The 57,671-nt window shown below is 44.7% G+C and carries 49 protein-coding genes and 1 riboswitch (2 of these 50 only partly in view); of the genes, 9 read left to right on the top strand and 40 right to left on the bottom strand.

Features of this window, described 5'->3' with window-relative positions; translation table 11 throughout:
• Both ACDZ28_RS12365 and ACDZ28_RS12360 read right to left on the bottom strand, forming a co-directional pair.
• Window positions 1-1,576, bottom strand: partial view of an S-layer homology domain-containing protein gene (locus tag ACDZ28_RS12365; RefSeq protein WP_375104814.1) — the start only. The gene continues 3,347 nt to the left of window position 1, outside the view; 1,576 of the gene's 4,923 nt are visible here — the first part of the coding sequence; its start codon is at window positions 1,574-1,576; its stop codon lies off the left edge, out of view.
• A gap of 164 nt (window positions 1,577-1,740) precedes the next feature.
• Window positions 1,741-1,942, bottom strand: a riboswitch (cobalamin riboswitch).
• Between the two features lie 91 nt (window positions 1,943-2,033).
• Window positions 2,034-2,612, bottom strand: a complete 579-nt coding sequence (locus ACDZ28_RS12360; protein WP_375104813.1) for a hypothetical protein — start codon at window positions 2,610-2,612, stop codon at window positions 2,034-2,036.
• A gap of 222 nt (window positions 2,613-2,834) precedes the next feature.
• Between ACDZ28_RS12360 and ACDZ28_RS12355 the strand changes: the two genes are divergently transcribed.
• Window positions 2,835-4,556: a cellulase family glycosylhydrolase gene (locus ACDZ28_RS12355; protein WP_375104812.1), complete on the top strand. Its 1,722-nt coding sequence runs from the start codon at window positions 2,835-2,837 to the stop codon at window positions 4,554-4,556.
• Window positions 4,557-4,618: 62 nt separating this feature from the next.
• Here ACDZ28_RS12355 and ACDZ28_RS12350 read toward each other — a convergent pair whose 3' ends face one another.
• The 31 genes from ACDZ28_RS12350 to ACDZ28_RS12200 form a co-directional block, all read right to left on the bottom strand.
• Window positions 4,619-4,912, bottom strand: a complete 294-nt coding sequence (locus ACDZ28_RS12350; protein WP_042124198.1) for a hypothetical protein — start codon at window positions 4,910-4,912, stop codon at window positions 4,619-4,621.
• A 20-nt stretch (window positions 4,913-4,932) separates the two neighbouring features.
• Entirely contained in the window at window positions 4,933-5,490 is a 558-nt protein-coding gene (locus ACDZ28_RS12345; RefSeq protein WP_375104811.1) for a hypothetical protein, read from the bottom strand.
• A 107-nt stretch (window positions 5,491-5,597) separates the two neighbouring features.
• The gene (locus ACDZ28_RS12340; protein ID WP_375105343.1) at window positions 5,598-6,251 is read right to left on the bottom strand and encodes a M48 family metallopeptidase; all 654 of its coding nucleotides are present in this window, start codon (window positions 6,249-6,251) and stop codon (window positions 5,598-5,600) included.
• Window positions 6,252-6,350: 99 nt separating this feature from the next.
• Window positions 6,351-7,796 carry a sucrose phosphorylase gene (gene gtfA, locus ACDZ28_RS12335; protein ID WP_375104810.1) on the bottom strand — a complete coding sequence of 482 codons (1,446 nt, stop codon included), beginning with the start codon at window positions 7,794-7,796 and terminating at the stop codon, window positions 6,351-6,353.
• Between the two features lie 15 nt (window positions 7,797-7,811).
• On the bottom strand, window positions 7,812-9,494 hold the full coding sequence (locus tag ACDZ28_RS12330; RefSeq protein WP_375104809.1) for an alpha-glucosidase: 1,683 nt from the start codon (window positions 9,492-9,494) through the stop codon (window positions 7,812-7,814).
• Between the two features lie 45 nt (window positions 9,495-9,539).
• A complete protein-coding gene (locus ACDZ28_RS12325) occupies window positions 9,540-10,376 on the bottom strand; it encodes a carbohydrate ABC transporter permease (protein ID WP_341115822.1) in 837 nt (278 codons plus the stop codon).
• Window positions 10,376-11,260, bottom strand: coding sequence for a carbohydrate ABC transporter permease (locus ACDZ28_RS12320; protein ID WP_375104808.1), 885 nt, complete (start codon window positions 11,258-11,260; stop codon window positions 10,376-10,378). The genes ACDZ28_RS12325 and ACDZ28_RS12320 overlap by 1 nt, the downstream gene beginning before the upstream one ends.
• An 85-nt stretch (window positions 11,261-11,345) precedes the next feature.
• Window positions 11,346-12,641 (bottom strand): ABC transporter substrate-binding protein, encoded by a 1,296-nt coding sequence (locus ACDZ28_RS12315; protein ID WP_375104807.1) that lies wholly within the window; start codon window positions 12,639-12,641, stop codon window positions 11,346-11,348.
• A 319-nt stretch (window positions 12,642-12,960) separates the two neighbouring features.
• Entirely contained in the window at window positions 12,961-13,953 is a 993-nt protein-coding gene (locus ACDZ28_RS12310) for a LacI family DNA-binding transcriptional regulator (protein ID WP_339244921.1), read from the bottom strand.
• Window positions 13,954-14,036: 83 nt separating this feature from the next.
• The gene (locus ACDZ28_RS12305) at window positions 14,037-15,410 is read right to left on the bottom strand and encodes a hypothetical protein (protein ID WP_375104806.1); all 1,374 of its coding nucleotides are present in this window, start codon (window positions 15,408-15,410) and stop codon (window positions 14,037-14,039) included.
• Window positions 15,411-15,614: 204 nt separating this feature from the next.
• A complete protein-coding gene (locus ACDZ28_RS12300) occupies window positions 15,615-17,522 on the bottom strand; it encodes a flagellin (protein WP_375105342.1) in 1,908 nt (635 codons plus the stop codon).
• Between the two features lie 206 nt (window positions 17,523-17,728).
• Entirely contained in the window at window positions 17,729-18,382 is a 654-nt protein-coding gene (gene bshB2, locus ACDZ28_RS12295) for a bacillithiol biosynthesis deacetylase BshB2 (RefSeq protein ID WP_375104805.1), read from the bottom strand.
• Window positions 18,383-18,405: 23 nt separating this feature from the next.
• Window positions 18,406-18,750 carry a YojF family protein gene (locus tag ACDZ28_RS12290; RefSeq protein WP_042124189.1) on the bottom strand — a complete coding sequence of 115 codons (345 nt, stop codon included), beginning with the start codon at window positions 18,748-18,750 and terminating at the stop codon, window positions 18,406-18,408.
• A 178-nt stretch (window positions 18,751-18,928) separates the two neighbouring features.
• Complete coding sequence (locus tag ACDZ28_RS12285) at window positions 18,929-20,164, bottom strand: MFS transporter (protein WP_375104804.1); 1,236 nt, start codon at window positions 20,162-20,164, stop codon at window positions 18,929-18,931.
• Window positions 20,165-20,263: 99 nt separating this feature from the next.
• On the bottom strand, window positions 20,264-21,823 hold the full coding sequence (gene gcvPB, locus ACDZ28_RS12280; RefSeq protein WP_375104803.1) for an aminomethyl-transferring glycine dehydrogenase subunit GcvPB: 1,560 nt from the start codon (window positions 21,821-21,823) through the stop codon (window positions 20,264-20,266).
• A gap of 26 nt (window positions 21,824-21,849) precedes the next feature.
• A complete protein-coding gene (gene gcvPA, locus ACDZ28_RS12275; RefSeq protein WP_375104802.1) occupies window positions 21,850-23,250 on the bottom strand; it encodes an aminomethyl-transferring glycine dehydrogenase subunit GcvPA in 1,401 nt (466 codons plus the stop codon).
• A 54-nt stretch (window positions 23,251-23,304) separates the two neighbouring features.
• Window positions 23,305-24,087, bottom strand: a complete 783-nt coding sequence (locus ACDZ28_RS12270; RefSeq protein ID WP_375104801.1) for an SDR family NAD(P)-dependent oxidoreductase — start codon at window positions 24,085-24,087, stop codon at window positions 23,305-23,307.
• 14 nt (window positions 24,088-24,101) lie between these two features.
• Window positions 24,102-27,257 (bottom strand): glycoside hydrolase family 2 TIM barrel-domain containing protein, encoded by a 3,156-nt coding sequence (locus ACDZ28_RS12265; RefSeq protein ID WP_375104800.1) that lies wholly within the window; start codon window positions 27,255-27,257, stop codon window positions 24,102-24,104.
• A 78-nt stretch (window positions 27,258-27,335) separates the two neighbouring features.
• A complete protein-coding gene (locus ACDZ28_RS12260; protein ID WP_375104799.1) occupies window positions 27,336-28,148 on the bottom strand; it encodes a carbohydrate ABC transporter permease in 813 nt (270 codons plus the stop codon).
• Window positions 28,145-29,098: a carbohydrate ABC transporter permease gene (locus tag ACDZ28_RS12255; RefSeq protein ID WP_076286178.1), complete on the bottom strand. Its 954-nt coding sequence runs from the start codon at window positions 29,096-29,098 to the stop codon at window positions 28,145-28,147. Before ACDZ28_RS12255 ends, ACDZ28_RS12260 begins: the two co-directional genes overlap by 4 nt.
• 62 nt (window positions 29,099-29,160) lie before the next feature.
• Window positions 29,161-30,384: a sugar ABC transporter substrate-binding protein gene (locus tag ACDZ28_RS12250; RefSeq protein WP_179085840.1), complete on the bottom strand. Its 1,224-nt coding sequence runs from the start codon at window positions 30,382-30,384 to the stop codon at window positions 29,161-29,163.
• A 157-nt stretch (window positions 30,385-30,541) separates the two neighbouring features.
• Window positions 30,542-31,762, bottom strand: coding sequence for a response regulator (locus ACDZ28_RS12245; RefSeq protein WP_375104798.1), 1,221 nt, complete (start codon window positions 31,760-31,762; stop codon window positions 30,542-30,544).
• Complete coding sequence (locus ACDZ28_RS12240) at window positions 31,740-33,488, bottom strand: sensor histidine kinase (protein ID WP_375104797.1); 1,749 nt, start codon at window positions 33,486-33,488, stop codon at window positions 31,740-31,742. The genes ACDZ28_RS12245 and ACDZ28_RS12240 overlap by 23 nt, the downstream gene beginning before the upstream one ends.
• A 138-nt stretch (window positions 33,489-33,626) precedes the next feature.
• On the bottom strand, window positions 33,627-35,333 hold the full coding sequence (locus ACDZ28_RS12235) for an amylo-alpha-1,6-glucosidase (protein WP_375104796.1): 1,707 nt from the start codon (window positions 35,331-35,333) through the stop codon (window positions 33,627-33,629).
• Between the two features lie 285 nt (window positions 35,334-35,618).
• Window positions 35,619-37,316 carry a hypothetical protein gene (locus ACDZ28_RS12230; RefSeq protein WP_375104795.1) on the bottom strand — a complete coding sequence of 566 codons (1,698 nt, stop codon included), beginning with the start codon at window positions 37,314-37,316 and terminating at the stop codon, window positions 35,619-35,621.
• A gap of 61 nt (window positions 37,317-37,377) precedes the next feature.
• The gene (locus ACDZ28_RS12225; RefSeq protein ID WP_375104794.1) at window positions 37,378-38,223 is read right to left on the bottom strand and encodes a TolB family protein; all 846 of its coding nucleotides are present in this window, start codon (window positions 38,221-38,223) and stop codon (window positions 37,378-37,380) included.
• A gap of 123 nt (window positions 38,224-38,346) precedes the next feature.
• Window positions 38,347-39,927 (bottom strand): ROK family protein, encoded by a 1,581-nt coding sequence (locus tag ACDZ28_RS12220; protein WP_375104793.1) that lies wholly within the window; start codon window positions 39,925-39,927, stop codon window positions 38,347-38,349.
• Complete coding sequence (locus ACDZ28_RS12215) at window positions 39,927-41,039, bottom strand: DUF917 domain-containing protein (protein ID WP_375104792.1); 1,113 nt, start codon at window positions 41,037-41,039, stop codon at window positions 39,927-39,929. Before ACDZ28_RS12215 ends, ACDZ28_RS12220 begins: the two co-directional genes overlap by 1 nt.
• A gap of 4 nt (window positions 41,040-41,043) precedes the next feature.
• Window positions 41,044-42,354 (bottom strand): cytosine permease, encoded by a 1,311-nt coding sequence (locus tag ACDZ28_RS12210; protein ID WP_375104791.1) that lies wholly within the window; start codon window positions 42,352-42,354, stop codon window positions 41,044-41,046.
• Between the two features lie 37 nt (window positions 42,355-42,391).
• On the bottom strand, window positions 42,392-42,982 hold the full coding sequence (locus ACDZ28_RS12205; protein WP_231574030.1) for a TetR/AcrR family transcriptional regulator: 591 nt from the start codon (window positions 42,980-42,982) through the stop codon (window positions 42,392-42,394).
• A gap of 184 nt (window positions 42,983-43,166) precedes the next feature.
• Window positions 43,167-43,616, bottom strand: a complete 450-nt coding sequence (locus tag ACDZ28_RS12200) for a VOC family protein (RefSeq protein ID WP_042124178.1) — start codon at window positions 43,614-43,616, stop codon at window positions 43,167-43,169.
• Window positions 43,617-43,713: 97 nt separating this feature from the next.
• On the opposite strand from ACDZ28_RS12200, the gene ACDZ28_RS12195 reads away from it, so the two are divergent.
• The gene (locus tag ACDZ28_RS12195; protein WP_375104790.1) at window positions 43,714-44,652 is read left to right on the top strand and encodes a helix-turn-helix transcriptional regulator; all 939 of its coding nucleotides are present in this window, start codon (window positions 43,714-43,716) and stop codon (window positions 44,650-44,652) included.
• Between the two features lie 48 nt (window positions 44,653-44,700).
• Here the strand turns inward: ACDZ28_RS12195 and ACDZ28_RS12190 are convergent, their stop codons facing one another.
• Entirely contained in the window at window positions 44,701-45,138 is a 438-nt protein-coding gene (locus tag ACDZ28_RS12190) for an Lrp/AsnC family transcriptional regulator (protein WP_042124175.1), read from the bottom strand.
• Between the two features lie 138 nt (window positions 45,139-45,276).
• On the opposite strand from ACDZ28_RS12190, the gene ACDZ28_RS12185 reads away from it, so the two are divergent.
• From ACDZ28_RS12185 to ACDZ28_RS12175, 3 genes are all read left to right on the top strand, one after another.
• Window positions 45,277-45,849: a beta-class carbonic anhydrase gene (locus ACDZ28_RS12185; RefSeq protein WP_375104789.1), complete on the top strand. Its 573-nt coding sequence runs from the start codon at window positions 45,277-45,279 to the stop codon at window positions 45,847-45,849.
• Between the two features lie 59 nt (window positions 45,850-45,908).
• Window positions 45,909-46,352, top strand: coding sequence for a cyanase (gene cynS, locus ACDZ28_RS12180; RefSeq protein WP_042124170.1), 444 nt, complete (start codon window positions 45,909-45,911; stop codon window positions 46,350-46,352).
• A 104-nt stretch (window positions 46,353-46,456) separates the two neighbouring features.
• Window positions 46,457-47,770: a purine/pyrimidine permease gene (locus ACDZ28_RS12175; RefSeq protein ID WP_375104788.1), complete on the top strand. Its 1,314-nt coding sequence runs from the start codon at window positions 46,457-46,459 to the stop codon at window positions 47,768-47,770.
• Window positions 47,771-47,772: 2 nt separating this feature from the next.
• On the opposite strand, the gene ACDZ28_RS12170 is transcribed toward ACDZ28_RS12175, so the two are convergent.
• On the bottom strand, window positions 47,773-48,447 hold the full coding sequence (locus ACDZ28_RS12170) for a MarR family transcriptional regulator (RefSeq protein ID WP_231574029.1): 675 nt from the start codon (window positions 48,445-48,447) through the stop codon (window positions 47,773-47,775).
• Window positions 48,448-48,615: 168 nt separating this feature from the next.
• On the opposite strand from ACDZ28_RS12170, the gene ACDZ28_RS12165 reads away from it, so the two are divergent.
• Window positions 48,616-49,239: an NAD(P)H-dependent oxidoreductase gene (locus ACDZ28_RS12165; RefSeq protein ID WP_042124164.1), complete on the top strand. Its 624-nt coding sequence runs from the start codon at window positions 48,616-48,618 to the stop codon at window positions 49,237-49,239.
• A gap of 1 nt (window position 49,240) precedes the next feature.
• Here ACDZ28_RS12165 and ACDZ28_RS12160 read toward each other — a convergent pair whose 3' ends face one another.
• The 3 genes from ACDZ28_RS12160 to lpdA are packed head-to-tail and all read right to left on the bottom strand — an operon-like array spanning window position 49,241 to window position 52,408.
• Entirely contained in the window at window positions 49,241-50,401 is a 1,161-nt protein-coding gene (locus tag ACDZ28_RS12160; protein ID WP_042124163.1) for an ABC transporter permease, read from the bottom strand.
• On the bottom strand, window positions 50,385-51,017 hold the full coding sequence (locus ACDZ28_RS12155; RefSeq protein WP_375104787.1) for an HlyD family efflux transporter periplasmic adaptor subunit: 633 nt from the start codon (window positions 51,015-51,017) through the stop codon (window positions 50,385-50,387). Before ACDZ28_RS12155 ends, ACDZ28_RS12160 begins: the two co-directional genes overlap by 17 nt.
• Window positions 51,014-52,408 carry a dihydrolipoyl dehydrogenase gene (gene lpdA / locus ACDZ28_RS12150; RefSeq protein WP_375104786.1) on the bottom strand — a complete coding sequence of 465 codons (1,395 nt, stop codon included), beginning with the start codon at window positions 52,406-52,408 and terminating at the stop codon, window positions 51,014-51,016. The genes ACDZ28_RS12155 and lpdA overlap by 4 nt, the downstream gene beginning before the upstream one ends.
• Window positions 52,409-52,603: 195 nt before the next feature.
• Between lpdA and ACDZ28_RS12145 the strand changes: the two genes are divergently transcribed.
• The 3 genes from ACDZ28_RS12145 to ACDZ28_RS12135 all read left to right on the top strand — a co-directional run bounded on the left by ACDZ28_RS12145 (window position 52,604) and on the right by ACDZ28_RS12135 (window position 54,725).
• Complete coding sequence (locus ACDZ28_RS12145) at window positions 52,604-53,170, top strand: TetR/AcrR family transcriptional regulator (protein WP_042124157.1); 567 nt, start codon at window positions 52,604-52,606, stop codon at window positions 53,168-53,170.
• An 83-nt stretch (window positions 53,171-53,253) separates the two neighbouring features.
• Window positions 53,254-54,246 (top strand): DUF4003 family protein, encoded by a 993-nt coding sequence (locus ACDZ28_RS12140; RefSeq protein WP_076300281.1) that lies wholly within the window; start codon window positions 53,254-53,256, stop codon window positions 54,244-54,246.
• Between the two features lie 20 nt (window positions 54,247-54,266).
• Window positions 54,267-54,725: a GNAT family N-acetyltransferase gene (locus ACDZ28_RS12135; protein WP_375104785.1), complete on the top strand. Its 459-nt coding sequence runs from the start codon at window positions 54,267-54,269 to the stop codon at window positions 54,723-54,725.
• 120 nt (window positions 54,726-54,845) lie between these two features.
• Here ACDZ28_RS12135 and ACDZ28_RS12130 read toward each other — a convergent pair whose 3' ends face one another.
• Window positions 54,846-57,491, bottom strand: a complete 2,646-nt coding sequence (locus ACDZ28_RS12130) for an FtsX-like permease family protein (RefSeq protein ID WP_375104784.1) — start codon at window positions 57,489-57,491, stop codon at window positions 54,846-54,848.
• Between the two features lie 13 nt (window positions 57,492-57,504).
• Window positions 57,505-57,671, bottom strand: partial view of an ABC transporter ATP-binding protein gene (locus tag ACDZ28_RS12125; protein WP_042124149.1) — the end only. It continues 535 nt past the right edge of the window; the window shows 167 of its 702 coding nt (coding positions 536-702); the start codon falls outside the window, past its right edge — the gene reads right to left on this strand; it ends in the stop codon at window positions 57,505-57,507.

Genomic DNA, 57,671 nt, shown 5'->3' with positions numbered 1-57,671 from the left:
TTAGCTTAGCTACTTCAGTAGCTACATTGTTATAATAAAGATTGTAATAGCCACTTGGAACCTCGTAATTGGCCCGTGCCAGAGAAAGAATTGACCATTCCCCGCTACCTGTTCCAAATGACGGATTCTTTACAGTGTTTAGGATATAGGCAAGGTTTTTATTTAATTGTTGTTTTGCTACAACGGTAGTAGGCTGTTCTAATTGAACATCAGTCATGTCATAGAGACGTTTGCTATTATTAATCAGACGATCATAGGATACGAGTGCATATGTACCTTGATCCGTAGCCATAGCGTCTACTTTACCGGTGAGAATATGCTTGAATCCACCATCCGGCCCAGAGAAGCTAAGTAAAGCATCTATAAGTGAATTTCCTTCTTTAATAAACCTAGGGTCACTGTGCGGATCTACGCCTACGCCAGTTAAAGCAACAACAACCTGTGCGATGCTCTCACTGCTTGTGCTTCCCCAGCTTGTGAATCCGCCTTGATCATTTTGTACACTCGATAACCATGCGATCGCTCGATCCACGGCAGCTTTTACATTAGGATCCTTTGCGTAATAAGGTGCAAGTGCTTGCATCGCCATCCCGGTCATATCGACGTCGGCTTTGGTTACACCTAATGCCCAGCCTCCAGCATCTGCTGCACCTTTTTTAACTTCTCTATCCAAGATGTACTGAACCAGGTTTTCTCTTGTGCTTTGATAGATTACTCCCTTCTCATCAGGATCAGGGAATAATACTGGAATTTCGTAGTTATAACTATCTAGTGCAATCAGAGCAAATATGGGACCGTTGTTCCCTTGCTTCTGAATATATTGATAATCAGCGAGTGCATTTCTTAGGTCATGACCTGCAACATTCGTGATATCTTTTCCGATAGAGGTAAGGCCTAGAATCGCTCTGGAATTCTCTGTGCTTTTGTTAGCGTCGAGTTTTCCATCCTCTTTGATCATCGAACTTATTTTCGTAACTACATTGTTGTAATAGAGATTGTAATAACCGTTAGGTACTTTGTAGTTCGCACGTGCTAGAGAAAGAATCGACCATTCTCCGCTGCCTGTTCCAAATGACGGATTCTTTACGGTGTTAACGATGTAGGCCAAGCTTTTATCTAACTGTTCTTTGGCAGTGATTTTATAAGTAACCTGATAGGTTACATTATCTGCTTTGTTTCCTGCGCCATCCACAGCCGTTACTGCGATTACGTTACTACCCGGGTTAAGAGATGCTTTGTACTCACCATTAGTAGCTGACAGAACGACTTGGTTCAGCTTTACTACTGGAATAATGTCTTTGTAGACATTGTCTGTAACCACTACTTTGAAGCTTACATCTTTACTGGATACTTCCTGTTTATCTTGTATACCTTCTATCAAAATCGTAGGCTTCTCTGTATCTGGCTCTTGTACTAACGCATTAATCTGCTCTACTAGAGCTTGATCAACCTCTGTTGTTACAACTGCACTATCGGCAATTGCTTCATTCGCATGAGCCGGGATTACGCTTGTAGAGAACGTCGTGATAAATACAGCTACAATGAGTAACCAAGCTAAAAACTTATTATTCTTCATGTTTCCATAACCCTTCCCTTCTTTTCCTATGATAAAAAACAGAATAAACTTTTTTAGCACTACAAAAAAACCACTCAACATAACGTCAAGAGGTTTAAGATAGTGAACCGCAACAATAGCAGGCATATACTATATCAAACACCTCTCTATCGCTCGTAGAGTTTAACGGTGTATCAGAAACAGGCTGATATTCTGGCTCAAGTATCATCACCCTTGCTACCTTCCCAGTTTCCCAGTGGTACCTTGCAAGGACTCCTCTTTCACAGCGGCGGGACCGCGCGGGATTCACACCCGCTTTCCATTTAACCAATCTATGATTGTATTTCCGAAACATTCATAATTGGCACCTATTGCTAATATTAATTTTTCCATGCTTCATCATATCTAATATAGATGCTTTTGTCATGCAATATTTGTTTTTTGTATAACAAGTAGTTGGAGATAAATCTATTGAATATCAAACCATTTCAACCACAATATACTCTTTTTCTCTCAGCTCAAAACCATCCTCCAGTGACAAAGAGGCCAAATCAAAGATTCGGTCATACTTTTTATTACGTGGGTGCCCTTCCTCCTCTGCCCAGCAAGTATAAAGCTCAAACACGGTGCCAGCTACTCCGATATCTGTCATAAGTTTAAATAACTCCAGGCAACACTTGAGTGAGGCGTTATACGAACCCGGTAGAGTATTCTTTAGCTCAGGGGATACAGAGAAGCTACCCCAATTAGGTGAAATCCGATACACAAACGGACTCCGAAAATGCTTGCGAATCTCATCGTTCCAATACCCAAGTTCCTCTATAAAAATACCCGCTGCATCTTCTTCCGAGTCATATACAAGACAGTCCTCATCTCTTAAATGAGATAGATCTGCAATGTCATCCAAAGGAATTATGCCTTGCAGGCGCAGAGCCTCTCTTTGTTTCTTATACTCTGGTGAATTTTTCACTTCATCATATGTCTTTTCTGACAGTACACTGCCTCTTTCTCCTAACGGAAGCTCTGTAGCCGAGCCTATGTAATGAAATCTGCTCACTGGTTATTCCTCCATCACTCTTGGGATCAATTCAAATCACTAATTTCCATATGAATTTACCACAAATTAGTAAGGTACTCACTACAAATGTTCTATGTTAGGGTATTTGGTAAGCGTTTACAACAAAAAAATGGAGGTGCCAGTGTTCATCTACGTACCAAAGTGCTTGAGGAAAGGTCAGGTTTAAGCATCCTCAAAAATGATCTTACAAAGGAGAATTCAATGACTACTCGAATCCAGAAATCCTTCTTATCATTGACCCTTGTTACCGCTCTTCTGCTCTCTTTGTTCTCATCCATTGCCGCCGCTGCTACCAAGGACGAGCAACAAGCTAAAGCAGCACCAAAGAGTAAAATCCAATCCTATGTAGACGATATGCAGCCCGGATGGAACCTTGGCAATACTCTAGATGCTACAGGTGAGGATGAAACCTCCTGGGGAAATCCGCGTGTGACCCAAGAACTGATTAAGAAAATTGCCGCACAGGGCTACAAAAGTATCCGGATTCCTATCACTTGGGATTCACACATAGGTGAAGCACCGAACTACACCATTGAAAAAGCCTATCTCGATCGTGTCGAAGAAGTGGTCGGCTGGGCGCTGGACGCCAAGCTTTATGTAATGATTAACGTCCATCACGACTCCTGGTTATGGGTAAGTCATATGGAAGAGAAGCATGATGAAACGCTCGCGCGTTATAACGCAGCATGGACTCAAATTGCGGACCGCTTCAAGGATAAATCCGATAAGCTGATGTTCGAAAGCATCAATGAACCCCGCTTCACAGATGGCGGAAGCACCGATGAAGCGAAGATGGAGCAAATGCTTACAGAACTCAACACTTCCTTCCATCAAATCGTTCGGAACTCCGGTGGAAAGAATGATGTACGTCCGCTAGTTCTACCTTCATTAGAGACTTCTCCTACGCAGCCTAGAATGGATCAGCTCTACAAAACGATTATAGCTCTCAACGATCCGAATATAATTGCTACCGTTCACTTCTATGGCTTCTGGCCGTTCAGTGTGAATATCGCCGGCTATACCACGTTTGAAAAAGATACAAAAAACGATATCACCCAAACTTTTGATAACGTTTACAACACATTCGTAGCTAAAGGAATTCCGGTTATCGTTGGTGAGTTTGGACTACTGGGCTTCGATAAAGATACAGGTGTGATTGAACAAGGCGAGAAGCTGAAATTCTTCGAGTACCTTACCTATTATTTAAAAGAAAAGAAAATGACCTCTATGCTCTGGGATAATGGGCAGCATTTCAACCGCAAAACATATAAGTGGTCCGATTCCGAGCTGCACAATGTATTAATGTCCGGTCTGAAGGAACGTTCCTCCAGTACCGAAAGCGATCTGGTCTATCTTAAAAAAGGTGCAACCATCAAAGACACCAAAGTGAAGCTTAATCTAAACGGAAATAAGCTTACTACCATTAGTGTAAATGGCAAATATCTAACTAAAGGCAAAGATTACACCTTAAATGGCGAGGAGCTTACACTCAAGGCCAGCCAACTTAAAAAGCTCACAGCTTCCCAAAAATACGGTGAAAATGCTGTGTTAACGCTGAAATTCAACAAAGGCGTTGCGTGGAGACTAAAGATCATCGTGAATGACACTGCCAAATTAAGTGATGCCAAAGGTACGACTGAATCGTTTGCGATTCCGACTACTTTTAATGGCAACCAGCTTGCCACGATGGAGGCTGTCTATACCGCTGGCGGCAATGCAGGCCCTCAAGATTGGACTCCATTCAAGGAGTTCGGCAATACTTTCTCACCGTCTTATAACACAAAAGAAATCAAGCTGCTCCCAGCCTTCTTTAAAGATGTTAAAGACGGAGAGGTCATCTTGAAATTCCACTTCTGGAATGGTGATATCCTTACTTACAAGATCACGAAGAGTGGCACTAGTGTTGTAGGAAAGTCTTCTTAGCTTTCACTGTATAACATAAATAGGAGTGTCCCTTCATGGGGACACTCCTATTTTTAACTACATCATACATAAACTTCTTCATACGTCATCAACATCAAGCGATAGACCAGATATACTCCAAGATAGGCTCCCGTTAAAAGGAACATTGGATTCAAAAAAATCGCATGGATCGAAGTCATAAATACTGTGTTATCCCTTAATATTTCATATATGGCTAGGGCAGAAATATTACCTAAGATAAGCGCAGACAACACAGAAGCCACATTAAATACAATGCGCCACTTTATCCATTTCCGTTGTATCATTAGCATGACAATGGGTACCACTATACTGCCAAGTACGATTAGAAATTTCATCTAGCCACCCCGATATCTTTTTAATCCTCCAGCTCAACACTTTCGATTTGCCCCTCGGCATTCACTGTCCATTCGATATCAACACCTGGCATCAATCCAAGCTTATCCTCATCTTCGATCACTACATGATCGGGGATGGTTAGGGTCTGCTCTCCCCCACCTTCGACTTTAACGGTAACCTGTTTACCATTAGACGTAGTAATCTTTCCATCATATTCAATCTGCTGTAAAACAATCTTTTGGCTCGGATCCGTAATGGTAACCCGCTTGCCGCCGTCAGTCAGCAGCTCAATCTTTTTATGATATCCATCCTTTAAAGTGACTTCCTTAATGACTCTCTGAACGCTAACATCCGCCGGAAGCCCCTCTGTATTGGTACCGGATGATGCATTGGGTTGTTCTGTTGCATTGTTCGTAGCCACAGGTGCAGTGGCTTCTGTTGTAGGCGTTGGAGTTACTTGTGTGGTTTCATTGGCAGCTTTAGAGCAGCCACTTAATAGGACGGTGCAGGCACAGATCAAACAAAGAATTGAAGTTCGAATCTGGCGTTGTGAATTTCCTTTATTCTGTGTCATCATTTACCTCCGCATTTAATTTTCTTCCAGTTCTATTAGTGGAAATAGTTTTACCTCTTATCTTTCTTTTATTCACCAGAAAATGGTCTACTTGAATTACACCCTGATGATCACAGCGTCATAGCACGCCCATATCTAGCTAAATACTCTTCCTTCTCCTTATAATCCGGCATGAGGCTTCCAACCTTTCGCCAAAAAGAGCGGTCATGATTCATATGAAGTAAATGACACAGTTCATGGATGATTACATAATCGATAACCTCCACTGGAGCCATCGCTAAGCGATAGTTAAAGGTTAGCTTTTTATCTGAGCTACAGCTTCCCCACTTGGTTCTAGACTCAACAATGTCAATGGTCTTAGGCTTTACTCTAAGCTGCGTCTGATATCTATTAATTCGTTCGCCTACAATCTTTTTACAGCTAGCAAAATAGAACTTCTTCAGCTTCAGTTTAAGCTCTTCCTCATTTAAATCCCCTGTCTCTATTAGCTCTTGCAGCGAATAATATTTGCCCAGATACAAGAACTTGCCCTCGTCTTCATACTCTTTAAGCTTTGGCGTTTCTTTGTTTGCTTCAATGCTCTGCAGCTTCTCCACTATTAATTTGCCATTACGCTCAACCACGCTTTTAATCGTCTCTTCACTTGTTTTCTTGGGAGCTTTGAGTGTTATACGCCCTGAAGAATCTATATGAATGGAGATTTTCTTGCCATTTCCATATTGAACATTAAACTCGATCACCTGATTGTCGTACTCAATCTTCATACCCACCATCGTTTCTATAAGGTTATTCACACAAAAAAGAAGAACGCGTTTTAGCGTCCCCCTATTTTAACATGATTCATTAATACACTGGATATTCCCTTACAGTACAACCATCTCCCAATCTGCTGACCGTTCTTTTTGCGAAATCGTAAATGCCTTGGTTAACAGATTCGCTTCCAATTTCGCTTCGTTCTGCAGATTTTTCCAAGTTATCACCACATTATTCTCATCCAACTGTTCAATCTGAATATCTCCATCAAAGGCTGGATTACTATTTCTGAATTTCAAAATGTTAAAGAGCTTTTGCACAACCGGGCGCTTCACCTCAGCATCAATCTCATCTTGGGTATAATAATGCCGATTAATATTCCGTCCTTCTTTGGTCTTTTCCAGAAGCTCTATATCATTCACTCCAGCTAATAGTCCCACATAATAAATTTGCGGTATTCCTGGTGCAAAACATTGGATGGCTCTCGCCAGCAAGTAAGCCTGATCATCATTCCCAAGTGCTGAATAATAGGTACAGTTGATTTGGTAAATATCAAGGTTGTTATATGCTTCGGTACTATATATTTTTTTGACATTAGCTCCTTGGCTATAGAGACTTTCTCTTGTCATTTCTGCTTCTTCATCGCTTAAAAGATCCTTTACATCCACCACACCAATACCATCATGCGTGTCTAGTGTTGTAAACTGTTTTCTCGGGCAAATCTCCAGCCAATGAACCAGCCGGTTTACTTTCCCACTAAATAAAGCATGCAGCACCAACATTGGTAACGCAAAATCATATACATAGTAATCCTGTTCTGCAATTTTTAACTGGATGCTATAATGCTCATGAATTTCCGGCAAAACGGTCACGCCATAAGGGGCAACGGTCTGCTCAGATTGATTCAGCATCTCCCAAATATCCGGCTCAACAAAGAAACAATTCGTACCGATTTTTTTGTTGGCATATGCGAAAGCATCTAGTCGAATAATTGAAGCCCCTTTTTCCGCCAAAAAGGTAAGATTGTCCGTAATGAATTTCTGCGTCGTTGCTGTGGTCACATCCAGATCAATCTGTTGTTCATCAAAGGTACACCATACTTTCTCCAAGCTACCATCCTTAAAGGCAACCTCAACGTATGGAGCGCGTGGTTTACGCTTATATATTAAATCCACATCATCCTGAGTGGGCTCCCCGTTCGGCCAAAAATCCTTGTAACGGATAAACAAATCCGCATATTCTGATGCATTCTTTTTCTCAAGAAAGTCCTGAAAATAAGGAGATTGTCTGGAGATATGATTAATCATAAAATCAAACATCATATAATAATCTTTACTCATCGCTTCGACGTCCGACCAATCTCCGAATGCAGGATCCACTTTGGTATAATCCATTGGTGCAAATCCTCTGTCACCCGAAGAAGGATAAAACGGTAGTAAATGAACACCTCCAACGATGCCTCGCAGATGCTTATCTAATACTTCGTTTAATTCTTTTAAGTTACTCCCGAGGCTATCTGCATAGGTAATCAACATAGCTTCATTCTTAATTTGCATTATAAATCCCCCTCGTTAGATTTCGGCTACATCTGCGCTTTTTTCCCCTTTGCATATTAAAGCCTCATAAGGCCTCAACAGACCATGATCTTGATTATTAATGTTAGACAGCACAACATAGCCTGCAAGAGGGACGGTTAATGGAATGGTTTGATCCGTAAAATTACAGATTACTGTCCAACATTCATTCTCATAAGTTCGAACATATCCACCTAGCTCATTCGAGTCCACATAAATCTCACGATAATCACCATAAATTAACGCTTTATTGTCCCGTCTCAGCTTGATTAATTCCCGATAAAAATGAAGGATTGAATTACCGTCTTGTAGCTCTTCCTCCACATTAATCGACGAATAATTCGGATTCACATTAATCCATGGTTGCCCATTCGTAAATCCGGCCATAGGTTCTGAACTCCATTGCATCGGTGTACGCCCCTGATCCCTGCTTCTGATTGCTAAATAGTTCAGGATATCTGCCTCAGACCTACCCAGTGCAGTTTCATTACGGTGATAATTTAAGCTCTCAATATCTCTATACTCTTCAATTGAAGCCATGAAATAATTGGTCATTCCAATCTCTTGACCTTGATAAATAAACGGTGTTCCTCGCATTAAGAAATAATAGGCAGCCAGCATTTTAGCTGAGTCTTTATGGTATATCCCGTCGTTACCGAATTTTGAAACCGAACGCACATGATCATGATTCTCCATAAAAAGTGCCATCCAGCCCTTATTGGCTGTCTCAAGCTGCCATTTAGATAACGCGTGCTTAAATTCAGTCAGCTTCCAAGGATGATAGATTCCTTTAGCCATTGGCTTGGCATCCAGATCTACATGATCAAATTGAAATATCATATTAAAGACGCCGTTCTGCTCATCTACATATTCATGAATTTGCTCTATCGGAACTCCAGGAGCTTCCGCAACCGTCATCACATTGCGTGGTTCAAGAACCTCCTGTTTCATCTCGTGAAGAAAATCCAAAATTCCGGATTGATTCAAACAAGCTTCTGCCAGAGGAACATAGCGGCGGTCGTCTTCAGACTTAAGGTGCGGAAATTGCTGATTTTTTTTAATAAATGTGATCGCATCAATGCGAAATCCGGCTATTCCCCTGTCAATCCACCAATCCATCATGGAAAAGATGCTTTGGCGAACTTCGGGATTCTCCCAATTGAGATCCGGTTGTTTCTTAGAAAAACAATGTAAATAATATTCCTGTGAGGTCTCGTCATATTCCCAAGCTGAACCTCCAAAATTCGATTCCCAGTTGGTAGGCTCCTGACCATCGTTCCCCGGCTTCCATATATACCAGTCACGCTTTGGATTGTCCTTAGAGCTTCTGGACTCCATAAACCAAGCATGTTCATCAGAGGTGTGATTCGCTACCAGATCCATGATCATACGAATTCCGTACGCTTCCGCTTGTGTGATCAATTCGAGCATATCTTCCATACTTCCAAACTCATCCTGAATTTTATAGAAATCCCGAATATCATACCCATTGTCATCATTAGGTGAATCGTAGACCGGACACAACCAAATAACATTGATGCCCAAATCCCTTAAATACCCGAGCCGGTTGATGATTCCACGCAAATCCCCTACTCCATCTCCATTTGAATCCTGAAAACTCCGGGGATAAATTTGATAAACCACACTTTCTTTCCACCAGTTGCTGTTTCTAGTCTCCATAACTCCACACTTCCTCCAGCACCCGAGTCTAGGGCTTTCTTTATCTTATTTAATAGCGCCTTGGCTGACGCCTCTTATGATGTAACGTTGACCAAACAAATAAGCAATAAGAATCGGCAGGATCGTTAACAGTAGTGCTGGGATCAACAGTTCCCAGTTATTCATGTACGTTCCGTTAAACACCTTCATCTTAATAGGCATTGTAAAATGGTTATCCTTAGTCAGTACCAGTGAAGGTAGCAGATAATCATTCCAAATCCATAACACATTCAGAATCGCAATGGTCACTGATGTTGGAGCCAACATAGGCAGTACAATCTTAAAGAATGTCTGTCTACGATTACATCCATCCAGCAGAGACGCTTCTTCCAACTCATAAGGAATCGACTTCACAAAACCATGGTACATAAATACCGATAACGCACTTCCGAAGCCGATGTAAAGAATAATCAATAATGGAATAGGCGCTGCATCGATCCAGTGAAGTTTTGCCCCGTAGATATAAATCAGAGGAATCATAATGGACTGAAACGGAATAATCATGGAAGCCACCATTAGTGCGAAAAAACCATTATTGAATTTAGTCGAATGTCTCACCATGTAATAGGCGGTCATTGCTGCAAAAACACCAATGAATAGGACACTGAAAAAGGTGACTACGACTGTATTTCTAAACGAGACAAAAAAATTCATTTTATCAATGACTTCAGCAAAATGCCCAAAGTTTAAGCTGGTCGGCAGTGAAAAAGGGCTTTCGAGAATTTGACCATTGCTCTTGAAGGAATTGACGATCATAAGGAAGAATGGAAAAACAAAAATAATGAAAAACACAATTAAAAATAAATACGTCAGAATCACGGAAGTTTTTCGTCTAGCACTCATCATGCAGTAACCTCCAATTTCTTACTGAAATAAACCTGCAGGCCGGTAACAACTGCAACGATAGCAAATAATACAAAGGCTTCTGCTTGACCAACGCCATAATTATTTTCGACAAAGGCCTTTTTCACCACATGCATCGATACCATGGTTGTACTATCATATGGTCCGCCTGCCGTTAGAGAATAGTTAACGTCGTAAACCATGAAGGCATTCTTCAGAGTTAAAAAGATCGTTACTACAAAGGAAGGAACCATCAGCGGCAAAGTAACCTTTCTCAAACGTTGCCAGCCGTTGGCACCATCTATCGTCGCTGCTTCCATTACATCTTTTGGCACATTGACTAAACCAGCCACAAAGATGATCATCATATAGCCCGCCGATTGCCAGATTGACACAATAACAATGGCCCAGAAAGCCAAATGTTCATCCCCTAGCCAACCTAAACGCAACCACTCTATCCCGAACTTCTCACCGATAGAAGGCATAGTTTGTACGAATATAAACTGCCAGATGTAACCTAAAATCAAGCCGCCGATCAGATTCGGTGTGAACAGAGATGTTCGGAAGAAATTTTGCATCTTCACTCCGGAAGTCACTAAATAAGCCAAAACAAAGCCGAGAATGTTGATGATAATAACGGTTGTTACGACAAACTTAACGGTCAATATAAGAGAATCCCAAAACTTAGAGTCCGTAAATGCTGTCTTATAGTTAGCTAAACCTGAGAACTCTATTGGATTTAATGGAGAGGTCATATTGGTAAAGGTCAGATATAATCCATATGCAAAAGGAATCAGCACGGCAATCGTAAAGAAAATGATCGTGGGACCGGTGAAAAATAACTGGTTGCCCATTCGTTTGATCAGACGTTTTTCTGATATCATACGTTTAGCACACCCCTAATTGCTTAAAGGAGGAAACAGGCGAGAGTCATCCCAACCCGCTTCCCGCAATTCAGCAAATGATTAATTACTTTTGGCTTTTGTAATAGGTTTCAATAGCTTTGGCAAGATCGGCACGAGATTCTTTTTGGGCGATATATTTCTGAATATCCGGTGCAAGAATGTTGCCCCAATCTTCGACCTTCACATAGTTTGAGCTGAACGGCATCGTATTGCCGGCTACCACAGCATCCGCAATCGCTGATCCGAGTGGATTATTCACTTTCATAGTGTTGTTCTTAAAGGCTGAGACGACTTGAGACTGGTTCACCAGAAAATCTTGACCTTTTTCATCATAAACGAGCCAGTTCAGGAACTTCTTAGCTGCTTCTTGCTCAGCCGGGGTTGCCGCTTTATTAATCACTAGAATATTAGTTGGCCCTGCAGCAATCTTATTGTTCAGCGGATTGTCTGGATTGTTATCCACTGGGACAGGTATAAATCCGAAGGATTCTCCACTAACCGCCTGCAATGAATCATAAGCCCAGTTCCCGTTAAACAGGATAGCTGATTCCCCTTTACCCACACTTACATGCGCATCATCGTAATATTTGCCCAGTGGACGTTCACCGTATTTGTTGTATTCTTTGGATACCAGCAGATCCATCGTATCGTAGTAACCATTCCAAACATCATTACTTGCTAAATCAAATGTTCCGGCTTTTAGTTGCTCTACAATCGTGTTCGGATCTTCTGCCTGATTCACAAACTGTGTACTGTAATGGTTCGCTACGGACCAGTTTTCGGTTTGATAAGCAACCGGATATTTTACACCGGAAGCTTTAATTTGATCTAATAATTCTTTTAGCTTGTCACGAGTATTGATAGTGTGCGGATCGAAGGTACCGCCAACGGCCTTATCAAGTACACTCTTGTTGTACACGAGACCGAAGCCCTCTATTGAAAATGGAAAACCGGCAATTTTCCCCTCTGCGTCTTTAACGCCGTAAACCGTATCTTCATTCCACTTCTCACCTGAAAGATCTATACCGAAATCTTTATATTTGTTCACAATGGAATCTGGGGACATCATTGCCATAGTTACCGTTTTACCGGATGCCGTAAGTTTATCCAGCAAATTAACGGTATCACCAACAGCTCCAGAGACAGCCTCAACCTTGATATTCGGATTCGCTGCCATGAAGTCTTTAGCCGCTTGTTCCCATTGGGAAGCGATTTCACCTTTACCGTTCGTAATAATTATGCTGACCTGCTCATCCTTCGAGTTCGCTGCCGGACTGGACCCCGCTCCGTTGGATCCACCACAAGCTGTCAACGAAACAGCAAGCAAAAGAACAAATAATAAAACAGATATCTTTTTCAAACAAAACCCCTCCATTTTGTGCTTTTTTTATATGCTAGACCCCTATAAAAGTCTGAACATCAGATTGATACCGTTTTCATTAGTTAAAAAAATTCTTCATAAATTCAACTGGCTGATATACTAGAAAGCTTTCTTGCCTGTATTGTAACATCACTTGGTATCGGTTTCAATACAATTTAAAGCTAAGTTTATAAATTATTCGGAACAACTACTGATAAACAAGGTGATTTCAGTTAATTGTTTATCCCTTAAATGTGGTATCGATACCAATAAAGATAAATAAAAAAGCGAGTCTGCATTGCAAATTCGCTTATCAGTGTTACGTAGATTCTCGAACTACCAGTTCAACCGGAAGCTCATAAGTAACTGGCTCTACATTGGAATCATCCAGCATCTCCATAAGAACTTCCCCTGCCTTACGCCCCATCTGCTCTATAGGCTGCCGTATTGTCGTTAATGCGGGATCCAACATTTCAGCGAGGGGCTGGTCATCGAAACCAATGATCGCCAGATCCCGTGGGATACTTAACCCTTCCTTTTTCGCAGCCATCATCAAACCACCAGCAATTTCATCACTGCCTGTAAACACAGCGGTTGGACGATCCTTCATTTCAAGCAAGAGTTTCATTACTCTTTTCCCATCTTCAATGGTATGCTGGTTGACCAAAATCCAGTTAGGATTCACTTGAATCCCGGCCTCTTCCAATGCTTTTTGATAACCTAGGTTACGGTCTTTATCTTTCCCGGCCTCGGTAAACAGACCTCCCGTACAGTAAGCAATTTTACGGTGACCTCTTTCAATTAAGTGCTTGATTCCTAAGTATGTACCTTTAAATTGATCCAGCCGAATCATCGGAATTTTTGCATTACTCACATATTCATTACATAACACAATAGGCCCAAATTCAGTATACGGTTCAATGACTTTCCAATCATTCTCAATGGATGCCATGATGATGCCGTCCGCTTGTTTGGTCTTCAACAAATTTAAATAGGTTAATTCTCTCTCCTTATCCTCATTAGTCTGACAGATCAAGGTTTGGTAGCCATTTTTGTAACCAACCTTCTCTATGGAATCAACTAAATAGGAGAAAAAAGGATTCACTATTCTAGGAACTACGACAGCTATCGTTGTTGTCACTTGTCCTCTTAATCTTCTTGCTGAGAGATTCGGGGTATATTCAAGCTCTTCCATTGCTTTTAATACCAATTCTCTTTTATCTGCTGAAATATGAGGATAGTTATTTATTACTCGGGATACGGTCGTCTTAGACACTCCTGCTAAACGCGCCACATCTAAAATATTTGCCATTTCTACACTCACTCCAGATAGGGACAGTTTTTGAAACCAGTTTCAATCATTTTAGCTTAAAATATAAAAAAATGAAAGGGTCCTCAATACACTGGATATCCTGCCACAAACATCGCTAAATACAATATACTCCCCACAACTGAAAATACAGTAAGCGCAACATCCTTTGATTTGTCTTCCGTAAGCGCAACAGCAGCAAAAGCTAGCGGAAATGCAACAAGCAAATACCGTGGGGCTGAGAGCAGCCAGGTAGCACCCACTACGAATGCAAAGTACACGATGAAATAGGCGGTGTATGAAGGTCGGATCTTTTTTGCACCCCTAAACATGATAACTAGTGCTGAGAATATAGCGACTAAATTGGGCAGCCACATCCCAAGGAAAGAACGATGATCTCCACTCTTAAAAGTGCCCACAGCATATTCCATCTGATATCTTACGGTATCAAAAAAGAGATAAAACCGTTGAGACCAATGCTCCCGCTGGTAAATACTAAACTGAAACGCATTTCCCGTAACGTAGTAATTAATATACAGATAAGCCAGCAAACCTACTGATATGATAGCGAGACAGCCAACGGCAGTGGTGATTCTATGTATAAACGCTTTTTTATTTAGTAATTTATAATTGCCTATCAGATCCCTTCCAAATTCAATGGCAACCGGTACAATCAGAAGCACCCCTGGAGAACGAGTATACGCTGCAAGTGCACCGCATAAGCATCCGATGGGCCATTCTTTTTTTCGCACAAAATATAAACACATTAAAGATAAAGCCAGAAATAGCGCTTCTGTCATCGGAATGAAGAAGAAGAACGCGGCAGGGAATATGAAAATATACTTCACGACTCGCATGGCATTCTTACGATGCATGTCTAGTGCTGCAAGCTCATAAGCAACCAAGGCGGCAACAATAGAAGCGATATTTGAAACGATGAATCCAGCAACAAGATAATTCCCTACGAATACCTGAACTACTTTAATTAAGTTTGGAAAGAAAGGAAAAAACACAATATGGTACTTCGGATCTCCTTCCGTCACGTATCCATTCTCTGCAATCCCTAAATAATGTGAAGCATCGATCCCGAATATATGCCAAGTCTCGGCAATCTTGCTAAACAGACCCCCTGAATAACCATTCTGTATAATTAAAAATGCATAACCAATGAGCATAAGCAGGATACGACTCGCCAATATCCAGCCAATAATTCGAAGCCAAGCGCGCCTTCTATCCCGCTCTCTAATTTCCTGAGTCACTTCAAGGGCCGGGTTCGCCAGCACAAATGCTGTCAAAACAGGGATAGTGCGAAGCCCCAATAATACAAAAAGTACGAAACAGATCACGGATGCAAGGGTGCCCATCACGGTCCAACTTTCGGTCGTAATTGCCCAGTAAATAGCCGTCACCATCATAAAAAGTATGAAGATGAAGGAAATGATTTTGTCGTGCTTTTTCATTTGATCCTCCAATTATTTAGTCCAAACAAAAGTTTAGGAAAAAAAGGATATAATTGCCTGTGGAAATATCATAATCTTTGTGTATTTTTTTGTAAATCATTTCTGTTCCTGTTTTCTAGAGTTATCTAATAGGACTGATAAACAAATAACAACAAATTTTAAAAAAGCCCATGCCCAAAATGGCATAGACTCTATTAAACACTTTTACTTTAATAACTGTAATACGCCTTGAGGCTGTTGATTGGCCTGAGCCAACATGGCTTGTGATGCTTGGGATAAGACGTTGTATTGGGTAAGCTTCATCATTTCCTTTGCCATATCCACATCCCTTATTCGTGATTCAGCTGCTGTTAAGTTTACCTCGTAGTTGCTTAGGTTATTATGGATATGTTCTAATGCATTTTGATACGCGCCGTACATTGAACGTCTGGATGAAACGGTATTTATAGCTTTGTCTATTTTCGAAATCGCTAATTCGGCACCTTGTCTGGTTGAAAGATCGATATCCGCAATTCCCAGAGCAGTAGTTCTGGCATCTGTTAATTTAACAGCGAAGTTATTCCCGGCGTTAGCCCCCACCTGTAGATTTAGTGTTTTGTAATCATATGTGGTACTAGGATTTGATCCGTAAGATACATTGAAATTTGTTATCCCAGTTGTAGTTGAAAAAGTGTAACTTCCGTCAGCATTACTAATAATGTTATTTAATCTGTCCGTAGAGCCCCCGCCATTTAGATTGACATTAGCCAATTCATTTCCCTGTGGATCAAAAATGGAAAGACGATAATTATTATCTACTATTCCTCCAACGATGTAATTCCCATCTTTCATTTCTGTAATGCTAGTAAGTTGACTGGAGTTGGAAGTTTGATTTGAGATATTCTTCTCCCACAATACATTTCCACTACTGTCTAGTTTATAGATTAATCCACTAGTTTTAGTAGAGTCGTTATATGAACCAACAATTATGGCCCCTCCATCACTGGTTGCAATGGCCCGGTAACCTTCATCATCCCCAGCAGCACCGACTCGTGTGTCCCATAACGGATTTAAATTGCTATCATATTTCACAGCCCAGCTTGTCTTATCGGTATAAGAACCATTTAGTTGGAGACTTGATGAACCAATAGCCAAATAACCGCCGTCAGCCGTTTCAATAATAGAGTTAAATTCTTCACTTCCATAGCCAACAGGATTGGATTGTGAAGAACCCACTATCGAGGTGGATTGTTGAACACCACTGCTGTTAAATTTAGCCACTAGACCATCCCAAACTTGAATACCAGAGCCCGTACCTGCCACAATAAAGGAACCGTCACCAGTCTCAATTACTTCATTTCCCATAATGGAGTAGACGCCAGATACTCCTGCTCTCCACTGCTCATTCAAATTCCCATCCCATTTAATTATATTAATCCTTTGATCGGAAAGTACCCCTGCTGAGAAATCATTTCCTAATAAAATATAACCACCATCACTAGATTCCTTAATACTATACACATCCATATTAGGAATTGCTTGTGACCAAACCAGATTACCCATACTATCTAATTTGAAAGGATTATTACCGGGAATTCTTATTCCGACGTAACCTCCATCCGAAGTCTTAGATAAATCTCTGGCAGGTATGTTAGCTGTCCAATTCGTACTTATATTGCCCTGTACAGGCGTAACATTCGTGTTTACTTCGAGGTCATTATTCAATAAATGAATCCCATTAAATTGAGTGTTATTGGCAATATCATTTATCCCAAGCTTTATCTGTTCAACTTCTTTTTGAATCAATGTTCGATCAAAATTTGTTAAGGTATCATTTGAAGCCTGTATTGCAAGCTCTCGTAGTCTTAGCAGATTAGGATCTTGTATAGTTCCAAGTCCACCCTCAGCAGTCTGAATTAGTGAAATACCATCCTGTGTATTCCTCTCCGCCTGAGCTAATCCACGAATCTGTGCTCTCATTTTCTCCGAAATTGCTAATCCCGCAGCATCATCTGCTGCTATATTTATACGAAGTCCAGATGATAGTCTCTCTAGTGAACTTGAAATAGATTTATTATTTTTATTTAATCTGTTCAAACTATTTAAAGATGTGATGTTGTGACCTATCCGCATATAATCACCTTTCAATTGATAATATCTTCTATATCGGATATTCATTAGTAATTATTTAGGTCAAATTACCCACTGCTTAAGACCTCACTTGCAATCCCCATCGTGCCTCTCTGAAAAGTTGAATATTTACCATAGAAAAACGACGATCTGTCATCGGTAAGATACCGACAACTGAACGCCGCTTAAAAGTTCTGTTCATGAAAGTATTATTCAAATGGATAGATCCAGAAATGTTCTGTTCCAAAACGATCTTGGATTTCTTTATCCTCTAGCGTTTTGCTGCCTAACAGTTCAGCGGCTTGGAATTGGGATTTATGCACCTGAATGGATGCCATCTTATGCTTCAGGAAATCTTTCACATCGATGATAACCTGAGGCTTTCCAATCTCTTCAATATTATTGGCGAAAGCTATACAGTGAACAGGAGGTCTCTCTGCCTTGGGCATTCTTCCAACCGTTCGAACCACTGCAGCTCCGGCAGCATCATGATCGGGATGAACGCTGTACCCCGGATAGAACGTTATGATCAATGAGGGATTAAGCTCCTTCAAAAGCGCATCAATATGGCTGTCAAGCAGCGCTTGATCCTCAAATTCAATCGTCTTATCGTGGAAACCAAGCATTCTTAAATCCTGTATACCAATCGCTCGGCAGGATTCTTCCAGTTCTTTTTTGCGTATCTGTGGGAGGGTTACCCGATTTGCGAATGGCGGAACGCCCATATTCCGGCCCATTTCTCCAAGTGTCAGACAAGCGTAGGTGACTTGGGTGCCGTTTTGCACATGCTTGGCAAGTGTTCCTGATATACCGAAGGCCTCGTCATCCGGATGCGGTAATATAACTAGAATATGTCTTTCCACTGAACTCCTCATCTCCTCTACCATTAGAACGGCTCCCGGCTTAATTGTAAAGATACAACCAGTTTGCCTTGACTGTCATGCCCGGCCAGAATCAATCTTTCTGTCTCACTCTCTTCAAAGTGAGTTAGTCCTTCCGAGTATATCCAGCCCTGCGACATTTTTAAGCCGACGCGAAAAGGCCCATTACCGGAAATTGAACCATGAGAATATCGAATCACAGCATTAGTAATGAAAGTAGCTGCCGGATGCTTTGAACTATCGAAATGGGCAGCGTATGCTCCCGTCGTCATCTCAAGATGGATGTATAGATCCTGATCTTTAAGCAGGTCGATCCTCTCTTGTATTTCGGATTGATTAATTAGCTGCAAGGTTACGCCTCCATATCTGAATGAAATTATACCTACGAAAAATAAGATCCCTACCTTATTAAGGACGGATCTGTTAAAGGATAAGCGGGTCCGTATTTCTCATCAAAGTATAACTTGCATAGCTTTTTTATTCAAATAGAAGCGGTACGCTGCAAGCTTAAACGTTGTATTCAGCCATTCATTCTTTCAGCCTTTTATCCAGAATTGGGCGTATGAACCAGATGTAATAGACCAGACAGAGAAGCAATACTACAGATGTCAGAAAAAAGGGGATTTCATAATCCTGTCCAATCAAAATCCATCCCGTAAGCAGAGCAGCGCCGGATGATCCGAGGCTCCGAAATACGGATCTCATCCCTGCGTAGAGATTCCTCTCCCTCTCCTTAAAGGCAGACATCAACTGACTATCCAGCAGATTAGACAGCATTGTAAGCCCTCCCCCGCGAACTAGAAACACGATTGTGAACATCCAGATCGGCATAGCCCAGGATAATAAGGCGAACACGAGTATGTTAAGCAAAAAGACAGATACGATGGCCACATTGTGGCCAAAACGCTCTAATACGTAAGGCGTCATTAAAGAAGCTGCAAATAAAACAGCTCCGCTTACCGCCAGCAGAATGGACACTTTATCATCCATCCAATTCAGTCTGTACTTCACAATTACATTAAGAAATGACCCAGTGATGGCTATCGCTCCTCCGAGCAGGGCCATGAATACCGAGAACAGCCAGAGTGTGCCGGAAGGCAGCTTTTTCCTCAAGCTAGAGACTTCATGGTTCACTTCCAGAACTTCAGAGGTTCTAACCGTTTCACTTTCCCTCCCTTCAGAGGGAAGCCACAGTCCTCTAATCATACTGTGAACAACGAAAACCAGTGCAGCAAGCAGCAGCGTAAGCCCATATCCATCCCCACTATCAGTCGAATTCGGCAAGTATCCGGCAGCCAGGGTTCCTGCCCCTGTAAATGCAGTAAACACGGCAAACATCAGGGAGAAGGCACTCGCTTCTTCCTTGCGCGAGGCACAATAGTGAAATAACAACTGCACCTCAGTCGTCTCCACAAGAGTAAGGCCAATCGAGACCAAAGTTTGAGCCAAATAGAATATGCCGGAATGATTGCCAATCGCATAAGGTGCACTTCCTGCCGCTATAAACATGATGCCGGATACTAGCAGCTTTTTATGACCTATACGGTTTGCCGATATGGATACAGGAATAGCCAATGCACCCATCATCAGTATACCTATGGACATGAGCAGCCCGATTTCATCCTCCTTCATTCCTTTGGACAGCAAATGCAAGTTAAGAACTAGCGAATACATACCGATGCCGATGCCATACATGGCTTCGGTCATAAGAAACCGGCGGACGCCGACAGACAGACGCAGCAAGTTCCTCATATACCCAGACATACCCATAACCCCTTTCTTTGGTGATACAGTCAAATAGGAAGGGCTCCAAACGGAGCCCCTCTACTTTCAAATGTATATTTTAATTGTAGGGACCAAGCCCTATTCCGGCTGTGTCTTCTTTAGATAAGCCCGCCATGTAATACACCACTTTGCAGGATCATCAAGAGAAGATTCCACATTCCGGTGAACGGTGCTGTTGTGCGGAGCTAATTTGACGATATGTGGCTGCGTGTAAGCTTCATTCGAAATATGGGTCAGCGCCTCGATATATTCATCAAGATCTTCCTTCGAATAAGATTCAGTCGGCTCCAGGGTGAACGGCTGCGGAACGATGTACGGATGATGGGATGTCCAATAATGCAGGCCGAAATCACACATCCGGCGGGTAATGTTTTCTGTCGTTACCCCAGTCTCATCCGTAAGCTGCTTCCAACTGTACCTTACCTGTTCAAGACGTCGACCTTTGATGTAAGGAGCGCTGGCTCCGCGGATTTGCAGAATTTTGTGATACAGGTAGTTATTATTCAGTACAGCGATTTGGGCCACATTCTTAAGACCGTCTGGCCCCAGGCTCATAATCCAAGCGTAGGAACGAAGTACAGTCTGGGCCACGCCGTGGAAGCTGCGGACTTTGCCGATGCTATCACCGCTTTGCTCTACAAGGACATAACGACTACCGTCCCATTCAACAAGCGGACCAGGCAGGAAACGCTTAAGGGAATCGGTTACCCCAAGAGCGCCTGTAGCCGGCCCTCCGCACATGTGAGGTGCGGCAAAGGTCTTATGCAGGTTGAAGAAGCACATGTCAAACCCGGCTTCCTTGGCCCGGGTGATACCTAGCAGTCCATTCGCATTCGCCTGATCGTAGAAGCAGATTCCTCCTGCTTCATGAACCACGTCCGTGAACTCACGGATACGATGATTGTATATACCTGTGTCTTCCGGATTGGCCACGACGAAACCCGCCGTGCGTTCAGAAATAGCATTCTTCAGCTTCTCCAGATCCGGGAATCCGTCTTCGTCAGGATGCAGTGTAATAATCTTATATCCTTTAACAGCTGCGGTCGCCGCTTGGGACGGATGTGAAAAGATCGTCGTAATGATCTCATCCCGCTGTTCTCCCTCGCCACGTGAATCATGATATGCGCGTACAATGGAAGCCATGGTCAGCAAGGCCTGAGTGCCGCTGCTTGGCTGGAACGAGAAAGCATTCATCCCTGATATTTCACGCATCGCCTGATCCAGCCTATAGTAGATTTCCAGAATTCCTTGAACGGATCCAGCATCCTGCAGAGGATGCAGTTCCATCAGATTTGGGGTACGTATAAGCATTTCATTGATACGGGGAATATATTTCATCGTACATGTCCCCTGTCCGATCTCTACGTTAAGGTCGGAACCCAAAGTCTCTTGAGAGAGTCTTAAATAATGCCTAAGAACTTTGGCCTGACCGATCTCGGGCAGCGCCGGTGCTTCTTTTCGCCGCATCGCTGATGGAATTCGGGCGGAGCCTTGACCGACAACGTTGGCAATCCCAGCCTCGGTGCCCGGCGGGATCACTCCGCGCTCACCCGATCGGTGAAGCTCGAAGATCACCGGTTCATCCCATTTGGCCTGGTGAAAGCGGCGCACCTTATGATCTCTACGAATCCGTTTCATGGCTTTCCTCCTACTCTTCTGTACTATTAATTCTTGCAGACAATGTTCTCGATAGCTGAGGCAAGCCGGTCCAGATCTGCCTGCATATGAATTTCAGTTACGCAGTATAGAGCACATTGTCCCCACTGGGGATATGCGGAGGATAGATCTTTTCCTCCGAAAATCCCTACTTCCAAAAGATGCTTGTTAATCTCAGCAACAGATATTCCAGTCTCGTTGAAATCTAAGACAAATTCTTTGAAAAAGGCTGTATTTTTAAAGCGCAAAGAGATCCCGGGAATGGCACACAGCTTATTCGCCGCATATTGAGATTTCTGTATAATGGTCTCCCCAACTTCCTGCATCCCCACTGGTCCAAGCAGGGATAGATAGACTCCGGCGGTAATTCCCCACAGGGCTGTCTGTGTTCCCACCGACTCCTTCCCCTTCTCCCGTTGGGCAAAGGATGTACGCTCATAGGCTACATCACCGAAGCCATATTCACCTTCCACTTCAGTAGGAACAATACCGAACAAGCGGGACGGATATTCCATCACATAAGTCTCTTCATCCCGGGTAGCGATGAATCCGGCTTGACCCCCACCATAGTTCATATGCATGCCCAGCGGCTGCAAATCCCCACAGACAATATCAGCGCCATAACGGCTTGGAGGTTCCAGTACGCCAAGGGAGATCGGATCAACGCCCACAATAGAGATAGCATTTACCGCGTGCACAAGCTCAGATATTTCAGCACCCTGATCCTCAATAATTCCGAGATAACCTGGATTCTCGAAGTAGAACGCCGCCGTTCCTTCCTCAAGCTTGCCCTGCAGATCATCCAAATCTATTTTTCCTGTCACCGGATCAATCTCCACGTACCTAATCTCCATTACAGGTGTACAGTAATTGGTAATGATCTTGGCTTTATCCGGATCGACGGATCTGGAGAGCAGCGCAATCCTGCGGCCTGTAATCCGACCAGCCATTCGGATGGCCGTGGAGGCTGCCTGTGCCCAGTCGAAGGTAGGGACATTAACTACGTCCATATCGACGAGTTCGGCCATCAGGCTCTGATACTCGAATAAGGACTGAAATCGGCCGTGGTCTTCGTAAGGCTCTCCTGCATAAGCCGTCACGAACTCCGAGCGCTGATTAATTTCGTCGCATACAGCCGGAACGAAATGCTGCCAGCAGCCAGCCCCGAGAAAGTTGATATAATCGGCGCCATTCTTGTTCTTCGCAAGCAGAGCCTCGATATGTCGACGAAGCTCATATTCATTCATAGCTGGAGGAAGATTCATCTCCCGCTTAAGCTTCAGACTGTCTGGAATTGCATCATGCAGCTGGTCGACGGAGCTCAGGCCGATTTCCTTCAGCATTGCCTCACGGACTTCCGGTGCTGTATTCGGGATATAGGGATGGGCATAAGTTCTGTGTTCAGACAAGGTTAACGCCTCCGTCCTTAAAAGGTTGATTTAAAGTATTTATTTCTTTAACCGTTAGGCAATGCCGCCGCCATCCACAACAAGTACGCTTCCAGTGACCCAGGAAGACAGATCGCTAGCTAGGAACAATACCGCATTTGCGATATCACGTGGTGTACCCAATCGCTCCAATGGACGTCCCCCAGCAGAGGCTACGAGGAAAGTAGCTTCGTCCTGTTGAAGCTGCTTGGCTTCATCGCGTAAAAGCGGCGTATCCGTGTCGCCTGGGGACACGCAGTTCACGCGAATGTTCGCGGGACCGTGGTCAATGGCCATGGCTCGGGTGAGATTGACCACTCCAGCCTTGGCTGCACAGTAGGAAGCGGCACGATCGCCGCCTTTAAGGCCCCAGCCGGAGCCGGTATTAATGATGCTGCCACCGCCTCCGCGCTCCATCACCGGGATTATATATTTTGAGAGTAGATAAACTCCCTTAAGTGATACATCCATTACCAGATCCCAGTCGGCTTCCTCAAGCTCGACAACGGTCTTACGGCGGATAATCCCCGCATTGTTGAACAGAATATCGACTTTGCCGTACGCGTTCTCAATCTCTGAGGCAGCACGCTTGCAGTCCTCCGAAGAGGAAACATTGCAGCGGTGGAAGCTTGCTTCCCTTCCCCGCCCTTTCATCTCATGAACAGCCTGCTCCCCTTGCCTTACATTGATGTCCAGCACAACCACATGTGCTCCGAAATCCGCAAGCAGTCCGGCCGTAGCAAGGCCAATACCTGAAGCACCTCCGGTAACAACAGCTATCTTTCCGCTTAAATTGAGTACATCCTGTGTGTGGAGCATGCTGTCCCCTCCTCTCATTGATGCGATTGTGGTAACCCGTACAGCATTTGTCTAGCAAGCCACTCTGGCGTGGTATCTTCTGATAAAAACGGAATGAGTAGAATACGGAATGTAAAAGCTTCCGAGGTTACCTTATGATTCGGCATCTGGACAGGTCCACAACTGTTGCTGCCCAGCCCATTCTGCCGGTAATCCAGATTCAGTGTGACAAAGTCACGCGGAACAAGCTCGCTTGCATGTTGTGCCTCTTCAAGATCCTTGTCCGTATAACGGCGCGCGCTGAATTCAAGCGTCGGAATACCCGCAGCAAGTAGACCAAGTCCGGATGCGTCTGTGACGGATATCCATCTGACATCCATCCGGTTCCCATTCTCCTGCGGATATATATATGGAGTGAATAGTCCATCAATTGAAGCTGTGTACACTCCAACACGGCCTGCCTCTTTGCTGTCCGAATAATTCTCACCAGGTCCCCGGCCATACCACTTCACTCGATCCATGTCGCCCGGAATCTCCATCTGGAGTCCAATCTTAGGCAGCATTTCTGGCGGTTTCCCCTCCGGTGTGCCCTGCACATCCATAGTGATTTGCCCTATACTGGTTACGGTATAGGTGATTACACACCGGAAACCCCAATCAAAAACTGGCGGAGCAATCCTTGAACTCACAGTGATGCGGATAGCCCCTTCATCAAGCCGGGCCCAGCTAACCTCATCAACACGTTCTGTTAGCCGGTCCAGGTGTGCTTTGCGCCAGTCCGGCAGCACATACATGTCATTGTCGATCGGCGCACGCCAGAAATTCAGCCGCGGTCCGGCTTTCATTAGTTCCTTGCCATTCAGACGAAGCGAATCGATTCGCCCGCTCCGCGTGTCAAAGGTCATACGGAAGTCCTCATTTGCGAGAATGATCTGCCCAGCAGCTTCTGTGCATTGAAGATTCCGCCTGATCTGTTGACTTCTCATCCCGATAGCAGCATTGGAATGGTCATCTGAATGCCCTGGATGATTATCTCCAACACGATTTCCCAACTCATCCTGCATTAGAAACTGACCCCAAGCCACTTCATGCCCCTGCTCCGCCCAAAGACAGTCAGCTGCGATCGAGAAGCAGATGTTCAGCCACTGTTCCACATCCTCACTGCAAAGGAGAGCATCAAGACTGTGGTCATAAGGAATCTCCACTTCTGCCTGTCCGCCCGCTTTAATCTCTGGCAGTGCAAGAACCCCACTTTGAACGGTACGTCCATCCTTGGTAATGCTCCAATCAGCATATAGGTGATCCAGTGTCAGGAAATCATAACGGTTAATCACTTTAACCTTGTTCCTGCTTATATACTCGACCCGAACCGGCTCGATAATCTTCTTATATTCAAGCAGGCCCGGTGATGGCGTTCGGTCTGGCCGGACTAGACCATCTATGACGAAGTTGCTGTTATTGGGCACATCCCCGAAGTCCCCGCCATAAGCATAATCAGCCTTCCCATCTGCCGTCTTCCAGCTCAGCCCGTGGTCAATCCATTCCCACACAAAGCCGCCCTGCAGTCTATCGTACTTCTCAAAAGTATCAAAATAAGGTCTTAATCCACCGGGGCCGTTGCCCATGGCATGAGCGAATTCACACAGAATATGCGGCTTCGGATGGTCAGTCAACTGACCGAAGCCTTCCATCTTCTCAACGGAGGAGTACATCGTGCTTACCACATCGCAGACCTCAGCTTCGCGATCTTCTTCGTAATGAATAAGCCGTGTTGGGTCAGCTTCTCTGCACCACTGCGCCATCGCCCGGAAATTGCAGCCGAAGCCGGACTCATTCCCAAGCGACCAGAAGATCACGGAAGGATGATTCTTGTCGCGCTCGACCATTCGCTGAACGCGCTCCACGTAGGCTTCCTGCCAGGCAGGATCATCGCTGAGTCTGGAAATGTTGCCTAGCAGTTCGAATCCGTGTGTCTCCAGATCGGTCTCTTCCATAACATATAAGCCGTACTCATCACACAGATCATAGAACCGGGGATCATTCGGGTAGTGCGCGGTTCTTACAGCGTTAATATTGTGCTGCTTCATCATCTTGATGTCCTGTAGCATGGTGGAGACGGTGACTGTGCGACCTGTATCCGGGTGATGATCGTGACGGTTGACTCCTTTGAGTTGAATCGCCTTTCCATTCACCAGAAATTGACCGCCGCGCACCTCAACTGTGCGGAATCCAACCCGCTGAGCCGTCATCTCTACCGTATCTCCACTTTCATCCAACAAAGTGATCTTCAGATGGTACAAATTGGGGGATTCCGCACTCCACAGTTCCGGCTGTCCTACCGGCATTATAAGCTGCACATTCTTTCCTGCAGTAACCCGATCCTCAGCCCATACAACAGATTCACCACTTCGTTTAAGCAGTTCAAGCCGCAGACTGCCCTGTTCAGCAGCTTCCCCTTGTATGTCCACATGAACAGACAAGATCCCATCACGGCTTGATTCATCCAGTTCCGTTATAATCCGATAATCCGCAATGCGGAGCGAAGACGGCTCGGAGAGCAGATACACATCTCTAAAAATTCCGCTCATCCACCACATATCCTGATCTTCCAGATAACTGCCGTCCGACCATTGGTACACTCTAACGGCTAAGGTATTGTGGCCCGGTTTCACATAAGGAGTGAGATCGAATTCTGAGGTTAGGCGGCTGCCCTGACTGTATCCGACCGGTTTGCCGTTTACCCAGATATGAAACGCACTATCCACCCCGTCGAACTTAATGGCGACATTCCGTCCGTTCCAGGATTCAGGCAGCATGAACTCTCTAACATAACTGCCTGTTGGATTCTCGTCAGGCACATGCGGGGGGTCTGCCGGAAACGGATAATATAGGTCCGTATAATGTGGAGTTCCGTATCCCTGTAGCTGCCAGTGCCCCGGAACCTGAATCTCATCCCAGCCGGAAGTATCATACGCCTCCTCGTAGAAATAATCCGGAGCCCACTTTGGTCCTTTTGCATAATTGAACTTCCATATGCCATTCAAGGATTTGAACCAGGGGGAGCTTCCCCTATTGTAAGTTAGTGCCCCTGACCAGTCAGAATAGGGGATGAAGTAGGCCCGGCTTTTGGCCCGCCCTCGCTGAAGGATGCCAAGATCCTCCCAATCCCTCCTGATAGTTTGCTGTGACATGGTTCATTTCTCCTCTCTTTTCTCTACTCTACTCTGCGCTGTGAGCTGTTATTAGATTTCCGAACCTGCTGCGGCGAATCAACCTTTGATGCCCGTAGTCGCAATGCCGCCAACGATGTAGCGTTGAGCGAAAAAGAAGATTGCCAGCGGCGGAATCGAGATCAGAACTGTAATCGCCATAATGGACTGCATATCCACACCGTACATCCCTTTGAACTGTGAGAGCCCTAGGGTCAATGTATATTTCGTCTGGTCGTTAAGGAAAATGAGCGGACCCAGATAATCATTCCAACATCCCATAACCTGGAACACAGCGACCAGGATCAGCGAAGGCCCCATCAGCGGGACAATAATCCGTGTTAATACGGTCAGCTTATTGGCTCCGTCGATTGTAGCTGCTTCGTCTAGCTCCCGCGGGATGGTGAGAATGAACTGCCGCAGCAGGAAAATGAAATAGGCGGACCCGAAGAAAGACGGTACAATAAGAGCTTTGAGCGTATTAATCCATCCCAGAACGTTGAACAGCATATACTGTGGGATCATAGTGACTTCCCAGGGAATCATCATGGTTGCCAACACAACCAAGAATAGAAAGTCCCTGCCCTTGAACTGAAATCTGGCGAATCCATAGGCTACGAGCGTGCATGAAATCAGTTGACCAAACGTCGACAGGATGGTAATAATCAGTGTATTTTTCAGAAACATATTGAAAGGTTGAATGTTCCACGCCTCTGAAAAATTGCTGAACTTCCATACAGAAGGAATCCATTTAGGTGGAAAAAGATACAGCTCGGACTGTGACTTGAGCGCAGTCGTAACCGCCCAGAACAGCGGAGCTATGAACAACAGTGAAAAAAAGAGCAGCAGAACGTATACGAGTATTTTCTTCACAAAGAACGTCTCCTTCCTTGAGCCTTCAGCTTCTCCTGAGGATTCTTCTTCATTTCACCTTCGTAGAACACCCAGGCTTCCGAGGATTTGAACACAAGAAAGGTCAAGCCGAGCACGATCAGGAACATAAACCAGGCGTTAGCTGCCGAATATCCCATTTTGAAATACTTAAACGCATTCTCATACATGTACATGGCATAAAAATAGGTTGCTTTCATTGGACCGCCTCCGGTCAGCAATAAAGCCAGAGTCAGCTGCTGGAAGGCTGCAATGATGGATGTAATTAAGTTAAATAAAATCGTCGGAGTGATCATCGGAATCGTCACACTGAAGAATTGTCTGAGCTTACCTGCCCCATCAATGGAAGCGGATTCATAAAGATCTCTCGGAATCCCTTTGAGGCCAGCCAGAAAGATCAGCATCATCGAGCCTTGTCCCCAGAGACTTGCGACCACCATCGCTACTAATGACCATTGCTTATCGTTGAGCCAATCAGGGCCCTGAATACCGATCAGGGACAGGAAGTAATTCAGAATCCCGTAATCACCGCTGTACACCCAAGACCAGATCATAGCCAGAGCGACACCGGATATAACGGAGGGAATATAAAAGGCGGTTCGGAATATAGCACTGCCCCGTGTCTTCTGATTCAAGAGAATCGCAAGCCCAAGCGCCACAATGATGTTCAATGGAACGAACAGAGCTGCAAATTTGAGGGTGACCCCGAGTGAGGTCCAGAATAACGGGTCATCCGTAAACATTTCCGCATAATTGCCAAACCCGATAAAGTGTACTTCGCCGACAATCGGCCAATCAAAAAAAGAGATGATAAGGGAAAATAACAATGGCCCCAAGGTGAACACGAGGAATCCGAAGATCCAAGGAAAAATGAAGAGGTAGGGAACAGCCCTACCCCAACTACGTTTTCGTGTAGGCTTGAGCTGGGCCATAGGCTCCCCTGCTTGATGCAGAAAGGTCTGAGCCATCTCTTAACCTTCTTTCTGTAAATGTGTTATTTCAAATAACGTTGACTATCTTTAACAGCCTGATTCAGCACTTCCTGGGCATTGCTGCCGTGCATAACCGCTTCCACCGCAGCAGAGAGCTGGCGGTTCACTTCATTCCATTTCGGATTGAGCAGGAACGCAGGTGTATTGCTGGAACGTTCCAGCATCGTGTAATACGGTTTATAGAGCGGGTCCTGATCTTTCTTCAGCTCGTTTACGACACTGACCCTTACAGGCAGATCTGCCACACGCATCTTGATCGAATCATTAGATACATAGAATTTCACGAATTCCCAGGCCAGATCTTTCTGCTTTGAATCCTTGGCTATGGACAAAGCGGACTCCGCGAGCACGCCTTTGACCGGTTTGCCCGGGAACGCAGGGATTTCGACCGTACCTACATTTATGCCTGCCGTCTTGAACGATTCCAGCGGCCAGATACCGCTCTCCCACATAGCGATTTTACCTGCTTTAAAAATGTCATCTCCGCTCTGCTGGCCTTTGCCTCCGGTCAGCACAGCGGAGCCGTTCTTAACCATGTCGCCGAGCATCTGGATAGACTCAGCTGTCTCTTTGCTGTTCATAAATCCTTCAATCGTTTTCCCGTCATCAGAGATGAACGAGCTTCCGTTGCTCCATACGAAGCTCTGAAGGTCATACGTATCGTTCTCTGCCCGAACCCCGAACCCGTACTGCTTCTTCGACTTATCGCTGAGCTTGGCCGCGATGTCCTGGAACTCCGTCCATGTCCATCCATCCTTCGGATAAGGGATCTTGGCATCATCGAACAACTTCTTGTTGTAATAGACCACGCGTGTGGTGAACCCTGCCGGAATGCCATATAGCTTGCCGTCAATTTTTCCATAGTTGAACAATCCCGGATAGAAATCTTCGATGTTCAATTCTTTATCTTTGCTCGAATAGCTGTCCAGTGGTTCCAGGGATTGATGATAGGTCGGGAAATCCCACATATACATCACATCTGGCGGATTGGTTGCCCCGAATCCGGCGGCAAGCTTCTGGTCAAAACCATCTGCATAAGCCTCTACCTGAACCTTCGTGCCCGGATGGGCTGCTTCGAATTTCTTGGCGATGTCTTGCTCAATCTTGAGCGCGTCTCCGGTATCCCATGTCGCAAAACGAAGCGTCTTCGTCTCCCCAGAGCCTGCAGCACCTGTGGATGATGAAGGCTCACTGTTCCCCCCGCAAGCTGTGACCATAGTTGCCATTAACGTAGTGGCAAGTACAATAAGAGAAATTTTCTTTTTCACTGTGGCAGCCTCCCCTTTGAATGAGGTAATAATAATTGAACCGCTTTCATCTTAACTTTTATGAAAGCGGTTCAAAACCGATATCTATTCGAATGTTTGCGTACTTTTGTTCGATTTACAGATCAGGGTGCCCATCTGTTCGAATCACGGCGTCTTTTTGTTGTATGCGGTAATAACTAGGCGTCTGGCCCGTGCAGCGCTTGAACCATTTGCTGAAATATTTACTGTCGCCCAGCCCTGTCCGCTCCGCAATATCCTGCATCGTCAACTGCGTATCCCGCAGCAATGCCTTGGCAAGCTTAAGCTTCCTTTTATATTGAAAAGCCACAAAGCTGTCGCCAACCGTCTTCTTAAATAAGATCGAGAAATGGCTTCGGCTAAGTCCCACCTGGCTCGCCAAATCGCTAACCGACCAATCCGCTCCAGGGTTCTCATGCAGAAGCTTCACGGCCTTCCATATCGGTTCAGGCCAGTCCTGAGACGAAATACCATGCAGCTTCTCCACTTCCGCTTCCTTATGAAGCGCCATGAAGGCCTTGCTTAAATCTTCAGCGTTGCCCAGCGGTCCTCTCTTAGCCCATTTCAGCTTCTCGATTTGGCTTTTCATCTGAACGAGCATACTGTCCGCAATCTCCAGCTCATCACCAGGTACAATCCAGTAGCAAAGGTCCTCGCCGTAAGGGATGGTAACAGATGTGCTGTGGGGCATCCGGCTATTCTGATCCTCATTAAGCTTGATGAGATCCAGGAAAGTACAATTGCATCCGCAGGTCTTGATCAGATAAATGTACAAGGGTTCCCTATTCAGCGGCAGCTTCTCCCTAATGAGCTTATCTATTTCGTCAACAAATTTGCTGCTGTGTCCACTCTGCCAGGCAAACAAGAGAGAGCCCAGCCGTTCTCCATAGATTTGGCTTGTTTCAGCATCCGCTACGGGAGCAGACGATGTCAGCTCCCTCTGGAACTTCTCCAGCATTCCTTCCAGCTCTTCATCTTCAAAGGCCGTCTTAAGCAGATATCCTGAAGCCCCAAGCTTAATTCCCTGCTGAGCAAATTCGAAGTCACGGTGACAGCTCAGCAGAATAATCCGAGTGTCCTTATCGACTTCTTTAACTTTGCGTAACAGTTCAATCCCATTCATCTCCGGCATGACGATATCGGTAATCACTATTTGAGGCAGGTGAGTCTGATAGGCTTCCCAGGCTTTAAGGCCGTTCGGCGCATCCGCCACCACTTCCATCCCATACTTATGCCAAGGAATTGTAGAGCGAAGTCCTTTTCGCACGATACTCTCATCATCTGCAATTAACACTTTAATGGTCTTGGTTGTCTCCATGCGGACTCTCCTCCTTCTTGGGCCACCGAATTACGATAGTAGTGCCTTCACCTTTCGTGGATTGCACCGTCAAGCCATACTGCTGTCCGAAATGAAGCTTGAACTTCTGATTCGCATTCTGAACGCCGAGTCCTCCGCGTCCCTGCGGTTTGCTTTCCGGCTTTGCTAGCATAAGCGCCCTCAGCTTCTCTGCAGTGATCCCTGCACCGTCATCAGACAATGTTAACAACAGATGCTCGCCTTCCTCCCGTACACTTAACGAGATGTTCCCCTTCCCGTCTTCAAATCCATGAAAAAAGATGTTCTCGAAGAGCGGCTGAAGGGTCATACGGGGAATCAGATACGGCTTAAACTCTTCGTCACATGTCTGTTCATAACTGAATGCGGACCCGTAACGGATCTCTTGTATTTTCAGAAAATGCTCAATCATGCGGAGTTCACGTCCTAGCGTGATCAACTCCTGAGAGATATCCAGATTACCTTCGAGCACCATCGTCAGATGATAGAGCATCTGGCGGATATCCTCTGCCCCTTGGAGCCTTGCCTTCCACTGGATAGAATTCAGCGTATTGAAGAGCAGATGTGGATTAATTTGGTAGTGAAATGCCTTAAGCTCTGCCTCTTTCTTCAGCCGCTCACTCTGCTCCACTTCCTGCACAAGGGATTGAATCCCCCCCACCATACGGTTGAAGCTGGTATCCAGACTACCGAGTTCATCCTTGCCTTCCACCAGAGTCCTCGTGTGTAACTTGCCAAAGCTGACCTTCTGCATCGAGTCTTTCAGCCTGCGAATTCGAGCTGTGAATTTCGATGAGAATATATAAGCTAGCCCAAAGGCAAGTAGACAAGAAACAATGGCTACAAGTACTGTGTTGGAGCGGATCAGGCTCGAGGAAAAATAAAATGCTTTGGCCGGCAGCCTTGCTTCAATCTTCCATCCGTTGGCTGCCAGTGTCCTATTCCACACCACGTCACTATCGTCTGGAGTGAATGGAGAATCTGACTGGTAAATGGGTTGCCCTTCAGAACCAGTTATCGTCAAATGCGCTTTGGTATCTTCCTCAAACATATGGAACATATCTAGAAGAACCTGCGCATTCTCTTCTATTAAGATCGTGCTTCCATGCTGGGTTCCAGCCGGATTATTAATCCGTACAGCGAGCCCCAGTATAGGTTCTCCGGTATCCGAAGCTTCCATGCCATGATTCATAGGATAGAAGCCCAGCCAATAGGGCCCTTTGGATGAATAAGTAATGGCCCGCCAGGCGGGGATATCATTAAGCTTACTGACATCCAGATTATTCTCTCCATAGTAATAGCCAGAGCGGGTAATCAGATAAATACCTCTTGTCAGATCCGTCTTAAGTGATTTAAGCAGCGCCTCGAAGTCATCTTTATCCATAATCTCCTGATACGTAGTTGGAACGTGATCACCTAGTCCCGCCCGTGCAGGATCAAGGAGATACGAATAGATTGTTCCTGTCGTCTGATTCATCCGGTTCAAAGCGGAGCTGATCTGCTGATCAAGTTGTGCCACGGTGTTCTCCCCATATTTCCCGAATTGAGAGTTGATGACTATAGCGGATTGATAATAGTTCAAGGCTCCCAGTGACAGTAGCGGAATAATCGCGACAATAAGAAAGCAAAAGAGCAGCTTAGTCCGGATGCTGAAATAAGAGCGAATAGAGAAGCGATGATATAACTTCTTAAAGAAATGACTCCACATGACTTCTCATCCCCGCCTTATATATTTCTTTTTATAGTTGAAGTGTAGCACGGACTAGCACACTCGGGAATATCTCGGAAAATGGGAAAGCACTTCCCCTCACACCGGTCTTGACCAGGAGGAAGTGCCCGTATGTTTTTAAGTTGTATACTCGTACCCTAGGATTAAGAAGACACTTGAAGTCCAAGTAAACGCCCTGTCGCGAAGCCCTTGACCCGTCAGGGCATCGAAGTTCTCGGCCATGCCACTCTTGTTCAGCATATTGCAGAATCGGCGGGCTACCTCGCTTGCCAGTTCAACATCCCCCGCCGCGGCCACACCTTCCACGAGTAACATAGTTGATGGTGCCCAAATCGGGCCCCGCCAATAGCCATCCGGCGTGTAGTAAGGGCTCTTCACACTCTCTGTAGCCCAGCCGTTCGACGTCAAGAATCGGCTCTCATCCCGCAGGCCATCCAGCAGTGCGCGCAGGATTGGCTCCGGCAGCCGCTTGCCAAGCAGAATGGGCACGAAGAGCAGCAGACTGTCGCCGTCGGATACTTCGTGAGTTCCAGAACGGCAAGCGGTGAACCTTCCATCCTTCCAGAAATGACGCAGCATTTTCTCCAGGGTCTCCTCGCCTAATCGTCTCCATGCGGTACTTTCGTCGGTAAGCCCCAGAAGCCCGGCAATTTCGGCAAGCAGTTCAATCTGCAAGATTAAAAATGCTGCCAGATCTGGGCTCTCCACCGGAATCCCGTTATTAAAGGCAGTACTGTTGTCCCAACCCGAATCGTTTCCATGATTGTATTGTGGTATACCGTCCTTGTCGTTATCCCGGTAATGGAACCACCAGTTCGTCCACTTGCTCAAGGGCCCATACACTTCACGAAGGTGGGATTCCTTAATATAATCCGTCCGCTGCATCATCCAGGCCAGCGTCCAGCCATGAATAGGCGGTTTGTTGCAGTTCCAAAGCTCGTACTTGTCGTTGATAAAGTCCGGAATCAGGCCACTCTCATCCTGGCGGTCGAAGAAAATCATAAACTGGTCCCAGGCCAGCTCCGGGTGATGTCTGACCAGAGCCATCGCATTGAAGCAGTGATCCCAGCTCCAAATATTCGTCATCCAGTTCTTTGACATATACATTGCTGGCCGGGTCAAACATCCTTCCGCGGGAACCAGACAGGACCAGGTAATATAAGCCGCCAGTTCACGGCCGTCTTGCCAGCGTTCGGGAACGGTCAAGCTGGCACCCAGCCACTGGCCATATTCCTGTTGCACCGCTAGTACCGCTTCCTCCCATGGTGTCCAGTCATCACGCCGTTCCCATACCGTGCGGAATTCTTCCACCGCGAACTCGGCAATTTCCGTACCCGCTTCGGGGATGAACTCCGCCACAATGCGGGAACTTTTGATTTTGTCCCAAGGTACCTCCATCCGGAGAGCCCCGGTTAACCGGGTGAGCATGAACCGGCATTCATGGGTGAAGCTGTTTACTTCCCAACTGCCTGCGCTGTGTTCATAAGCATAATCATAGGCTGAGGTACGGAAGGTGAGGCGAATGCCACATCCTCTGCTCTTGAAACGGACCGTACGGCCATCAGTGATACAGATCTCCGCATAGATATTGTCGGTATCCGTATTCAATCGAAGCAGTGCAGGCTCTGCCTTAGCCTCGTACGGAATATACTGATTACTCTCATCCAGCAGTTCAATTTGAAAAGCTTCACCAAATTTATCATCCCCACCACGCACGGTCCGTAAGTAAAGTCCCTCCGCCCTGACATCCGATTCAGGTAGTTCAGAAATAGCCAGAAAGGTGCCTCTTCGGCTGAAGGGTACCGTGTTAAGATTAAAGTTCATATCGTTGGACTCCTTTCCAAAGGAAGTATGCGCTTTCAGTTTATCCAAGGCGTCAGAATTACGAAACAGACAGGTGTTAGCGATGGGGAGTCATATTGTTGGAGTGAGAAGTCTGAGGTTTACACGGGTGTCTTTTTGTTAGATGATCAGGGGTACAATTGTTAGCACGTCTTTGTAAACGAGCATATCGATAGGGAAACGGCATATGAGTTTGGCAGAAAAAAAAGGTTATCCGTAATACCTCATGTAGGCATTAACGGGATAACCTTTTGCTGGTAATTTAATTTAATTTAATGGGATCGAATAGAACACTCTGGAGCCCTTGTTGTTGGCATACCATACAATTTTATCACCGCTAACCATAGGGCTGCATTCGGATAGTGTAAAATTCTTAATCGTTTGGATGCTGCCAGTAGCTGCTCCCTCTCCATTTATAAGAACATATTTCAGATCACCCGGGTGATTCTCCATATCAAATTCCTGCCACAGCACCATTAGCTTGTCGTCAGTTATTTTCACCAGTTGTGGAATGGATGCAATCTTGGTCGTACCTACATATTTAGCCAAGGTGATGTGGTTCACTGCTGTGCTAGACAGGTTAGCTTTTGGCAGTACGCTAAGAACGATATCTCTCTGGTCCTTCTCCAGTCCCACCATCTCATAAGACGTATAGTCTTTGACAAGCGAGTGATCAATCGTATTCATAGCGACAATATAGTTCGCCGAAGACATCTCGAATCCGCCTATAGAAACACCAGTAGCGTTCGCTCCGATTTTGCCGGGGATATTGAACAGGTCTACCTCGTTATAGCTGGTTCCATCTCCTTTATTCAGAACAATCGAACGGGGATACGCGTCACCATGATCCACTAGAACATGCGTGGCACCATCAAACAATACATACTGATCAAACGAGTGACTGACATGATTCTTCTGGAATCTTCCTAGATCATTCGTCACAGTCATAGTTTTGGTGTTCACGATAATGGTGAGCTGGGATTGATGATTTAGTTTATCTTCTGTCGTGTATCTAGTACGTGAGGTGTGGAATACCAGCGTATCACCAGCTTCAGCCATACTACCGGAGCCTGCATCAAAAGGGCTGACTGTATAACTCTCCCCACCCTTTATGGAGACACTATCGATTCTGTTAAAGCTTTTATCATAACGGACAATACGAATGACTTCTTTGCTATCATTCTCTTCACGGTTCTCTTGTCCAAAAGCAATGTAGTTATAGTTCTCGCCGCTATAGAAGCCCCCAAATATCGGAAGCTCCAAAGGAATACTTTTGTTTCCCGTTAGTTCGAACTTCTCATTATACGATTCAATCGTAACTTCCTTTTTCGCCTCCAAAACACTTACAGTCCCATCATTATTTTTCACCAGATAGGAAGAGACTGTGCTTTTCCATCTGGGAAAATAAGAAGATACAGCGTTACTTTCGGTTTCCACCGCCGTCTTCACCCGGTAAGCGTGATCCGGAACTTTGGAGAACAAGGATATTCGATCAGACTGAACGTCATATTCGATATCGAATGGAATCTTCCCCGCCAAATCTCGCAGCTGAACATAGTTATTCTCGTCAATATTGTACGCCGTAATCGACTGTAGCTGCCCATTCACTAGCACTTTAGAGGTCGACAGCGTGGCTGAATAAGTCCTACTGCGACTATAATAGTTGCTGCTAGCTTTCTTTTCAGGCGTATAAGCTTGCCCGGTTATGATCTCTATCGCATTGTTTGTTTTGTTCCAAGTGACATCAAATTGACTGGCTGTTCCCGAGAAATACTCCGCTACATCACGCAGTCTGAAATAATTATTGTTCGAGATATTGAACCCGTTCAGAGCCTTTTTCTCTCCGTTAAAATATGTACTGCTCTCAGTCACCTTAGCCTTCACCGTATTACTCGCAAAGGTTGTAGTGCCGAGCGCGGGTATAACCAGTAATACAATTAGCAAAAAACTAAAAATCCTCTTCATCCAACTTTTCCCCCATTTATATATAAATAAAAACACTATAATTTTTATCGGTATTTTATTCCTATTCCTCCACCACATAACTTATAAACGCCAAGTGCTTACTATCCGGAGACCACGAATTCACGTTAATCGTACCTTGTCCTCCAAACAATTGTACTAGTGTGCGATAATCTCCTCCTGTGCTTGCCATCAATCGAATCTCAACATCCTTATTTGCAGGGTGATCGCCAGGATCTACATCTCCTTTGCGGTAACTCAGGTAGGCAATCGTCTGACCATCTGGCGATACATGCGGGAACCAGTTATTACTCTCATCAAAAGTCATCTGTGTTTGCTCAGTGCCATCGGCATTCATACGCCATATCTGCATCAGCCCTGTACGCACCGAGTTGAACCATATATGTCCCCCATCTGGTGAATATTCAGGCCCATCATCCAGCCCAGGAGAATCCGTCAGTTGTACCTCAACTCCACCGTCTACTGGAATGGTATAAATATCATACTGACCATTGCGCTCAGCACAGTAAGCCAATTCAGCACCATTTGGAGACCAGCCGTGTAAATAGCTTGGTGCATTCGGTGTAATTAGAACCGGCTCGCCACCCTCTATAGGAAGGATGTATATACGAGATTTACCATCTTCTTTTGTATGATGACTTATTGCGATCTTAGTGTTGTCAAAAGACAGCACATGATCGTTATTACAATCCGTTGCAAATCCCGAATCCAATCGATCATACTCACAGGTTGCAATGTCGAACGAATAAAGACAACCTTGACTATTATAAATAAGGCGCTTACCATCGCTCGTCCAATTGGGTGCCTCAATTAAAGAATCAAACGAGCGGAGCGCAGTTCGTTCCCCTGTCTGTACATCTACGATTTCTAATGTGCTAATCACTTTCATTGTCCTCTCTCCCATCGTTAAAATATGTACATAACCCACTTCGACAGGTATTCTAAATACCCTTTCTGCAAAAAAAATCTGCCTCGAAGAGCGTTCACTCCTCAAGGCAGATCCGTATTCCTCTTATAAACGTCCTGCGGCTTTCACTTTTACCAGCAAGGCATTGCCTGGCAAGTAAGCAATCGGTATATCCTCAGACAACACAATCTGTACAGTCTTGCGATCTGCACCGGCCAGAACGGCTTGCTCTATCGCATGGTTGCGAGCATCTTCCTTGGCTTCGTCATAAGACATCTCATCCAGCGAATAAATTCGCTCCGTCTCACCACTAACCTCACCTAATGCCGCACCAATCGCATTTGCTGCATCATAGTGATCGGGTCTTACGATCCGTGCTACACCCTCAAGCTGATCGGCTACAAGAATGCTCCCACCGCCGACTAGGATAACGTCAACAGGGTCCGAGCTTGTCTTCATCCGATCAATCGCATCCTCAATATCTCGCGTAATGATCTCATCCGCTCTTCGGCAGATCGATTCATTAAGCTTCTCTGTCTGCGCATCTTTCCACTCATATCGTCCAAGCTTAACCGCCACATCAGTTGCTGTGAGCGTATCGCCGCCGAAGATAAGACCGCGCTTCAACAGCTCGTAACCCACGCTATCTGGCCCCACCGTTACCTGATCCTGCGCTTCATCCAAGCGAACGATAGTACCGCCGCCGATCCCGATGGATAAAATATCCGGCATGCGGAAATTCGTACGAATTCCGCCAATCTCAACAGCGGCAGAGGATTGACGCGGGAATCCTTGTGTGAGAACACCAATATCCGTCGTTGTCCCCCCGATATCAACAACGAGCGCATCGTTCAAGCCTGATAAGTGAGCTGCACCCCGAATGGAATTCGTCGGCCCGCAAGCAATCGTTAGAATCGGGTAACGAAGCGCATATGAACTGTACATTAACGTTCCATCGTTCTGACAAATATACACGCTAGCTTTAATACCAAAGGCCTGAAGCGCCTCTTCAAAGCCCTTTACAACGCCGGCAATAACGTTCAGTAAAGCGCCGTTCAGTAGTGAGGCATTCTCACGCTCAAGCAGTCCAATACTTCCAATCTCATGAGACAATGTCACCGGCATATCTGCTCCAAGAACTTGCTTCGCAAGTTCTTCCACGCGTTTCTCTTGTGAGGTGTTCACTGGAGAGAATACACCGCAAATCGCAACCGCTTCGACATTTCCCTTCATCTTTGTTAAGCAATCGATAACCTCATTTTCGTCCAGCTCAACAATGGTTCGACCATCATATTCATAACCACCGTGAACAACATATGCATGGGAACCAATCTTCGCTTTCAGCGTATCGTCCCAATCCGCGAGGGGAGGAACCGAAGTTGTCGCTGGTGCCCCGATCCGAATCAAGCCTACTCTACCGAGGTGCTTGCGCTCCACAATAGCATTCGTGCAGTGTGTAGTGCCAAGCATCGCATAACGAATCTGCGCTGGATTCACTTTGCTCTCTTCAAGCAAGCGGCGAATCGATTCGCTAATACCCTCATTGACGTCACGTGTAGTATGCACTTTTATAGTATGAATTGTATTTAATTTCGAATCGAGTAAGGCTGCATCCGTATTTGTGCCGCCGACATCGATCCCGATGCGGTATATTTCTTCCATGTTATTTACATTCGTATTAGACATTACTCAGCTCCCCCTTTCGATGTTGCCAATTGTTCAATTGGAACATAAGGTGCATCATAGCCAAAATATTGCGGACCTACCGTCTCAAGCCCCTTAGCTGTACGCCATTTCGGATCACAAGGGAAACCAACCACACTTACCCTAGCACCGTATTTCAAATTCTCAGTCGTGATTGGCATACCGGTATCCTGGTCAAGCACGGAGATCAGGTCAGGAGTAATAGCAATTGAATGTCCATCTTCTGTGGCAAGAAGGAACTCATTCTGGAAGAACAAAGTCATCGAACGTCCCTTTTTAGCATCTGTACCTTCGAAGATCGCTTCACCGCGTGTAAATCCGCCTTCTGTACGACGGCGAATGTCTACTGCCTTTCCCTGGAACAACGCATATCCATTCAGCTGCTTCAGCAGCATTTCAATTGGATTCTGCTTCAATTCCTTGGACTCGAACAATGTTTTTCCGATTTCATACGCAAGCGTCAAGGTATGCGGAATTGCACTTTGCTTTACTTGCGCTCCAGTTACCGGATAATCACAGATCGAAGCCGACCCACCCATTTGAATCGTGACCGCACGTGCCATCCGCTCTTCCCAGACACCGTCGATCGCATGCATTAGTACTCCGTTGCCGCGTTCATCTGCCATCGTAATCGGACTGCAGTCAATACCGTCCAAGTAGAACGTCACCATTTGCGATTCAGGAAAAGCCCGTCCCATAGCATCCGCATCCACGATAGGAATGTTGCGTTCCGCTGCCGTAATTACAGGAACTAGGGAGTTACCGCCGCCAACCTCAATCGGCATAATGGCGCTCACTTTGCGTCCAAGCTCTTTTTCAATCATATCCAAAGGCTTGATCATTTGCTGAATCGAAGGAATCTTCTCATTCATGACTGTTGGTGCACCGATCATGGATATAGGAACAACCAAAGCGTCGTCTTCCAGATCCTCAGGACTGATCACACGAACAGGGCCATGCTTACGAATAGCTTCCTTCGCCATTAATTTACCGAAATGCGGATCACCGCCCCCGCCTGTTCCAAGAACGGCTGCACCCACAGCAATATATTGTACCGCTTGCTCATTTAATTCTGTTAGTTTGTTCATTCTCATGATGTTATCCCTTCTTGGTCATGATTTTTCCGACAATCCATTGCACTATAAAGGCGAACAGAAATGCATCCAATGCCGGTACGCTTGTGATTTGGAACCACCCGAATCCATCTGGCGCTGCGGTGGTCATAAAAGCGAATAACGTAGCTGCGACCCATACCGCTAAGGAGCGAATCACCCAGTTTTTATTGCGGTCCAGACCATCAAAAGTGAATTTTTTTCGATCTACAAGCAAAAATTCGGACGTGTAGATCCCCCCGATTGGAGAGACAAACACCGTAATAATATTTAGGAAAGATAAAAACTTATCATAGATGCCAAGTACGGCAAGCAACGTAGCAAAGATACCTGCCACAATAGTAATTAGCTTTTTCGGAACCTTTTGGAACACGACAGAGAACCCTAGCGAAGCAGAATATAAATTGTTCGTGTTTGTCGTCCATTGGGCAAGGGTTAAGACGATAATAGCTGGAAGCCCAAGTCCTAACGCAATGAAAATATTCGTCAGATCATCTGTGTCCATGATTCGAGATAGGAAAATAGCTACAATCGTCATGAAGCTGTTACCCACAAAGAAGCCGATAAAGGCCGCGGTTATAGCATGCTTTGGTGTGCGCGCCCAACGAGCGATATCCGGTGAAAGCACCGTGCCGACAATAAAGATACCAATAACAAGCGAGATCGCTGTTCCCATCGGGATCGCTGCTCCGCTAATCGGCTCCCAAACGGCTGAGGCTCCTTTGGTGTGGAACGCGGAATAAATAGCCACTCCGATAAACAAAATAAGCAACGGTACGGACCAGGTGCTTAGTCGTTCAATAGATTGATAGCCCCAAATAGCTGTCGACATCATCAAAAGCCCGCCTATGAATGAAAGCACCCCTAAGGACAAATGGATATCCCATAATTGACTAAAAGCAGTCTGCATATTTGAAGCGAAGAACCCGACCTGCACCCCGAACCAACCGAGTGAGAAAATACCGAGGATAACCGCTACGACACGTGCACCCATATTTCCGAATAGAAACCTAGAGATCATCGATGTCGATAACCCTGTTTTCGCCCCTACATACGCACATAACGCTCCGATCACCCCAAGGATTAACGAACCGATTATTGTTGCTGTGAGTGAATCCGTCAGATTCATTCCATTGCCAAGCTGAGCACCCAGGAACATCGCTGATAGGTCAATTCCGATGGCGATCCAGACGAGAGACATAGACAGCCATTTTTTACGCAAATGCGCTGGAACCGGCTCTCTCTCAAAATCCCCCGAGCTAAGCTCGTTTCCCTTTACTTCACTTACTTCTGCCATTCTCCCCATCCCCCTGTTGTTATCTTCTTCTGTAGCTCTATGAGGACGCACCCTTCCAATACATTTCAAACGCATGGTTCAGCTTACGCTCATATATTCCCTTAGAAGTGTAATAGAAGTATTGCATGCTTAAACCATCCATCAAGTTGAGAAAAGCATCGACGAGAAGCTCCACGGATTGGTCGCGAATTACACCCTCTTCCATCCCTTTCGAGATGAATTGTTCAATAATCTTCGTCAGCATCGCATCCGACTCTAGGAATGCTTCCTCAATCGTCTCCTTCAAGAATGCCGGCGGGAAGACCACATATCTCAGTACAATTTTGCCTGCTTCAGGACTCTGTTGATAAAATTGATATTGTCTGTCTAAAATCCCACGTAGACTTTCCTGCGCACTCAGTACTTTCTGTTCTTCCGACAGCTCCTGAATATAAGTGTTATAAGACAACATCGCCTCACGAAAGACCGTCATAAACAAATCCTCTTTATTCTCAAAAAAGGCATAGATCGCCGGAGTCTTCACGCCTACTTCCTTAGCAATTTCAGAGAGGGCTGTACCCTCGTACCCCTTCTCTCCGAATAGTCTCATCGCCACTTCTTTCAGCTTGTTTCTGGTCAAGACATTCACACCCTTACTTAATTAACGTTAATTAAAAAATACTATACATCTTTATGCATAAAAATTCAATGCTTTTTCAGAAAGAACAACAGCAAATGAATGAAAAAAGCTGACCAATATCAGGACAATTCCTGAATTATGGTCAGCTGGATAGTGAACTTGTTTTACTTTCAATGCAAAAAGCGTCCTCGGGTTAATGTAATCTTTCATCAAACATTAATTGAATTTGAATACCGAATGGGTCTTCAATAATCCCATAGGCTTTGCTAAATACATTGCTAGATAAGGGAACTATGACTTTTACTCGAGCATCTGTGATTAAGCTACTATAGAAGTGTTCAATTTCCTCTACATCAGCACTTTGGATACATAATGAAGTATTATTCCCCACTCTATATGCTTCACTCGGATTCATGGTTTCTTCTGCGATCATTAGTTTGGTTCTGCCGATTAACAAAACAGAGTGAGTAATATACTCCTTATTTTCATCCGTAAGCTGTATGGAGCTGTCACGTTCTGCGAGTTGTTGATAGGTAACACGTAACAATTCCTCTGCATTAAAATGCTTTTTGTAAAATTCTATAGCTTCCTTTGCGCTTCCGTTCATCGATAAGAAAATAGCTACTTCTAGTGTTGTACTCATGTTATAAATCTCCTTTGTTGATTTGATATGTGACCTTGAACTTATTATCATATAAAAAGGTATCAAAACATGACACCTTAAAAAGGGGCTTTTTATTATGAAGAAATCAGAACGATTAAATGACATGATGAGATACTTTAACGGGCGAGAGTTTTTTAATCTAAGTGACCTTATGGAGAAATACAATATTTCAAAAAGTACAGCGCTGCGTGATATTACTTCATTAGAACAATTAGGGATGCCTATTTATTCAGAACACGGCAGACACGGACGTTATGGTATTTTAAAAAATAGATTGTTATCCCCTATTATTTTCACGATAGATGAAGTGTATGCACTGTACTTTGCTATGCTGACGCTAGAATCTTATCAATCTACACCTTTTCATTTAAGTGTTAACAAGCTAAACGAAAAGTTCGAGCACTGTCTTTCAAATATACAAATCGAGCAGATTCATAAAATGAAAAGAGTTCTACAATTCGAAATGTATCAGCATAAGCATGTCAGTCGTTTTTTAGATAAAATTCTAGCAAGTATTCTAAATGAATGTGCCTGTAACATTGAATACACAAAAAATAACCAGACAAAAAGCTACCCTGTACAATTCTTCAGAATTTCCGCGAAGTTTGGTCAATGGTATGCTACTGGAATAGAGTTAAATACGAATACCTATAGGGTGTTTAGATGTGATCGAATAACCTTCATCGAAGAAGAGGAAGGCACAGCCCGCTATTCTATAGAAGAACTTCTTAGTCGTTCCTTAGAATTTTATCAATCCGAGCACAGTATTCACTTTGAAGTTGAGATTGCGGAGCAAGCCAAAGATATTTTTTATAAAGAGCATTATCCCTCTATGAAAATAGAAGCTGGCCCGAAAACAATCATAAAGGGATTCTATAATCAAGGCGAAGAAGAATTTCTAGCTAATTATTTCATGCGTTATGGTCAATATGTTAGAGCAGTGAAGCCTGAAGCCTTGAAACAAATGATTCAGGATAGAATAGAGAATCTCTTACATCATTTTCAAAAATTATAAATTGGACAAAGAAAAGAGGGGTCTACGCCCCTCTTTTTTTTGTATGGATTAAGATTTTATTTTTCCGATGGATAGGCTCACTCGGTAATTCCCATGATTCAAAAGTTGAGCCAGAAATGCCTCAAGCTCCTCGTTAGAAGCAAAATGTCCAGTTAACACATAACATCCTTCTCCGCTAATTCGATGCACTTCGGTAATAGCATCCTCTGCCATCACGAACTTCTGGAATAAAGGATGATTGGCTGATTCCACAAAAAATGTAATAAAGGCTGTGATAGACAGACCTAGCTTTGCTTTATTAGTAACGATCGTATATTGCTCGATAACCCCCAAATCTTCTAAACGCCTAATGCGATTTCCGACCGCTTGGCCGGTCATATGTATCTTTTGGCCAATGTCCTTCCACTGAATTCTAGAGTTTTCTTTTAGTAATGCTAGTATCGCAAAATCGATATGATCAAAAATAAAAATCAATCCTTTCGTCATGAAAGCAAACGGACATATAGCGTTTCGCCAACTTATTCAGCATTTAAGCATGAATATCTATACTTAGTTATATCCTGATTCACTAGTTAGTAGCCATTGAAACAGTGATAACTAAAACACTTCAAAGGAGGCCCAAGAATGCTATTACAAGAAATTTTGGAGTATAACGATCAGTTCGTAGAAGACAAGGAGTATCTACCTTATGAGGGAACGAAATTCCCTAAAAAACGCATGATTGTCGTAACGTGCATGGATGCTCGACTTATTGAGCTGCTGCCTAAAGCCCTAAATATACACAATGGGGATGCCAAAGTCATCAAAACAGCAGGTGGAACAATTACCCATGCATTTGGAAGCATCATGCGCAGTATCGTAACGGCTGTCTACGAACTGAATGCGGAAGAAATTTATATCATCGGTCACCACAATTGTGGCATGAGTCAAAGTAACCCAGAAGGAACACTTCAAAAAATAATGGATCGCGGAGTCGCTACACCAGAAATTCTTTCTTCACTTGAATATGCAGGTATCGATCTTCATAAATGGTTGTTCGGCTTTACGAATGTCGTAGATTCGATTAAAGGAAACATAGATCTGGTGCGTAATCATCCGCTCATTCCGAAAGAGGTAGCTGTTCATGGTCTGGTGATAGCACCAGACACTGGTAAACTCGATCTGATTGTAAATGGATATGAACAAATAAACAAATAACAGGCCACGACAAGCACTAAGCGATACTCATTATACTAAACTAAAGGGAGCAATGAAATATGAATAGAAAAGAAGCGACACAACAGATATTGGACGCTAAATTTGCAAAAGGATTAACTTGGGGCGAAATCGCAAAGGAAAGCGAGCATTCAGAGAGCTGGGTTGTAACTGCACTGTTGGGTCAAGCAACAATGACACGTAATGAAGCAGATAAAATGGGGGAATTGCTTGAACTCGACGAACAAGTCGTTCAAGCGCTCACACAAATCCCACACCGTGGCGATGTCATCGATATGCCGCCTACAGATCCAGGATTGTATCGCCTATACGAAATGCTGCTTGTATACGGTCCAACGATTAGAGAACTTGTTTTGGAGAAGCTTGGCGAAGGTATCATGAGCGCAATCGATTTCCAATTCGACGTACAAAAGCAAGAAGATCCGAACGGTGACCGCATCATTCTGACGATGAACGGAAAGTTTTTGCCATATCGCAAATGGTAATAGATTAAGAAGCGAGCCAGCCACCTTTTAACGATTTCACATCGAAAGGTGGCTTTCTTTTTCCGTATAGATTGTATAGTTAACAATAGTAAAGGTGAGTTGATATGGAGAACAAACGTGTTACTGATAGTCTCAGCACTGTACAATGGTTCATTTTTTTGCTAGCCAATGCAGTGGCTCTGCCCATTGTCATTGGAGGTATTTTTCAATTGTCGTTTGAACAAATTTCAACTTTAATGCAGCGGACATTTTTCGTTGTAGGAATCAGTTCATTTATTCAGGGATGGTTAGGACATAAATACCCTATTGCAGATGGTCCTGCGGGATCATGGGTAAGTATCTTTGTCATATTAGGCAACTTAGCCTTCATTCAAGGGCAAGATCAAATGTATACATTACAAATTCTAGAAGGAGGATTAATCGTAGCCGGTCTTCTTCTCTTCGTATTAGGAACTACAGGGCTAGTTTATAGGCTTCAATTTTTATTCACACCCTTAGTTTCGGGTTCATTTTTATTCATTCTCGCCTTGCAATTAAGCGGTGTATTAGTCAAAGGCATGCTTGGGTTACAGGGAACAAGCGCCGAACCAGATGTTATGGCAGCACTCATATCCTTTTTTATTTTTGGACTTGTTATTATTCTCTCTATTAAAGGAAGAGGATGGATTAGTAGTTACGCCGTACTGATTGGAATCGGCTTGGGTTCGGCATTATTTGCAGCATTGGGGAAAGTGGGCCCAACATTTACAGATTCAAATCCCGTCTTGAAGTTCCCTCAAATTTTTGCTTGGGGAGTACCTCAATTCGATCTAGGGATCGTGATTACCTCACTGTTGTTTACGTTTTTGTTAGTATCCAATACAATTTCTTCTATTTCCGCTGTAAAACAAGTAGTTCCGGTTTTACCGAAAGATGAAAAAACAGCATTAAGTAGAGGGATTTGGACAGGAGGGATCTCTCATATACTAGCCGCCCTATTCTCAACGATAGGCGTTGTTCCATTGCCAGCCTCGGCGGGCTTTATGAAATTAACGGGGCAAAAGCGAATTCGGCCATTTCTTATGGCCTGTATGTTACTAACCGTTATCGCGCTTATGCCGTCCGTTGTCAATGTGCTAGCGTTACTTCCAGCGCCAGTAGCCAGTGCAGCACTTCTAGCTACTTTTGTACAAATTATAGGGATTGCATTCCAATCCTTGCTACAGGAACAGCTTGATCATCGCCGATTAACGATACTAGGAATAACGTTGTTGGTGAGCATCGGACTTATGTTTTTACCTCCAGCGGTATTTCAGAGTCTTCCTTCCACATTTCGATATATTTGCAGTAATGGTCTGCTTGTCGGCACTATACTGGCCATGCTTTTAGAGCAATTGTGGAAGGGTGAAAAGAAAATAAGCCATTATCGCAAATTATGAAGCTACTCAAATGAGGTGAAAAATACATCTTGAAGAATGGCCTTAGCTTTCTTAAGATTGCGTGTATCCAGTTGGTTAAGCATGTCTACGATTTGACTCATTTCATCGATTTCCATTGCCTCAAGAGATTCTCCAGCATTTAATGGTTCTTCTTCAGCAACCGATTCCGAATGAACCCATGATGCTTCCAAAGTATCCTCGAATGCTTGGATCAGAAATAACAATTCATCTGTGTTATATCTTTGTAGAAACCGATTTATCCCTTTATTCATCTCCTTATGTAGTGCTTGATGCAAATCGAATATTTCTTTTCCAAGAGGTGTTGTAAGAAACAGCACTTCTTTTTTATTATCGGGGAGAAACTCCGTGCGAATCATTTCCTGCAGAACTAATTTTCTAGTGATTTTGGACACGCTGCCTTTCGGAATTCCGAAATGCTTCGAAATGGTAGTGCCATTCACCGGTTCAAGCTGTCCAATTGCATCTATTACATGCAGGGTCATGACTGTGGAGTCTTTGAGGAAATCAATGATAAGGGGATTACTACAGTTCTGAATCAACCATTCCTTCTCTTCATCATCCTCCGATTGAAATCGCTTTTGTAATTGTGGAATCATTTCTATCAATTTTTTTATCAAAATATCCTTATTAGGTAAGTTCTCGAAAGAATGCGTCACTGTTAAGTCTCCTCGTAAATTCATCTTATGATCATTTTAACAAGATACAGATCATAAATAAAGTTTCCTAGAAATAATATTGACAACAAGGAAACTTAAAACGTATTATTGTTTCCATAGTCATTATTTAATTTCCGAGAAACAATAAATCGTAAAGAAGGTATTTATATGAATGTCCTGATTATTTTTGATCATCCATATGGAGCAACAGCGTCCGAGAATGTCCCCCATCAGCGAAGCTATTCCGCGGCCTTACTAGCTTCCGTTATGCGAGGTCTTACCACCAAAGGCCATACGATTGATCTTATCGATTTGCATGCCGATGAATTTAATCCAGTCATGTCTTGCGAAGAACTTGCTGCTTGGCGACAAAAGAAAACCATCGACCCTCTAGTCGCCAATTATCAGCAGCGTCTTATAGCAGCGGATCATATTGTCTTCATATTCCCTATATGGTGGGAAGCCATGCCCGCTCTTACCAAAGGCTTTCTTGATAAGGTATTCGCTAAAGGCATTGTCTACGAAGAAATTAAACCTGGACGGCCCTTCAAATGCTTACTGCCGAATATTAAAGGAGTATCCCTGCTGACTGTTATGAATACTCCTGACTTCTTTTATCGCTGGATTTTTGGCAACCCCATCACCAAGATTCTGTTCAGAGGGACCTTCCGCAAAATGGGAATACGTAAGAATCTCCGTTGGTATAATTATGCCGGAATGTCAGATCGCAGCTTAGAAGAACGGGTGAAGCATCTTAATAAAACAGAACGACGTTTTGCACGACTAGGGTAAATTAAATTACTGAAGCTGAAACGGATGTCGAGAGCTGAACCTCGGGTTTCTTCGCCTCCCGAAGCACCAGCAATCCAATGAATAAGGATGCAACACCAATAATGATCAGCAGTGCCCCCAGCTCCTGACTGTAGGCTGTTAGCGCCCCATTCCGAAAAGCCATCCCGCGTATGAGGCGATTCAGCCAATTCATCGGTAATGCCCAAGCGGAAATTTGAAAAAACTCCGGAAACGCAAGTGGACTCAGTTGGATTCCAGTAGCAAGAAATGACGGATACAATACGAAATTGGTTCGTAAATTAACTTTGGATACGTCTTTGGCAGTATAACCAATCAACAGGCCCATGAGAGACAAGGCAAAGGCATACACAAACAGCGGAAGAATGAACAGATAAGGCTCCGCTACAAAGCGCATTCCCCCCACCTGTTTTAATAAGCCATAACAAAGGAGCAGCGAGATAGTGGTCAAAACAGCGTATGGTAGACTACGAACCCAAATCTGCCAAGGAGAGTTCCCGTTTGCAAAGAGTTTCCCCTCCTGACGCAAGCGAGGGACAATTGAACCCGCTGCGCTTGTTGTAATCATCAGCACCACAATATTTACAAATCCAAGCACCATAAAACCTACGTAACTCGTGGTCGGATTAAACAGCATCCGCTGCTGAAGGGACAATGGAGAAATAATCCCTTTTGAAGTTTCTGCGTCCATTCCTTTCTGAACCAGACGGGTCATCGAAAGTGTCATATTTTCCGTCTGGATGACTTCCTGAATCGCAGTTCGGATGCCGGTTAGACCTGATGGCATGGTATTATCCATTAATATGCCGAGATTCGTTGATAACCCCTGCTGCTGACGCAGCTCCAACTCTTTAGGAAGCATGATGACCGCGACTGCCTGCTCATTTGCCAGTAATGTTTCTGGATCCAGGGGACTGGCGTACACATTAGTTACTTTCATATAAGGAGAAGCATTTATTTTAGAGATCAGCTGTCGTGAATACGAACTGTGATCCTCATCAATGACTACAACATGCGATTCGCTGATTTGATTCTTTGAGAACATCAAGCCGAAGAACAGGGCTGCGATTAACGGGCCGATAAAAATCAAGCGTAAATACTTACTGCCCGTTACGTACTTCCACTCATCAATCAGTGATTTCATCGAGCTTCACCTCCGCAGTCATCCCCGGAAGCAAATCAGCATTCGCATCCATAGCTACACGGACAAGAAACATGCTTAAATCGGCTTGCCCTTTTTCGCGTGACATGCGTAAGCTGGCAAATTGAGGAGCAACTCCGATGGAAGCAATTACACCCGTCACCTCCGCTGGGTGCTCCAAATACGGAAAATGAACGCTAATGCTTTGATTCAACTCTAGCTTTTGGATTTCACTTTCCTGTATGTAGAGGTCTGTATAAAAGTTGTTTTTCTGCAAAATCGCCATTGGCATTCCTTGCTGTATTTGATCTCCCGGCTTTACAATAATCCTGTTGACCGATCCGTCCTCCGGCGCGAGTACATCTGTTTCTCCCTCTTCAGCCGATTTAACCTTGAACAATACCTCTCCCTGTTTTATAGAATCACCTACAGCCACACCGACCTCTACAATTGACCCTGGACTGTTCTGATACAATAGGGTCTTTTGCTCCGCATCTAGAATCCCTTGCTTCCTGCTCTCAGCCTGACTGACAGCATCCTTTCCTTTTACAGCAAGAAGCGCCCCACCAACGATCAACACAATAGCAATTCCGATATACAAACCTGTTTTTATTTTCATTTTCCACTCTCCCCCATTCTCATTTTCCTAACTGCATTTTCGGCAGCCTCCATAATCACTTCTCCCAATGTGGGATGAGGGTGAATGGTCATCGCCAAGTCCTCCACAGTTGCACCCATCTCAATAGCAAGGGCAAGCTCCGACACAAGTGTAGATGCTTCTACTCCAACAATTTGGGCACCAATAACGATTCCAGAGGTCGGGTCCGCTACAATTTTGACGAAGCCCTCAGTTTCTCTCAAAGCCAAGGCTCTCCCGTTAATCCCAAAGGAGGATTTGCCGATAACGACCGGAATTCCTTTTGACTTTGCTTCCGTTTCACTTAAGCCAACACTGGCCAGCTCTGGATCAGAAAATACAACAAGCGGAATGGCTCTATAATCAACCTCGGAGGAGAGACCAGCAATAGCTTCTGCCGCAATCTTGGCTTCGTAAGATGCCTTGTGAGCAAGGGCAGGACCCAACGTAATATCCCCAATTGCAAAAATATTCGGAATAGCCGTTCTGCACTGTTCATCTGTCTCAATCAATCCCCTGCTCGTCACTGGCAAGCCTATACGGTCCAGCCCTAAACTGCCGTCTGTATTTGGTTTTCGGCCTATAGTGACTAACACATATTCCGCTGTCACATACTGCTCTTCCTGATTTTTTAAATAATGCAGTGTAATGGCATCCGCACTCTGCACTACGTTCACAGCTGTCGCTCCGGTAATCATCTTAATCCCATCAGCTTTCAACTGCCTTCCAACAGGGCTCACAAGCTCCGGCTCAAATCCAGGCAGCACTTGTTCTCCTCCCTCCAGTATCGTTACTTTTGTTCCGAATTTGGCATACATTTGCCCCAGTTCAACACCTATATATCCCCCGCCTATAACTACTAGGCTTGTTGGAACCTCTGGCAGCGCCAAAGCTTCTGTGGAAGACAAAACACGTCCGCCAACCGGAAAGGCTTGCAGCTCAATCGGACGAGAGCCTGTGGCCAGGATGACATTTTTAAAAGAAAGAGTCTGCTCCTGCCCACACTGACTGATAATCGCCGTATGCTCATCAAGCAATCTAGCCTCTCCTACCAGAATGTTTATACCTGCCGTCTTTAATAAATAGCTGACTCCTCCTGCCTGCTTATTCACAATTCCCTGCTTGAAATCCTGAGCATTCTTAAATGACTCTGCCGCATCTGCAGAGCTGAACGCTCTAAGTAACTCATAACGATGGGATTCAGCAATTAATGCTTTGGAGGGAATACACCCAACATTTGTACAGACCCCACCTAACTGATCGCGTTCAACTATTGCCGTCTTCATCCCAAGCTGTGCAGATCGCAGCGCCGCCACATACCCTCCCGGACCTGATCCAATGACCAATGTTTCTACGGATTCAAGTTTATTCATCTCCCGATACCTCCTGTTTATCTATCTCAAAATATTATGACCATAATATATTATAATCATCATATTTTTAAACCGTCAACAACCTTGTTTAGCCTTTCATAAGCTAGATGTGCTCAAAAACGCTAAATTGACAGGCTTTATTATGATGATTATAATATTTTAGAAGTAGAATTATGATGCTGTGGAGTGATTACAATGCCCTATCCCAAAGGCCATAAAATAAAAGTACGGAATAAAATTGTTGAAAGTGCTGCCCAGGCTTTTCGCACCCATGGAATTCATGATGTAAGTGTTCCCTTCATTATGAAAGGAGCCGGATTGACGCATGGAGGTTTCTATTCACATTTTGACAACAAAGAACAGCTGGTCGCCGAAGCCTGCCGATATGCCATCAGCGATACCATCGCACTTCTGCAGAAGGTTGCGGATCAGGAAGACCAGAACCCCAAAATCAATGCGGTCATTGATTACTATTTAAGTCCGTATCACCGTGACAAAACTGAGATGGGCTGCATTATTCCTGCCCTTTCTACCGAATTAGCCCACTCTTCCGAGGATGTTCGGCAGGTATTCACACAGGAGCTAGAGCGGATGATTGATTTTATCTCTACTCTGGCTGGCATCGACACGTCCAAAGGTAGCGCACTGTTCAGTACTATGGTTGGCTCTCTTATTCTTGCACGGACTGTAAATAATCCTGAATTGAGCGACAACCTCCTCTCTGCAGGCAAGCAGTCTGCCAAAAAGCTAGTTATGAACTAATTTTGATTTTGAGCCACAAATGAATCCTCCTCCAAATTTCTTCGTAGTAATATGAAATAAAAGGTAACTGAGGGGTGTATCCAATGAACGAGCAGTATGCAGCAAGGGTTGAATTGTTCGCAGAGAACGCACAGAGGATCAAAAAGGCTTTTCCTTGGCATAATGCAATGGTTAGCCGTTTGGCGGGGTTACTGTACACAGCAGAGAATAAAAGTGCAGATGAGGATGCGATTCGTGCGAGCCACGAGCTTATTAAAGAAAATACGGGAATGTTTTCTTCGTTTAGGGGGAACTCGGCAATCAGTATTGCTACTATGCTCTCTCTTTCTGCCGATAAGGAACAACAGCTGGCAAACACGCTAACCGTGTATGACTTATTGAAGGACGTCAAATTTAGAGCCTCTGATTATCTCGTCGTTGCCGCTTATCAAATCGCCGCTAATACGACAACAGATCAGTATCAGCGTACGGTTGAACGCGCAAAGATGTTTTACGATAGTATGAAAGCGAAGCACCGTTTCCTTACCGGACATGATGATTACATCTTCTCTGCCATGCTCGGCCTTTCCGATATCGACGTGGACAGCGGCATCGACCGAATGGAGCAGCTTTACACTACACTAAAACCTGAATTTATGTCGGGGAACAGTGTCCAAGCTCTGACACAGGTACTGGTTCTTGGAAAAGAAGCTTCTGAAGCAGCGGATCGTGTACTGGCATTACGAGATGCGTTCCGTGCACATGGCATCCGGTTAGATAAGGAATATACCCTTTCTTCGCTGGGCGTGCTTACTTTGCTCTCCTCCAACAATAAGGACATGGTTACGGAAGTCTCAGAGACCTTCGAATTACTGCGTACTAAAAAAGGCTTTGGCAGCTGGTCCATTGTAAAGCAGGAATTGCTACTGCTGTCAGCTGCGCTGGTAGCGTTCAAATATGTAGAGGATGTGCAAAGCGGCATTGTAACCTCGATGCTTTCCACCAGCATCACTAATATTGTGATCGCACAGCAGGCTGCTCTTGCTGGGGCTGCGGCTGCGTCGGCTGCGGCTGCAGCTTCATCTTCTTCGAATTAAGTGGAAATGCGAGGGAAGACATGGACTCGATACAACCAATCACCAATAGAAATGAAGAATGTTTATATCGTCTACTGAATATTTGGGAATCATCCGTGCGGCATACGCATCAATTTTTGTCTGAACAGGACATTGATGCGTTGCGTCCACTGGTTCTACAGGGGTTGGAGCATATAAATCATCTACTTACTTTTATAGATGAGCATGACCAATCCCTTGGCTTCATAGGGGTTCAGGATAACAAGATTGAAATGCTGTTCGTAGAACCTGCTGCGATGGGAAAAGGCATCGGTAAATCGCTCGTTGCTTATGCCATACAGACACTAGACGTACACTACGTCGATGTAAATGAACAAAATCCGCAGGCCTTAGGTTTCTATGAGCACATGGGTTTTGAGGTTTTTGAGCGTTCTGCACTGGATGAGCAAGGTAATCCATTTCCTATCTTGCATATGGAGTTATCGATCGACTCACGTTAGAAGATTACGTCGCCTCTCAAATCAAAAGAGACCGCATCGAACAGCCATAACAATGGCTGTTCGATGCGGTCCTTTGTGTTTAAGTAGGATCAACTTTTGCTTTTGGTGTGGACGCTGCGCTTATTCTACCGATTTCAACGCCTCAATCATATGAATCCGTTTGAGCTTAATGTGCATGAAAGCCATGACTATGCCTGAGAACAGAAGTGTTAACAGCGCGGCATACACATAGCTTGGCCACTTGATGATCGGCGCGAACATCGTCGCATCCAGCTCAGCTGTATTCAAGACGAAGCTGTGCAATATAATGCCAAGCCCCGATCCGGCAACAATGCCGAGTAAGCTTAGCAGCAAATTCTCGCGGTAAATATACAACGTTACTTCCTTATCATAAAATCCCAATACCTTGATGGTTGATAGTTCTCTGATCCGCTCAGAGACATTGATATTAGTTAAATTGTAGAGGACAACAAAAGCAAGAGCAGCAGCCGATACAATGAGCACCAAGGTTACAACGTCCATACTCTTCATGGTGTCGTCAAAGGCAGTGCCTACGCTGCTTGAAAAGCTGACCGCAGCCACTCCTTCATTGTCTGTCAGCTTCTCGCCGAACTTGTCCTCCCATGCTTTATCGTGCGTGGTATAGTTCAGCAGCTCTGTGTTGAACACCGGTTCTTGTCCAAATACGGAAGAATAATACGCAGGTGTCATATAGACATAGTGCATTACATAGTTCTCTGTAATCCCTGCCACCTTAATCTTGAATGTCTCGTTATCCTTGTCCACCACACTCAACAGGTCACCGGGTTCAAGCCCGTATAATTTAGCCAGCTTCTCCGAGATTATCGCTCCCTCGTCTGTGAGCATCCGCTTTTCTCCGCTCACTCGATCCCGCAGCTCTACATAATCGGATATAGCATCAACAGATGCAGGAATGAACAGATGCACATCCTGATCATTTACACCACTGCTGTGCGCTTTCATCGTTTCCTGCGCCACACTTAATGATCCGGTTATGCTGGACTCGCCAGTGATCAATTGCTCATAGGCATCCCGTGCATCCGCAGACGCATCTTCATGCAGCGCCACAAGTGCATCATATTTCATGATCGTACCGAACTGCTGAGGTGCAATGCTGCCAATCGAGTCTTTGAGACCAAACCCGGTCAGGATCAACGCCGTACAGCCGGCCACGCCGAACACAGTCATGAACATCCGCTGCTTGTAGCGGAATAAATTCCGTGCGGTAACCTTTTGAACAAAGCTCAGTCGTTTCCATACAAACGTAACTCTCTCCAGCAAAATCCGCTGCCCGCTCTTTGGCGCCTTCGGACGCATCAATACGGATGCGTTGCTACGTAGCTCTACCCGCGCGGCAATCCAAGCTGTCAATGTTGTACAGATTAGCGCCACTATAATAGAAATGATGGAATATGACGGATAGAAGCTTTTGATAAGATTCGGCAGATTATAAAGCGAACTGTACGCATTATAGATAATGGTCGGAAACATGGTAAAACCGAGGGCAAGCCCTGCAACCGAAGCCGCCAAGCTGGCAAGCGTACCATAAACTAAGAATTTGGCCATAATGTCACGATTGCCATACCCAAGTGCTTTAAGTGTCCCGATCTGCAGGCGGTGTTCCTCGACCATGCGGGTCATGGTTGTCAGACTGACCAGTGCGGCAATCAGGAAAAAGAATACCGGGAACGCGCTCGCAATTGCCGACAACCGGTCAGCGTTGTCTTTATATTCGGCATATCCCGGATTGGCGTTTCTGTCAGTGATATAGATCTTGGGAAGTGCTAGCTCTGCAAGCTTCTGCTCCCCTGCAGCCAATTCCGCTTTGGCTGAAACCAGTCCATCCGCAATGGCTTTCATATTTGTAGCTTGTTCCTGCTGCACCGCCTCTGGCTGGCGCTTTAAGTCAGCGAGCTGCTGCTCGGCGGCGGCTACCTTGTCACGTCCACTGGACAGCTCTTTCTCACCTTCCGCACGCATCTCAGTAAGACGCGCTTCCGGTACGCCGGACAGCGCCTGCTCTACTGCCTTGGTATGCTGTTCGATCAATTCCTCATACTCTGGTGAATAAGCCTTCACTCCGATTGTATCCTTGAAGGATAGATAGGCTTCCGTATAGACCGGGAGCTTAAAATCTGACTCCGGGATTGCTGCGAATGCATCCGCCGTCCCTTTACCAATTCCGCTGGTGCCCCGGGTACTCTTCTCTATAAATTGTGGGCTTCGCACAAAGCCCACTACGGTATAATCAAGGGTTTCGAAGTTGTTCGACAACTCCGCATCCGTTCCAGCTCCGCTGAACGTTACCTTGTCACCTAGTGCATACTTTTCGACCAGCTTGTCATCCAATACCATTTCTCTAGAATTCTCCGGAAGACGACCTTCAATTATGCTGTACTGGTTAAGAGGTTTATCTGAATTGTAAGAATGAACTTTGAGTATCAAAGCATTATCGCCACTGAATACATCCGCGCTGTAACCCGGCTGAACTTCGTCGATACCCGGTACATCACTCAGCAGATCTATGTTCTCTTCGGTCAGACCATAGTTGGTCTGCACCTTCAAATCCATCAGTCTCGTCTCTTGGTAAAAGGTTCCGGCTGTATCCAGCATATCTGGACCGGCTGACTTGATGCCGGAAAAAAAACTAACGCCCAGCATAATGATTGCAAATATCGAAATAAACCGGGCTTTCGTGTGCCTAATTTCGCGAAAAATATCTTTCCACAACGCTCGCTTTTTCATAGGTGACTTCTCCTTACCATTCGATATCTTCAACAGATACTGGCGAAGGATTGGTTACCATCTTCCGTACCTTAGCATTGTTAATCTCAATAACCCGGTCTGCCATTGGCGCAATCGCCAGATTATGCGTGATTACAATGACTGTCGTCCCTGTATTGCGGCAGGTATCCTGAAGCAGCT

The sequence above is a fragment of the Paenibacillus sp. RS8 genome, from assembly GCF_041956825.1.
Lineage (GTDB): Bacteria > Bacillota > Bacilli > Paenibacillales > Paenibacillaceae > Paenibacillus_AQ.
The sequence above is the reverse complement of the archived record's forward strand: the minus strand, read 5'-3'. Positions and strand labels throughout refer to the sequence as shown.

Excerpts from the sequence above, each read along its gene's own strand:
- ACDZ28_RS12235 (WP_375104796.1), bottom strand. The coding sequence starts at position 35,333 with ATGAACTTTAATCTTAACACGGTACCCTTCAGCCGAAGAGGCACCTTT.
- ACDZ28_RS12145 (WP_042124157.1), top strand. The coding sequence starts at position 52,604 with ATGCCCTATCCCAAAGGCCATAAAATAAAAGTACGGAATAAAATTGTT.
- ACDZ28_RS12350 (WP_042124198.1), bottom strand. The coding sequence starts at position 4,912 with ATGAAATTTCTAATCGTACTTGGCAGTATAGTGGTACCCATTGTCATG.
- ACDZ28_RS12200 (WP_042124178.1), bottom strand. The coding sequence starts at position 43,616 with ATGAGTACAACACTAGAAGTAGCTATTTTCTTATCGATGAACGGAAGC.
- ACDZ28_RS12225 (WP_375104794.1), bottom strand. The coding sequence starts at position 38,223 with ATGAAAGTGATTAGCACATTAGAAATCGTAGATGTACAGACAGGGGAA.
- ACDZ28_RS12325 (WP_341115822.1), bottom strand. The coding sequence starts at position 10,376 with ATGAGTGCTAGACGAAAAACTTCCGTGATTCTGACGTATTTATTTTTA.
- ACDZ28_RS12265 (WP_375104800.1), bottom strand. The coding sequence starts at position 27,257 with ATGTCACAGCAAACTATCAGGAGGGATTGGGAGGATCTTGGCATCCTT.
- ACDZ28_RS12345 (WP_375104811.1), bottom strand. The coding sequence starts at position 5,490 with ATGATGACACAGAATAAAGGAAATTCACAACGCCAGATTCGAACTTCA.
- ACDZ28_RS12135 (WP_375104785.1), top strand. The coding sequence starts at position 54,267 with ATGGACTCGATACAACCAATCACCAATAGAAATGAAGAATGTTTATAT.
- ACDZ28_RS12130 (WP_375104784.1), bottom strand. The coding sequence starts at position 57,491 with ATGAAAAAGCGAGCGTTGTGGAAAGATATTTTTCGCGAAATTAGGCAC.
- ACDZ28_RS12160 (WP_042124163.1), bottom strand. The coding sequence starts at position 50,401 with ATGAAATCACTGATTGATGAGTGGAAGTACGTAACGGGCAGTAAGTAT.
- lpdA (WP_375104786.1), bottom strand. The coding sequence starts at position 52,408 with ATGAATAAACTTGAATCCGTAGAAACATTGGTCATTGGATCAGGTCCG.
- gcvPB (WP_375104803.1), bottom strand. The coding sequence starts at position 21,823 with ATGAAACGGATTCGTAGAGATCATAAGGTGCGCCGCTTTCACCAGGCC.
- ACDZ28_RS12355 (WP_375104812.1), top strand. The coding sequence starts at position 2,835 with ATGACTACTCGAATCCAGAAATCCTTCTTATCATTGACCCTTGTTACC.
- ACDZ28_RS12320 (WP_375104808.1), bottom strand. The coding sequence starts at position 11,260 with ATGATATCAGAAAAACGTCTGATCAAACGAATGGGCAACCAGTTATTT.
- ACDZ28_RS12195 (WP_375104790.1), top strand. The coding sequence starts at position 43,714 with ATGAAGAAATCAGAACGATTAAATGACATGATGAGATACTTTAACGGG.
- ACDZ28_RS12220 (WP_375104793.1), bottom strand. The coding sequence starts at position 39,927 with ATGTCTAATACGAATGTAAATAACATGGAAGAAATATACCGCATCGGG.
- ACDZ28_RS12270 (WP_375104801.1), bottom strand. The coding sequence starts at position 24,087 with ATGCTCCACACACAGGATGTACTCAATTTAAGCGGAAAGATAGCTGTT.
- ACDZ28_RS12255 (WP_076286178.1), bottom strand. The coding sequence starts at position 29,098 with ATGGCCCAGCTCAAGCCTACACGAAAACGTAGTTGGGGTAGGGCTGTT.
- ACDZ28_RS12300 (WP_375105342.1), bottom strand. The coding sequence starts at position 17,522 with ATGCGGATAGGTCACAACATCACATCTTTAAATAGTTTGAACAGATTA.
- ACDZ28_RS12240 (WP_375104797.1), bottom strand. The coding sequence starts at position 33,488 with ATGTGGAGTCATTTCTTTAAGAAGTTATATCATCGCTTCTCTATTCGC.
- ACDZ28_RS12210 (WP_375104791.1), bottom strand. The coding sequence starts at position 42,354 with ATGGCAGAAGTAAGTGAAGTAAAGGGAAACGAGCTTAGCTCGGGGGAT.
- ACDZ28_RS12285 (WP_375104804.1), bottom strand. The coding sequence starts at position 20,164 with ATGTCTGGGTATATGAGGAACTTGCTGCGTCTGTCTGTCGGCGTCCGC.
- cynS (WP_042124170.1), top strand. The coding sequence starts at position 45,909 with ATGAATAGAAAAGAAGCGACACAACAGATATTGGACGCTAAATTTGCA.
- ACDZ28_RS12245 (WP_375104798.1), bottom strand. The coding sequence starts at position 31,762 with ATGGAGACAACCAAGACCATTAAAGTGTTAATTGCAGATGATGAGAGT.
- ACDZ28_RS12310 (WP_339244921.1), bottom strand. The coding sequence starts at position 13,953 with ATGGCAAATATTTTAGATGTGGCGCGTTTAGCAGGAGTGTCTAAGACG.
- ACDZ28_RS12155 (WP_375104787.1), bottom strand. The coding sequence starts at position 51,017 with ATGAAAATAAAAACAGGTTTGTATATCGGAATTGCTATTGTGTTGATC.
- gtfA (WP_375104810.1), bottom strand. The coding sequence starts at position 7,796 with ATGCAAATTAAGAATGAAGCTATGTTGATTACCTATGCAGATAGCCTC.
- ACDZ28_RS12215 (WP_375104792.1), bottom strand. The coding sequence starts at position 41,039 with ATGAGAATGAACAAACTAACAGAATTAAATGAGCAAGCGGTACAATAT.
- ACDZ28_RS12140 (WP_076300281.1), top strand. The coding sequence starts at position 53,254 with ATGAACGAGCAGTATGCAGCAAGGGTTGAATTGTTCGCAGAGAACGCA.
- ACDZ28_RS12190 (WP_042124175.1), bottom strand. The coding sequence starts at position 45,138 with ATGACGAAAGGATTGATTTTTATTTTTGATCATATCGATTTTGCGATA.
- ACDZ28_RS12165 (WP_042124164.1), top strand. The coding sequence starts at position 48,616 with ATGAATGTCCTGATTATTTTTGATCATCCATATGGAGCAACAGCGTCC.
- ACDZ28_RS12185 (WP_375104789.1), top strand. The coding sequence starts at position 45,277 with ATGCTATTACAAGAAATTTTGGAGTATAACGATCAGTTCGTAGAAGAC.
- ACDZ28_RS12230 (WP_375104795.1), bottom strand. The coding sequence starts at position 37,316 with ATGAAGAGGATTTTTAGTTTTTTGCTAATTGTATTACTGGTTATACCC.
- ACDZ28_RS12340 (WP_375105343.1), bottom strand. The coding sequence starts at position 6,251 with ATGAAGATTGAGTACGACAATCAGGTGATCGAGTTTAATGTTCAATAT.
- ACDZ28_RS12305 (WP_375104806.1), bottom strand. The coding sequence starts at position 15,410 with ATGAAAAAGCACGACAAAATCATTTCCTTCATCTTCATACTTTTTATG.
- ACDZ28_RS12330 (WP_375104809.1), bottom strand. The coding sequence starts at position 9,494 with ATGGAGACTAGAAACAGCAACTGGTGGAAAGAAAGTGTGGTTTATCAA.
- ACDZ28_RS12250 (WP_179085840.1), bottom strand. The coding sequence starts at position 30,384 with ATGGCAACTATGGTCACAGCTTGCGGGGGGAACAGTGAGCCTTCATCA.
- ACDZ28_RS12175 (WP_375104788.1), top strand. The coding sequence starts at position 46,457 with ATGGAGAACAAACGTGTTACTGATAGTCTCAGCACTGTACAATGGTTC.